Annotated in this window: 48 protein-coding genes, 5 tRNA genes, 1 other RNA gene and 1 CRISPR repeat array (1 of these 55 running past the window's edge); of the genes, 34 read left to right on the top strand and 20 right to left on the bottom strand. The window is 49.8% G+C overall.

The window, feature by feature from the left end; all coding sequences use genetic code 11:
• From JSQ97_RS06745 to JSQ97_RS06645, 21 genes are all read left to right on the top strand, one after another.
• Nucleotides 1–697, top strand: partial view of a phosphohexomutase domain-containing protein gene (locus JSQ97_RS06745; protein WP_205075354.1) — the end only. The gene continues 797 nt to the left of window position 1, outside the view; only the last 697 of its 1,494 coding nucleotides appear in the window; the start codon falls outside the window, past its left edge; it ends in the stop codon at nt 695–697.
• A complete protein-coding gene (gene phnC, locus JSQ97_RS06740; protein ID WP_205075353.1) occupies nt 694–1,518 on the top strand; it encodes a phosphonate ABC transporter ATP-binding protein in 825 nt (274 codons plus the stop codon). The genes JSQ97_RS06745 and phnC overlap by 4 nt, the downstream gene beginning before the upstream one ends.
• Nucleotides 1,515–2,318, top strand: coding sequence for a phosphonate ABC transporter, permease protein PhnE (gene phnE / locus JSQ97_RS06735; RefSeq protein WP_205075352.1), 804 nt, complete (start codon nt 1,515–1,517; stop codon nt 2,316–2,318). Before phnC ends, phnE (JSQ97_RS06735) begins: the two co-directional genes overlap by 4 nt.
• Nucleotides 2,318–3,133 (top strand): phosphonate ABC transporter, permease protein PhnE, encoded by an 816-nt coding sequence (gene phnE, locus JSQ97_RS06730; RefSeq protein WP_205075351.1) that lies wholly within the window; start codon nt 2,318–2,320, stop codon nt 3,131–3,133. Before phnE (JSQ97_RS06735) ends, phnE (JSQ97_RS06730) begins: the two co-directional genes overlap by 1 nt.
• A gap of 40 nt (nt 3,134–3,173) precedes the next feature.
• On the top strand, nt 3,174–4,157 hold the full coding sequence (phnD, locus tag JSQ97_RS06725; protein ID WP_205075350.1) for a phosphate/phosphite/phosphonate ABC transporter substrate-binding protein: 984 nt from the start codon (nt 3,174–3,176) through the stop codon (nt 4,155–4,157).
• A gap of 33 nt (nt 4,158–4,190) precedes the next feature.
• Entirely contained in the window at nt 4,191–4,808 is a 618-nt protein-coding gene (locus JSQ97_RS06720; protein WP_187384307.1) for an SGNH/GDSL hydrolase family protein, read from the top strand.
• Nucleotides 4,808–5,938 (top strand): elongation factor P maturation arginine rhamnosyltransferase EarP, encoded by a 1,131-nt coding sequence (earP, locus tag JSQ97_RS06715; protein WP_205075349.1) that lies wholly within the window; start codon nt 4,808–4,810, stop codon nt 5,936–5,938. Before JSQ97_RS06720 ends, earP begins: the two co-directional genes overlap by 1 nt.
• A gap of 54 nt (nt 5,939–5,992) precedes the next feature.
• Complete coding sequence (gene efp, locus JSQ97_RS06710) at nt 5,993–6,562, top strand: elongation factor P (protein ID WP_021330369.1); 570 nt, start codon at nt 5,993–5,995, stop codon at nt 6,560–6,562.
• Between the two features lie 589 nt (nt 6,563–7,151).
• A complete protein-coding gene (locus JSQ97_RS06705; RefSeq protein WP_205075348.1) occupies nt 7,152–7,778 on the top strand; it encodes a nucleotidyl transferase AbiEii/AbiGii toxin family protein in 627 nt (208 codons plus the stop codon).
• A 66-nt stretch (nt 7,779–7,844) separates the two neighbouring features.
• Nucleotides 7,845–9,458 (top strand): CTP synthase, encoded by a 1,614-nt coding sequence (pyrG, locus tag JSQ97_RS06700; RefSeq protein WP_205075347.1) that lies wholly within the window; start codon nt 7,845–7,847, stop codon nt 9,456–9,458.
• The gene (lptC, locus tag JSQ97_RS06695) at nt 9,455–10,039 is read left to right on the top strand and encodes an LPS export ABC transporter periplasmic protein LptC (RefSeq protein ID WP_205075346.1); all 585 of its coding nucleotides are present in this window, start codon (nt 9,455–9,457) and stop codon (nt 10,037–10,039) included. The genes pyrG and lptC overlap by 4 nt, the downstream gene beginning before the upstream one ends.
• Complete coding sequence (locus JSQ97_RS06690; RefSeq protein WP_239447010.1) at nt 10,020–10,961, top strand: LPS export ABC transporter periplasmic protein LptC; 942 nt, start codon at nt 10,020–10,022, stop codon at nt 10,959–10,961. Before lptC ends, JSQ97_RS06690 begins: the two co-directional genes overlap by 20 nt.
• Nucleotides 10,954–11,694, top strand: a complete 741-nt coding sequence (lptB, locus tag JSQ97_RS06685; protein WP_205075345.1) for an LPS export ABC transporter ATP-binding protein — start codon at nt 10,954–10,956, stop codon at nt 11,692–11,694. The genes JSQ97_RS06690 and lptB overlap by 8 nt, the downstream gene beginning before the upstream one ends.
• A 297-nt stretch (nt 11,695–11,991) precedes the next feature.
• On the top strand, nt 11,992–13,059 hold the full coding sequence (locus JSQ97_RS06680; protein WP_205075344.1) for a hypothetical protein: 1,068 nt from the start codon (nt 11,992–11,994) through the stop codon (nt 13,057–13,059).
• The gene (locus JSQ97_RS06675; RefSeq protein WP_205075343.1) at nt 13,059–16,241 is read left to right on the top strand and encodes a FlgD immunoglobulin-like domain containing protein; all 3,183 of its coding nucleotides are present in this window, start codon (nt 13,059–13,061) and stop codon (nt 16,239–16,241) included. Before JSQ97_RS06680 ends, JSQ97_RS06675 begins: the two co-directional genes overlap by 1 nt.
• Before the next feature lie 243 nt (nt 16,242–16,484).
• Nucleotides 16,485–17,834 carry an electron transport complex subunit RsxC gene (rsxC, locus tag JSQ97_RS06670; protein ID WP_239447009.1) on the top strand — a complete coding sequence of 450 codons (1,350 nt, stop codon included), beginning with the start codon at nt 16,485–16,487 and terminating at the stop codon, nt 17,832–17,834.
• Complete coding sequence (locus JSQ97_RS06665; RefSeq protein ID WP_205075341.1) at nt 17,834–18,796, top strand: RnfABCDGE type electron transport complex subunit D; 963 nt, start codon at nt 17,834–17,836, stop codon at nt 18,794–18,796. Before rsxC ends, JSQ97_RS06665 begins: the two co-directional genes overlap by 1 nt.
• Nucleotides 18,793–19,368, top strand: coding sequence for an RnfABCDGE type electron transport complex subunit G (locus JSQ97_RS06660; protein ID WP_187385160.1), 576 nt, complete (start codon nt 18,793–18,795; stop codon nt 19,366–19,368). The genes JSQ97_RS06665 and JSQ97_RS06660 overlap by 4 nt, the downstream gene beginning before the upstream one ends.
• A 13-nt stretch (nt 19,369–19,381) precedes the next feature.
• Nucleotides 19,382–20,023 carry an electron transport complex subunit RsxE gene (rsxE, locus tag JSQ97_RS06655; protein WP_205075340.1) on the top strand — a complete coding sequence of 214 codons (642 nt, stop codon included), beginning with the start codon at nt 19,382–19,384 and terminating at the stop codon, nt 20,021–20,023.
• Nucleotides 20,020–20,595, top strand: a complete 576-nt coding sequence (locus tag JSQ97_RS06650) for an electron transport complex protein RnfA (RefSeq protein WP_187385162.1) — start codon at nt 20,020–20,022, stop codon at nt 20,593–20,595. Before rsxE ends, JSQ97_RS06650 begins: the two co-directional genes overlap by 4 nt.
• Before the next feature lie 14 nt (nt 20,596–20,609).
• On the top strand, nt 20,610–20,891 hold the full coding sequence (locus JSQ97_RS06645; RefSeq protein ID WP_187385163.1) for a (Fe-S)-binding protein: 282 nt from the start codon (nt 20,610–20,612) through the stop codon (nt 20,889–20,891).
• Between the two features lie 367 nt (nt 20,892–21,258).
• Here JSQ97_RS06645 and aroA read toward each other — a convergent pair whose 3' ends face one another.
• Complete coding sequence (aroA, locus tag JSQ97_RS06640; RefSeq protein WP_205075339.1) at nt 21,259–22,650, bottom strand: 3-phosphoshikimate 1-carboxyvinyltransferase; 1,392 nt, start codon at nt 22,648–22,650, stop codon at nt 21,259–21,261.
• Nucleotides 22,651–22,730: 80 nt separating this feature from the next.
• Here aroA and JSQ97_RS06635 point away from each other — a divergent pair, with 80 nt between their 5' ends.
• Both JSQ97_RS06635 and JSQ97_RS06630 read left to right on the top strand, forming a co-directional pair.
• Nucleotides 22,731–24,329, top strand: coding sequence for a hypothetical protein (locus JSQ97_RS06635; RefSeq protein ID WP_205075338.1), 1,599 nt, complete (start codon nt 22,731–22,733; stop codon nt 24,327–24,329).
• 134 nt (nt 24,330–24,463) lie between these two features.
• Nucleotides 24,464–25,534, top strand: a complete 1,071-nt coding sequence (locus JSQ97_RS06630; protein WP_205075337.1) for an MraY family glycosyltransferase — start codon at nt 24,464–24,466, stop codon at nt 25,532–25,534.
• A 32-nt stretch (nt 25,535–25,566) separates the two neighbouring features.
• On the opposite strand, the gene JSQ97_RS06625 is transcribed toward JSQ97_RS06630, so the two are convergent.
• The 3 genes from JSQ97_RS06625 to JSQ97_RS06615 are packed head-to-tail and all read right to left on the bottom strand — an operon-like array spanning nt 25,567 to nt 31,217.
• Entirely contained in the window at nt 25,567–28,989 is a 3,423-nt protein-coding gene (locus JSQ97_RS06625; RefSeq protein ID WP_205075336.1) for a PG0541 family transporter-associated protein, read from the bottom strand.
• A complete protein-coding gene (locus JSQ97_RS06620) occupies nt 28,986–29,909 on the bottom strand; it encodes an efflux RND transporter periplasmic adaptor subunit (RefSeq protein WP_205075335.1) in 924 nt (307 codons plus the stop codon). Before JSQ97_RS06620 ends, JSQ97_RS06625 begins: the two co-directional genes overlap by 4 nt.
• Nucleotides 29,910–29,945: 36 nt before the next feature.
• Nucleotides 29,946–31,217 (bottom strand): TolC family protein, encoded by a 1,272-nt coding sequence (locus tag JSQ97_RS06615; protein WP_205075334.1) that lies wholly within the window; start codon nt 31,215–31,217, stop codon nt 29,946–29,948.
• Nucleotides 31,218–31,473: 256 nt separating this feature from the next.
• Here JSQ97_RS06615 and JSQ97_RS06610 point away from each other — a divergent pair, with 256 nt between their 5' ends.
• Entirely contained in the window at nt 31,474–31,803 is a 330-nt protein-coding gene (locus JSQ97_RS06610; protein ID WP_205075333.1) for a YhbY family RNA-binding protein, read from the top strand.
• 198 nt (nt 31,804–32,001) lie between these two features.
• Nucleotides 32,002–32,856, top strand: a complete 855-nt coding sequence (locus JSQ97_RS06605; protein ID WP_205075332.1) for an Rpn family recombination-promoting nuclease/putative transposase — start codon at nt 32,002–32,004, stop codon at nt 32,854–32,856.
• A 38-nt stretch (nt 32,857–32,894) separates the two neighbouring features.
• Here JSQ97_RS06605 and JSQ97_RS06600 read toward each other — a convergent pair whose 3' ends face one another.
• The 7 genes from JSQ97_RS06600 to JSQ97_RS06570 all read right to left on the bottom strand — a co-directional run bounded on the left by JSQ97_RS06600 (nt 32,895) and on the right by JSQ97_RS06570 (nt 37,915).
• Complete coding sequence (locus tag JSQ97_RS06600; RefSeq protein ID WP_205075331.1) at nt 32,895–33,731, bottom strand: NYN domain-containing protein; 837 nt, start codon at nt 33,729–33,731, stop codon at nt 32,895–32,897.
• Between the two features lie 111 nt (nt 33,732–33,842).
• Complete coding sequence (locus JSQ97_RS06595) at nt 33,843–34,352, bottom strand: hypothetical protein (RefSeq protein ID WP_205075330.1); 510 nt, start codon at nt 34,350–34,352, stop codon at nt 33,843–33,845.
• Nucleotides 34,352–35,203, bottom strand: coding sequence for a metal ABC transporter permease (locus JSQ97_RS06590; protein ID WP_205075329.1), 852 nt, complete (start codon nt 35,201–35,203; stop codon nt 34,352–34,354). Before JSQ97_RS06590 ends, JSQ97_RS06595 begins: the two co-directional genes overlap by 1 nt.
• Nucleotides 35,200–35,910, bottom strand: coding sequence for a metal ABC transporter ATP-binding protein (locus tag JSQ97_RS06585; RefSeq protein WP_205075328.1), 711 nt, complete (start codon nt 35,908–35,910; stop codon nt 35,200–35,202). The genes JSQ97_RS06590 and JSQ97_RS06585 overlap by 4 nt, the downstream gene beginning before the upstream one ends.
• 82 nt (nt 35,911–35,992) lie before the next feature.
• Nucleotides 35,993–37,048, bottom strand: a complete 1,056-nt coding sequence (locus JSQ97_RS06580) for a metal ABC transporter substrate-binding protein (protein ID WP_205075327.1) — start codon at nt 37,046–37,048, stop codon at nt 35,993–35,995.
• A 91-nt stretch (nt 37,049–37,139) separates the two neighbouring features.
• The gene (locus JSQ97_RS06575; protein ID WP_205075326.1) at nt 37,140–37,463 is read right to left on the bottom strand and encodes a hypothetical protein; all 324 of its coding nucleotides are present in this window, start codon (nt 37,461–37,463) and stop codon (nt 37,140–37,142) included.
• A 17-nt stretch (nt 37,464–37,480) separates the two neighbouring features.
• Complete coding sequence (locus tag JSQ97_RS06570) at nt 37,481–37,915, bottom strand: Fur family transcriptional regulator (protein ID WP_205075325.1); 435 nt, start codon at nt 37,913–37,915, stop codon at nt 37,481–37,483.
• Between the two features lie 375 nt (nt 37,916–38,290).
• Between JSQ97_RS06570 and cas9 the strand changes: the two genes are divergently transcribed.
• The 3 genes from cas9 to cas2 are packed head-to-tail and all read left to right on the top strand — an operon-like array spanning nt 38,291 to nt 42,943.
• Nucleotides 38,291–41,674 carry a type II CRISPR RNA-guided endonuclease Cas9 gene (cas9, locus tag JSQ97_RS06565; RefSeq protein WP_205075324.1) on the top strand — a complete coding sequence of 1,128 codons (3,384 nt, stop codon included), beginning with the start codon at nt 38,291–38,293 and terminating at the stop codon, nt 41,672–41,674.
• Between the two features lie 35 nt (nt 41,675–41,709).
• Nucleotides 41,710–42,630 carry a type II CRISPR-associated endonuclease Cas1 gene (cas1, locus tag JSQ97_RS06560; RefSeq protein ID WP_205075323.1) on the top strand — a complete coding sequence of 307 codons (921 nt, stop codon included), beginning with the start codon at nt 41,710–41,712 and terminating at the stop codon, nt 42,628–42,630.
• A complete protein-coding gene (gene cas2, locus JSQ97_RS06555; protein ID WP_205075322.1) occupies nt 42,608–42,943 on the top strand; it encodes a CRISPR-associated endonuclease Cas2 in 336 nt (111 codons plus the stop codon). The genes cas1 and cas2 overlap by 23 nt, the downstream gene beginning before the upstream one ends.
• A gap of 68 nt (nt 42,944–43,011) precedes the next feature.
• Nucleotides 43,012–45,230: a CRISPR direct-repeat array (repeat unit 36 nt; unit sequence ATTATAACTGATTAATTTTTCCGGTCAACCTGCAAC).
• 528 nt (nt 45,231–45,758) lie between these two features.
• On the opposite strand, the gene JSQ97_RS06550 is transcribed toward cas2, so the two are convergent.
• Entirely contained in the window at nt 45,759–46,523 is a 765-nt protein-coding gene (locus tag JSQ97_RS06550) for a Nif3-like dinuclear metal center hexameric protein (RefSeq protein WP_205075321.1), read from the bottom strand.
• A 36-nt stretch (nt 46,524–46,559) separates the two neighbouring features.
• A complete protein-coding gene (locus tag JSQ97_RS06545) occupies nt 46,560–47,585 on the bottom strand; it encodes a hypothetical protein (protein ID WP_205075320.1) in 1,026 nt (341 codons plus the stop codon).
• Between the two features lie 153 nt (nt 47,586–47,738).
• On the opposite strand from JSQ97_RS06545, the gene JSQ97_RS06540 reads away from it, so the two are divergent.
• The 5 genes from JSQ97_RS06540 (at nt 47,739) to JSQ97_RS06520 (ending at nt 54,397) form a co-directional block, all read left to right on the top strand.
• Nucleotides 47,739–48,809 carry a DUF2804 family protein gene (locus tag JSQ97_RS06540; RefSeq protein ID WP_205075319.1) on the top strand — a complete coding sequence of 357 codons (1,071 nt, stop codon included), beginning with the start codon at nt 47,739–47,741 and terminating at the stop codon, nt 48,807–48,809.
• A gap of 216 nt (nt 48,810–49,025) precedes the next feature.
• On the top strand, nt 49,026–50,984 hold the full coding sequence (locus JSQ97_RS06535) for a hypothetical protein (RefSeq protein WP_205075318.1): 1,959 nt from the start codon (nt 49,026–49,028) through the stop codon (nt 50,982–50,984).
• A gap of 132 nt (nt 50,985–51,116) precedes the next feature.
• Complete coding sequence (gene creD / locus JSQ97_RS06530) at nt 51,117–52,502, top strand: cell envelope integrity protein CreD (RefSeq protein ID WP_205075317.1); 1,386 nt, start codon at nt 51,117–51,119, stop codon at nt 52,500–52,502.
• Entirely contained in the window at nt 52,499–53,878 is a 1,380-nt protein-coding gene (locus JSQ97_RS06525) for an MATE family efflux transporter (RefSeq protein WP_205075316.1), read from the top strand. The genes creD and JSQ97_RS06525 overlap by 4 nt, the downstream gene beginning before the upstream one ends.
• Before the next feature lie 198 nt (nt 53,879–54,076).
• Complete coding sequence (locus tag JSQ97_RS06520) at nt 54,077–54,397, top strand: DUF2992 family protein (RefSeq protein ID WP_239447008.1); 321 nt, start codon at nt 54,077–54,079, stop codon at nt 54,395–54,397.
• Between the two features lie 93 nt (nt 54,398–54,490).
• On the opposite strand, the gene ffs is transcribed toward JSQ97_RS06520, so the two are convergent.
• The 6 genes from ffs to JSQ97_RS06490 all read right to left on the bottom strand — a co-directional run bounded on the left by ffs (nt 54,491) and on the right by JSQ97_RS06490 (nt 55,397).
• Nucleotides 54,491–54,589: signal recognition particle sRNA small type (gene ffs, locus JSQ97_RS06515), an RNA gene on the bottom strand.
• Between the two features lie 4 nt (nt 54,590–54,593).
• Nucleotides 54,594–54,679 (bottom strand) — tRNA-Ser (locus tag JSQ97_RS06510).
• A gap of 264 nt (nt 54,680–54,943) precedes the next feature.
• A tRNA-Ser gene (locus tag JSQ97_RS06505) sits at nt 54,944–55,030 on the bottom strand.
• A 20-nt stretch (nt 55,031–55,050) separates the two neighbouring features.
• Nucleotides 55,051–55,125 (bottom strand) — tRNA-Arg (locus JSQ97_RS06500).
• A 17-nt stretch (nt 55,126–55,142) separates the two neighbouring features.
• Nucleotides 55,143–55,227, bottom strand: a tRNA-Ser gene (locus tag JSQ97_RS06495).
• Between the two features lie 85 nt (nt 55,228–55,312).
• Nucleotides 55,313–55,397 (bottom strand) — tRNA-Ser (locus tag JSQ97_RS06490).
• A gap of 111 nt (nt 55,398–55,508) precedes the next feature.
• On the opposite strand from JSQ97_RS06490, the gene JSQ97_RS06485 reads away from it, so the two are divergent.
• The gene (locus JSQ97_RS06485) at nt 55,509–57,197 is read left to right on the top strand and encodes a hypothetical protein (protein ID WP_205075315.1); all 1,689 of its coding nucleotides are present in this window, start codon (nt 55,509–55,511) and stop codon (nt 57,195–57,197) included.
• On the opposite strand, the gene JSQ97_RS06480 is transcribed toward JSQ97_RS06485, so the two are convergent.
• Nucleotides 57,160–57,671: GGDEF domain-containing protein (locus JSQ97_RS06480; protein WP_205075314.1), on the bottom strand; the 512-nt coding region annotated here is incomplete at its 5' end. The two genes, JSQ97_RS06485 and JSQ97_RS06480, sit on opposite strands and share 38 nt — an antisense overlap.

The raw sequence follows: 57,671 nt of genomic DNA, 5'->3' as shown, positions 1-57,671 counted from the left end.
AAGCGGCGACGGTACGGAGATTTCGCCTTCCGTGATTATGACTTTTTTGTCTTCCGTGCTCACGTCGATCGTGCCGCATACGGGGGAAGCGCGTATCGGAATCGACTCGAAAGCGTCTCCCGTCGTTCACGCGGAACTGAAAAACGGCGGCAACAATCCGCTGCTCGTTCCGAACGGGCATTCGCAGATAAAGGATATTTTGCTGCAAAAAAAAGCGATCGCCGCCGTCGAAGAGACCGCGCATTATTATTTGAATTTTCCGAACGGCGAAAACACTGTTCCGATGGAAAGTACGCTGCTCTTCTGTCTTTTGTTTTTGAAACGCTGGAAAAATAATAAGGCGGAATTCGATGCGCTCGTCGCCCGTCAAAACAGCGTGCTTCGCGAACGCGAATGGGGCTATACCTATGCGGATGAAAAAGACCGGGACGATGCGCTTTGTGCGACCGAAAACTTTTTTACGGAAAGAGGATACGAGGCGCTTAAAACGCTTGAAGACGGCTCTCCGCTCGGCACGACATTGTTAAAACGCGATTGGGACGGAGATAAGTGGTGCTGGATCGCACAGCGCGCGAGCCAAAGCGAAAAAGGCGTTGCCCGCTGGATGGTGACATCTTCCGATGCCGATGAATTGCAGCTCGCCGTTGCGGCGATAAACGAAGCGGCGCAAAAAAAATTACACAGGAGCGATATATGATTGAAATTAAAAATTTGGTAAAACGATATCCGTCGGGGCAGGAAGCGCTTAAAGACGTTTCGCTTTCGGTGCGGGACAATGAAGTGCTTGCGCTTATCGGGCCGTCGGGCGCGGGAAAGAGTACGCTTATCCGCTGCATCAACAGACTGATCGAGCCGACATCCGGCGAGATTTTTGTTAACGGAAAAAATATCTGTTCGCTCAACGGACGCGACCTTCGTTTCGCGAGAAGAAAAATAGGCATGATATTTCAAGAATATGCTCTTGTCGACAGGCTGACCGTTATGGAAAACGTTTTGTCGGGACAACTCGGCTACACCGGTTTTTGGGCGAGCGCGTTTCGTCGTTTTCCTCCGGCTACCATACAGACGGCATTCGATCTGCTCGACCGCGTCGGTCTCGGCGAATATGTCGACAGCAGAGCCGATCAGCTTTCAGGCGGTCAGCGCCAGCGCGTCGGCATTGCGCGCGCGCTTATTCAAAAACCCGATCTGCTTTTGGTCGATGAACCGACGGCGAGTCTCGATCCGAAAACTTCGCGGCAGGTCATGCGCCTGATTCTCGGACTTGTAAAAGAGCAAAATATTTCCTGTATCATCAATATTCACGACGTCGTCCTCGCGCGTCAGTTTTGCGAACGCATCGTCGGCTTGCAGGCGGGAAAGATCGTGTTCGACGGTACGAGCAACAAAATCGATGTTTCCGTTTTGAATATGATTTACGGCGAAGAAGATTGGAATATCACGAAAAAAAATAAAGAAACGGAAGCTGCGGACGCCGGAGAAGACGCGGATATATTTTCACTCGGAGGAAACGAATGAGAGGCGCGGTTTCCAAAACGGTTTGGAGAAAAAAGCCGATGATTGCCAACGCCGTTCTTCGCTACGGTGTTTGGATTTTAGTGATCGCGTATTTGATCCTCGCAGGCAAAGAGATAAAAGTGGATCCGCGCCGCATCGCGATGGGTGCGGGCAGAATCGGCAAATTGTTTTCCGGTTTTTTTCATCCCGATTTCATATCGCGCGGAAAATACATCATCGAAGGGACGCTTGAAAGTCTCGCGATGACGGCGGCCGCATCGTTTTTCAGTATGTTTCTTGCCGTTCCGCTCGCGCTCGGTGCGTCGCGCAATCTCGTGCCGAAATGGGTGTATGTCATTTGCCGCGTTTTGCTGATGATAATCCGCGCACTCCATGTCGTCGTCCTGTCTATTTTGTTCGTCATCATGTACGGGTACGGACCTTTTGCCGGCGTGCTTACGCTGATGATAAACAGTATCGGCTTTATCGGAAAACTGCTTGCGGAAGATATCGAAAATATAAATATGGAACAGCTTGAAGCCGTTCGTGCGACGGGTGCCAACTGGCTGCAAACCGTTGTGTACGGAGTGTGGCCGCAAGTATCGACGCGTTTTATTGGTTTGTCGATCTATCGTGCGGACATCAGTTTCCGCCAGTCGACGGTTATCGGTATCGTCGGGGCGGGCGGCATCGGGGCGGTGCTCGACACCGCGATGGGGCGCTACGATTTTAATACTGCCGGTGCGATTTTACTCGTTATTATTATTTTGGTTTTGATTACCGAATATATTTCGAGCGCTATCCGAAGGAGGATTGTCTGATGCCGTTTTCCCGTGATATACAGAATAACAGAATCTGGAAACTCAAAACCGCTCGAGAACGGTTCACTGCTGCAGGTTATTGGATTTTGGCACTTGCGCTTTTGGCTGTCTCATGTACGTATGTCGGCAAACATACGACGTGGAGCTTCGTGTTCGACGCGCCGAAGCAAATCAAAGATTTCTTTTCACGTATGTTTCCGCCCGATGTTCGCTATTTCGGAAAAATTCTTCCGGCGCTGTGGGATACGATTACGATTTCGATATTCGGCACCGGCATCGCGGTCATCCTTTCGTTCTTTCTCGGTTTTCTTGCAGCGAAAAATACGTCACCGAACAAAGCGGTGCGTTTTGCCGTACTGTGCATTATCGTCGCCTCTCGTTCCGTCAACAGTATGATTTGGGCGCTCATCCTCGTGCAAGTGATAGGACCGGGACTTTTGGCGAGTATTCTCGCGATCGCAATCCGATCGCTCGGCATGGTTTCGAAATTGACATACGAAGCGATCGAGGAAATCGATCCGGAACCGATCGAAGCGGTTACCGCAACCGGAGCGTCAAAGATGCAGGTGTTTTTTTACGGTTACCTGCCGCAGATAATGCCGCCGTTTATCGGTACCTCAATTTATCGCTGGGAAAACAATATTCGCGAATCGACGATCATCGGTATCGTCGGCGGAGGCGGTATAGGACTTTTGATGAATTCCGCAATCAATAAATTGGCGTGGAATCGAGTGCTTTCAATTTTAATAATAATTTTTATCACCGTTATAGCGGCGGAATGGGTTTCCGTTAAAATACGAAAAGCCATTTCGTGATAGATCAATTTGTTTTTCATTACTATTAGGAGGTATAAAAATGAAAAAATTATTAACCGCTCTTATAGCCGCCGGTATTTGCGTTTCGTTCGCGTCAGCGGTCGGGTCGCAGGAAAAAGGTACGAATCGCTACGGAGAACTCGATTCGATGTATGTCGATAAAAACGGCGATATGATCGCCGACACTCCGGAAGATCCCGCACAGTGGGAAGATCCCGATACGCTGATTTTTGCCTATGCGCCCGTCGAAGATCCCGCCGTATACGAAGAAGTATTCGTCGATTTTCAAAGATATCTCGCACAGAAGACCGGCAAAAAAGTCAAATGGTTTGCGGTTACGAATTATGCGACGCAGATCGAAGCGATGCGTGCCGGCCGCCTTCACGTGTCCGGTTTCGCTGCGGGCACCGTGCAGGATGCGGTGAACACAGGCGGATTTGTTCCGCTCGCCGTAATGGGTACGGCAAACGGTTTTGTCGGATACCGTATGGCTATCATCACGTACAACGGTTCCGGTATCAATAAAATTGACGATCTGAAAGGTAAAAACGTCGCGTTCGTTTCGGAAAGTTCGAATTCCGGATACAGTGCGCCGCGCGCGATCCTGTATCAGAATTTTAAACTCCTGCCGAACAAAGATTACCTCGTCTCTTTTTCCGGCAAGCACGACAACTCGATTACCGGCGTATACAACCACGATTACGATGCGGGAGCGATTGCGGATACGGTCATGCAGCGCATGATCGCAGGCAACAGAGTACCCGATATTAAAACGTGGGGCAAAATCGTATATCAGTCCGAAATTTTCCCGCCGACCGCGTGGGGTGTTTCGTATCGGCTTAAACCTTCTCTCCGCGACGCTGTCCGCGACGCATTCCTTTCGTATAATTGGGAAGGTTCAAAGCTCAAAGAGACGTGGCCTGAAGACGACCGCTTTATCGCCGTCGATTATGTAAAAGATTTTAAGATTTTGCGCGATATCCGCGAAGGCAGCCAAAAAGTTGCCGAGTTGCTCGGCGAATAACCATACGGTGGTCGTATGTTTACCTTTTCCGTTATGGGAGATTCAATTTCTTCGTTTGAAGGAACGTCTCCCGAAAATTACGCGGTTGCGTATCCGAGACCCGATTCCGGCGTTTACCGCAGGGACGATATGTGGTGGGCGCATTTCGAACGGCTGACGGGAAACACGATGGTCTGCAACGATTCGTACAGCGGAAGCCGCATTTCGGAAACCGGCTCGCGCCCTCTTTGGTCCGCTTTCGTTTCCGATTCGCGTATTGCGCGTTTGAAAGGAGACGCGGTGATCGTGTTCGGCGGTACAAATGATTTCGGTCAGCGCTCGGACGGCGCTGCGCCGCTTGCGGTGTTCGAAGCTGCATATACGCTTCTTATTAAAAAAATACGAAAAGCGATGCCGCATGCCGCCGCATATTTTTGCGTGCCGCTCGTACGTTCGGATTGGGAGCTGACGGAAAAAAACGACTGCGGCTGGACGCAGCTCGATCTGCAGCACAGTGTTCGTTCCGTCGTCGCAGCCGCACATGCTGCCGATCCGAATATCCGCGCGATCGATTTATCCGAGATTGCAGTGGACGGTTTGCTCGCCGATCGGCTGCATCCGAATAAAAAAGGTATGGAAGCACTTGCATCGTACATCGCTGCGCATCTGTAATGGATAAAACGCGCTCGCTCGATATCACGATCCTCTGCAAAGTCGTCGACAACTACGGCGATGTCGGATTTGCGTACCGCTTGGCGCACGCACTTTCATCGCTCGACGGCAACGTGCGCATTCGATTCGTCATCGATGATCTCGCGTCTTTCGCTCTGCTTGCACCCGGCATCGACTCTCATGCGGCGGTACAGCAGTACGAAAATTGGACGGTTTTCGATTGGAACGCGGCGGATGTATGTACCGCTTCTTTTTCGAAAGCGATGCCGGAAATCGTTTTGCAGTGTTTTCAATGCCCCTATCCCGAATGGCTTGAAGCGCTTTTATTCGATAAAAAAAATACCGCCGTCGTTCACGTCGTCAATATCGACTACCTTACGGCGGAAAATTACGCCGAAGAATTTCACTGCCTCAAGTCGCTCACGCGCTCGTCGCGCGTACAAAAAGTCAATTTTATGCCGGGCTTTACTTCAAAGACGGGAGGACTCATCCTCGATCGGAGGCCCGCGCGCGTGCCGGCAAAAAAAAATCCCGATGAATTTTCGGTTTTGATTTTCGGTTACGTCCGCGATTACGCTCCCGTCGTCCGCGCCCTTTGTGCATTTGAAGCGGAAAAGCGAAAATCGGACGAGCGCTTTAAGCTTTGTGCCTGCGCTGCTGCGGGGCAGGGGCAGGATGCGTTTATAAAAGCGTACGCGGATTCGAATGCGCATTTTGCCGCGGAACGGCTTCCGTTTTTAGCGCAAAGCGAATGGGATGATCTGCTCTATGCTATGGACGCGCTTTTTATACGCGGCGAAGATTCGCTTTCGCGCGCGTGCCTTTCGGGTATTCCCTTTGTATGGCAGGCCTACCCGCAGGAAGACGATTATCAACTCGTAAAAGTCGAAGCGCTTTTGCATCGCATAAAAGATTTTTTCCCGCCTGACGATTTTGCCATCGTCGAAAATGCGTGGACGTTGTACAATGCTTCCGGCACGTCCCCTCGCGATACGGAAAAAGCGCTCCTTACTTTTTTGGAAGCTTCCGATCGGATAAAAAAATATTTTGCCGCGTTCGCATCCGCGCTTATTGCAAACGGCGACTTTGCCCGAAACCTGCTTGATTATTTGCGGCATTTTGCATTATAATTATACGCACTTTTCAATTTTGTCAAATCTTATTAATTTATAGAAGGTAGAAATATGGTTACAACATCGGAAATCAAAGTCGGTTCTGCGTTTATGTATGAAAACAATCCGCTTATGGTACAGCGTATGCTCGGTCAAAAATCGGGTCGCGGCGGTATGGTCACAAAGCTGCGCGTAAAAAATATCGTCACGGGACAGACGCAGGATCTCGGCCTCGACGCCGGAGAAAAATTCGATGAAGTCGATCTCGACGAAAAAACGATGAAGCTTTCCTATATCGAAGGCGACACGTACGTTTTTATGGATCAGGAAACCTACGAGCAGCTCGAAATGACAAAAGAAGATTTGGGCGACAATGCGGGCTATCTTTCCCCCGACGACGACATCGACATATCGATCACGTTTTATGAAGGAAAGCCGGTCGGCGTCAAACTTCCCGTCAACGTTACGCGCACGATCACATACTGCGAGCCGGGCGTAAAAGGCAACACGAGCGGCAAAACCTTTAAGCCCGCGACGCTCGATACGGGTATCGAAGTGAACGTTCCGCTTTTTTGCAACGAAGGAGAGCGCATCGTCATCGATACGCGCGACGGCTCTTTTGTCGAACGTGCAAAAGACTGATTTGTGCGGCACCTTTGCGGCAATTCTTCCGAATCTGATTGTTAATTATTAATTTTTATATTGCAAACGAAAAAAACTGCCGACATACGCCGACAGTTTTTTTATTACAGCGGCTGCAGGATCGCAGCCGAGTATCTGTAGCGGTTTTGTGCGCTCTTTGCTTTCCTATGTGTTCTGCAGTGGGCTCGATTGTGCCGCAGTATTTTCCGCGCTATTGACGAAGCGCAACGTAAATGGGAAAATCGCGCTGTGAAAAAATGTACGATAGATGAAAAGACGCGATATAAAATACTCGGCAATCTTATGTGGGATCACAATATATCGGTCGACGAACTGCATAAACTTGCCGCCGGACAAGCGGATGAAGCGGTCGGTATGACGCGAGAAATGCTTTTTTTACGGTCACTCGAACGGGTTCCATGGCATAACCTCGTTCCTCTGTGGTACGGGACGGAAAACTGTATACGGTTATATACGCCGAAAGTCAGAAGAGGGTTAAGAAATGACGAACTCAGAAAAAAATTCGACTTCATATTCGGACTATTACGAGGAGAATCTGTACGGCCTCCAAAATGGGGTTCTGAATATTGTGAAAAACTTAGACGTACCTTTTTATCTGACCGGCGGAACCGCGCTTAGCAGGGGCTACTATCATCACAGGTATTCCGACGATTTGGATTTTTTTGTAAATTGCGACGCTGCATTTGCTGCACATACCGAGTCAGTTCTTGCCGATTTGAAAAAAAACGGTTATACATGGGACAGCGAAATCGATTTTATTAAAACCGTCGATTTTTATTCCGTAACGGTTCATCACTCCGATTTTGACTGCAGGCTCAAGATCGATTTTGTAAATGACGTTCCGTCTCATTTCGGGGCGATTGCCGCGACTGATTTTTTTTATAGAACGGATTCGGTGCGGAATATACTTTCAAATAAAATTACCGCCGTTTTCCGTTTCGCGGGAAAGGATATTGCAGATATTTATGAAATTTGCAGACATGAGCATTTTAATTGGGGTGATGTTTTTAAAGAAGTGCGCGAAAAAGAAGTCGGTATCGAACCCGTAGAAGTATCGGAGATTATCAGCGGTTTTCCGAAAAAAGAATTTAATAATATAAAATGGATGAAACGATACGCTTTTTCTTCATTTAAAAACGGTATAGAGCGGATTGCAAAAGATATGCTTGCGCTGCGCGACAATACGCTCCCGTAATTTCGATTCTCCCTCCGGATTTTCCGCGCTATTGACGAAGCGCAACGTAAATGGGAAAATCGCGCTATGAGCAAATATATACTCGTGACGAGCGGCGTATGTTCCAGTCTCGGCAAAGGTGTGGCATCCGCATCTCTCGGAAGTCTTCTCGAATGCAGCGGGCTTTCGATTTCAATGATAAAATGCGATCCGTACATCAACCTCGACGCCGGAAACATCAGTCCGTTTCAGCACGGCGAAGTATATGTTACCGAAGACGGTGCGGAAACCGATTTGGATCTGGGCAATTTTGCGCGCTTTACCAGTGTCAATGTCGCCGAACACAATTGCATCACGATCGGAAAAATCTACAACCAAGTGATCCAAAACGAGCGCGCCGGCAGATACAACGGACGCACGGTACAGGTCATTCCGCACATCACCGACGAGATAAAGCGCAATATCCTCTCCGTCGGCGAGCGCTCGGGTGCGGACGTCGTCATCGTTGAAATCGGCGGTACCGTCGGAGATATCGAATCGATCCCGTATCTCGAAGCCGCTCGGCAACTTATTCACGAACTCGGAAAAAACGAAGTGTGTGCCATTCACATAACGCTCGTGCCTGCGATCATCGGCGGCGAATTGAAAACGAAGCCGACGCAGCATTCGGTGAAACAGCTGCAGGAAGCGGGTATCCAGCCGGATATCCTTTTGTGCCGCACTGCAAACGAACTCGATATGCCGCTCAGAAAAAAAATCGCGCTGTTCTGCAACGTTGCCCCCGATGCGGTTTTTTCTTCGGTCGACGTACAGAAATCGGTATACGAGCTTCCGGTCATTTTTCACAAAGAAGGCTTCGATGCGCGGGTGCTCAAAAAACTCGCGCTCACCGCCGAACGCTGCAATATCCGCCCGTGGACGGCATTCCTTGAAAAGCTCAATGCCTGCGGCCCCGCCGTGTGCATCGCCGTCGTCGGCAAAAAAGATTATCTTGACGATTGCTATAAATCGGTACGCGAATCGCTGTTTCACGCCGCGGTTACGCAATACGGCGCGGAGCTGAAACTCCGCAAAATCGACGCGGAAACGCTCGAAAGCTGCAAAAACGAAAAGGAGATAGCGGCGGCATTCAAAGATGTCGACGGTATCGTCGTGCCCGCGAATTACGGGCAGCGCGGATTTCTCGGTCTCCTCGTCGCGGTAAAATATGCGCGCGAAAACGATATACCCTATCTGGGTATCGATTTGGGTATGCAGCTCATGGCGATCGAAACGGGACGTTCGCTGTGCGGCTGGGCGGATGCGGACAGCACGGAGTTTATACAAAACAGCACTCACGCGATCATCAGTTTGCCGGAAGAGCAGACGGGGCTTTCGGCTGCCGGCACGATGAAGCTCGGCGCGGGAACCGTCCGTATTATTAAAGATACGAAGCTTGCGGGCATCTACAAAAAGCTCACAATCACCGAACGGCACCGCAACAAGTACACGTTCGATAAAAAATACACCGCCGATATGACGGAGCACGGTCTCATCACGTCCGCGATTTCCGAACCGGACAACAGTACCGAAGCGTTCGAATGGAAGGATCACAGGTGGGGCATCGGCGTGCAGTATCACCCCGAATTCGTTTCCCGTCCGATGAAACCGCATCCGCTTTTCGTTTCGTTTATCGGAGCGGCGCTCGGTAAAAAACAATGACGCCGAACCTTTTTACGGCCGGTGCCGTTTTGTGTTGTTGGCTGTTTTTTTCGGCCGGCTGTTCGCTGAAATATTCCGACGGAAAAAAAAACGTCGAATCGGAAGTACCCGAATTCGTTTTTGCAAATGCAGATTTTTCTCGCTGGGAAAAAAACAAGCGGACGCTTTCGATGCGCGCGCGGACGCTCGAACAGTATAAAAGCGGCGGCACCTATGCGGATTTGGTTTCGTTTACGGCCTATGCGGACGACGGAAGCGCCGAAACCGAGGGCTCGTGCGGACTTATCGCATTCGATTCGAAGCAAAAAATCTATTCGCTCTACGACGGGATCGAACTCACGAATGAACCGAGGGGCGTAACGATTTCGGCGGACGAACTGCGCTGGGACGGAAATACCGAACAGCTTACGAGCCGCCGCACCGATACGATCACGATGAAAAAAAACGGTACGGTCGTCCGCGGTTCGGGATTTTCCGCAAGCGGCGTAAGCAACCGTTTCGTATTTACCGGCGCCGTGTCGGGAACGGTCGAAACCGACGAAGATGCGGAGGAAGGCGGCGATGCGCAGAGCCGGCAGTAAAACACGTACGATCGCATTATTAATTTTATACGTTGTCGCTTCTATGCTCCCCGCGTGGTCGGAGCGCATCACGTTTTCCGCGAACAGCATGACGGGGACGGCCGGCAATTCATCCGATACGACAACTCTTTCGGGCAGCGCTTACGTGCTCACGTCGTCTATGGAAATTGCCGCCGATTCGATTACGATGAGCGGGAAAAATTTCCGCTACATTGAAGCCGACGGAAACATCACCGGAAAAAATATCGAAGCGAATATGGAATTCACGTGCGGGCGTCTTTCCTACGATCGCGAAACGAAGATCGCGACGCTGAAAGACAACGTACATCTTGCCGACACGGAAAACGGCGTATCGGTCGACGCGCAGCTTATCGAATACAATCAAAATACCGATATCGCGCGAATTCAAATCGGTATAACGATCAAACAAAAGGACAATGTCTGTTCGAGCGCGTATGCCGTATACCGCAAAAAAAATCAAATGCTCGAAATGAGCGGCAACTCGCAGATCACGCAGGGCGAAGACACGTTCCGCGCGCAGGAGATAACGCTGAATCTCGATACGCAGCAGATTACGCTCGATGGCCGCGTCAAAGGTTCCGTCGTCGACGATAAAAGCGCCGAGCCGGATAAAACCGAAAAAAAAGATTCGGTTGCGAGCGATGAAATCGATACGGCAGGAGACAACGCATCAGGCGAAGACGACGCACCGCCCGACGGAATGACGCCTCCCGGCAAAGTGCCCGGCGCAGTGCAGGACAAAGCTGCAAGCGGCGCGGAAAACGCAGCAAACGCTCCAATCGATGCACGCGAGCGCGGTCGCAAAAACGATACGGCATCCGATCTTTCAAAAGACGATGTTCCGCCCGATACGCTTTCACGTGCGAAGACGGGCGGCGGCAAACGGGGGATGGATGACTGACGAAATGCGGCACGTATTGCGGGTTTCAAGTTTATACAAATCGTTCGGTAAAAAACGCGTCGTGCAAGGCATCGATTTTTCGATGCGTACGGGCGAAGTGCTCGGGCTTCTCGGACCGAACGGTTCGGGCAAAACGACGACCTTTTATATGATTGTCGGATTTTATCGTCCGACTTCAGGCGACGTCTTTCTCGACGGAGAGCGGATCACCGTGCTCCCGATGTATAAGCGCGCGCGGCTCGGCATTTCGTATCTGCCGCAGGAACCGTCCGTGTTTAAAAAGCTGACGGCCGAAGAAAATATTTGGGCGATCCTTGAAACGCGGCGCGATCTTTCTGCCGGCGAAAAAAAATTGCGGCTCGAACAGCTCATAAGCGAATTCGATATCGGAAGGATTAGAGATCAGCAGGCGATCACGCTTTCGGGAGGAGAGCGTCGGCGTACCGAAATCGCCCGCTCGCTTGCAATAGAGCCGAAGTTTTTGCTGCTCGACGAACCCTTTGCGGGGATCGACCCGATCGCGGTTGCGGACATCAAAGGTATGATAAAGCTGCTTTCCGAGCGCGGTATCGGCATCCTCATCACCGATCACAACGTGCGCGACACGCTTGAGATCACGCACCGTGCAATCATCATCAATAACGGTCAAATCATGATGCAGGGCACGAAACAGGACATCCTCGATTCATCCGTTGCCCGCGAAATCTATCTCGGCAAAGATTTTTCGATGTAAGCGCTTGCGGATCTATTGTGAAAATAACTGTAAACTATCGCCGTTTCGTTTGTTTAATAGGTTGAATGTCGAATTTTGAAAGTATCAGTTGTTAAATTTATTCGTGCGGAGGGTTTAATACCCCGACGCTTGCGTCGTAACAAAGGGTATTAAAGCCGACTGCAACCACCTTATGAGAACATACAGTGCGAAACGTTGAGCACTGTACCCGACGCTTGCGTCGGGGGTGTTGATTAATAAAAGTGTCGGAATGATTTTACGGGAGTTTATGATAACAAAGAGGTATGGGAGTATACGATGAAAAGAATTATGATGACGGCAGCGGCACTGTGTTTTGCCTCTGTGATGTTTGCCTATAATCCGCCGATCGGCGGAGAAAGTCTCGACAGACTTGTAAGTCCGACGCAGCTCACCTATGCGTCGTCGAGCGCGGGCGGCGGAATCTTTACCGCGGGTCCCGATGCGATCGTCTTCAACCCTGCGCTTATCGCGTATGAGCAGCGCATCACGCTCGACGCTGCGTACACGGCGCTTTTTTCTTCGGACGGCGGATCGAAAACTTTCGGCAGCGCGTTACAGGGAGGACTCCTCGTTCCGTGGAAATACTTTGTTGCGAGCGGCGTCGTTAAAGGCGTATTTTTGCCGATCGATAAAATCGATATAGGTAATACGCTCGGCACGAATGTCGGTATCGCAAAAGAAGTGAGCGAGCGTCTGTCCGTCGGAGTCGGTATGTACGGCGGCGTGTATTGGGGACACGGCAGCGATTGGTCGTTCGGCGCAAATATCGGTGCGCTCTATCGCATTCCGCATCTCGGTTTTATGAAAGATTTCAGGCTCGGCGTATCGGTACTCAATCTCGGCAAAAATTATACGTCGACGGATCTCATCGGTATGGACGGCAAAAGCGCGGGTATGTTTCCGATGCTCGGAACCGTGCACGCAGGCGTTGCGGCTCTTTTGTTTGCAAACGATCATGTAAAAGGAGGCGCTTCGTTTGAATTGATAACGCCGGGATTTCAAAATCTCATCGTTGCCACGGGCTTTCAGTTTTCCGTAAACGATGCGCTGTTTTTGCGCATAGCGGAAGAGATCAATATCCGTGAAGCGATAAAGCTCCGCGATTACGATAAGTACGGCAATTTTATGCCGGCAGTCAGCATCGGCTATCGCTTTACGTTTAAGACAAAGCGTAACGAATATATGAAACGCAACGGCTGGGGCGAAAGCGATATGACGGTCAACGCCGGATGGCAGCAGCTTTACGAAACGGTGCACGCCGTTTCGGGCAATGTCAAATTCAATCTCGGCATGAAAGATACCGATCCGCCGGAAATCGAATTGTGGGCAGGGGAGGATAAATAATGAAACGGATATCTGTACTTATTGCGGCGGTACTTTTTTTGTTTTCCGCCGTTTCAGCGTTTGCGCAACGGCAGCCGAAATATATTTCACCGAACAACGACGGCGTTCAAGATTCGCTTGACGTTCCGCTGCGCATTTCCGACAGGCGTTATGTCGTTTCGTGGAGCTTTGTCGTCGAAAACGCAGGCGGCAGCGTCGTTCGAACGATCGGAAACAAACTCGCGTTTACCGAAAAGCTGACGTTCAAATCGTTTTGGAAACGGCTCTTTTCTCCGAAAAAGACGATAGACATTCCCTCCATCGTTTCGTGGAACGGTGTTATGGATAACGGCGAAACGGCTCCTGACGGAATTTATTATTATTATTTTACGGCGGCGGACGATAACGGTAACGTCGGCAAAACGGATAAGTATACGGTCGTCGTCGATACGACGCCTCCTTCCATCGCGCTTACTCAGCCGACCGACAAGATTTTCGGCGAAGGATCAAAGGCGTCTTTTACCGTGCGGCAGTCCGGCTCGAAAGAAGATGAGTGGAAAGGTATCTTTGCCGGTACGGACGGAACGGCGGTAAAAAATTATTCGTGGAAAGACATGGCGCCGCCGGAGTTCAACTGGAACGGAACGGATGATTCGGATAAACCCGTCGCGGACGGTGTCTATTCGTATACGGTTACGGCGACGGACAGAGCGGGAAATACTTCCCCTGCCGCTTCCATATCGAATATCATCTTTTCCGCGGAAAAGCCCGCGACGAATATTGCGATTTCGGGTTCCCGCTATTTTTCTCCGAACACTGCGAGCAAACAGAACGTACTTACATTCAACGTAACGATCCCCGTTCCCGAAGCGAGTACCGGCAACAAGCTTACCGAATGGGCGGTTACCGTCGTCGATGCGAACGGAAAAGTTTGCCGCACGTTCGATCAGTCGACGTCCGTTTTGCCGCCGGAGACGATCGTATTCGACGGCACGGGAGCCGACGGCAAAACGCTTCCCGACGGACGCTATCAAGCGCGCGTCACGGCAAAATATCTCAACGGCTATGAAACGACTCCGATAGTGTCGCCGGTGTGTATCATCGACACGAAGCAGCCCGAGGCACAGCTGCGCGTTTCCGATAAAGTATTCGGCGCGGGTTCTAAGAGTACTATCACGATCAACGAAACGATCGTGCCGAAAACGCTTGCGGCGGTTCCCGCATGGACGGGGCGCATCTACGCTTCGAGCGATATGACGAAGGCGGTACGCGAATACTCGCTCGGCGAATTCCCGCCCGAAACGATTTCGTGGGACGGCCTCGACGACGGCGGAAAATTTGTTCCCGACGGGTCATACGTGTACGAGCTTTCCGCAATCGATTTGGCGGGCAACGGCGTTGCCGTCCGTTCCGATGCGTTCAGTTTCGATACGACGAAAGCGACGCTGCTTCTCGCGATGCAGGGCACAGCATTTTCTCCGAACGGCGATAAAGTCAAAGATACGATTTCGTTTACACCCGTCACTCACGCGGGAAGCGGCGGCATCGTAAAGTATGTGTTTAAAATAACTGCGGCAGGTTCGAGCGTTGCACTGAAAACGGTGAGCGAAAATAAAAGCGTGCCCGCATCGTTTGTGTGGGACGGAAGGGACGATAAAGGCGCCCTTTGCTCCGACGGACAGTATATCGCCTCTCTTGAAATAACGTCCGCAAACGCTTCGACGGCATCGGCTTCGACGCAGGCTTTTGCCCTCGATACGAAATCTCCGTACCTCGCGGCGGAGATCCCGTGGACGTCCTTTTCACCGTCTGGCGATTCGATCCAGATCGAGCTGCCGGTCGGCGTTCGCGACTGCACGACGGAAAAACTGTGGACTGCCGAAGTGCGCAATGCGCGCGGTACCCTTGTTCGGAAATACACGTGGGCGGGTACCGTACAGACGGACGGCAAAGCGGGATTCTCATGGAACGGTGCCGACGAATCGGGCAATACGGTACCCGACGGTACATATTCGCTCGTCATCGCTTCGACGGATGAAGCCGGCAATGCATTCAGCACCGCATTGAACGGCATCGCAATCGATACGCGAGATGTAAAAGCATACGTGACGACAACGTACGACGGTATTTCTCCGAACGGCGACGGCGTGCTCGATTCGCAGCGTTTCGATATCCGCACGTCGGTCAGCGATACGATTTCGTCGTGGAACTTCGACGTGTGCAGAGAAGACGGAAAGGCGGTACGCAGCCGGTCGTCGAAAGACGGCGAAAGCCTTCCCGAATCGATTGCGTGGGACGGTTTCGACGACGCGGGAAAAGCGGGCGAGGGCACCTTTACCGGAAAGCTCCGCATCGCGTACCGGAACGGACGGAGCGTTTCCGTTTCGTCTTCTCCCTTCGTGTGCTCGGCTACTCCTCCCGAACTCAGCGTTCGTACGACGCCTGCCTACTTCAGCCCCGACAACGACGGCGTCGATGACGATTTGTTTATCAAGTTGAACGGTTCGACAAAGGGGAAAATCACCGAGTGGTCGTTTGCGATCGACGATCCGAACGGCCGCCGCTTTTGGCAGACTGGCGGAACAACGGCGATTACGGAACGCATCGTGTGGGACGGTTTAAGCAATACGCAAAAGACCGCGTCGGGTGCGGCCGAGCGCGTGCAGTCGGCCGTCGATTATCCGTGGACATTTACCGTCAAAGACAATCTCGGTATGACATCGACGGTCAAAGGTATCATCCCCGTGGACGTGCTCGTCATCCGCGACGGCAACGTGCTCAAAATGGCCGTTCCGTCGATCATCTTCCGCCCCGATAACGCCGACTTCAAAGTCGAAAGCGTTCCCGGAAAACGAGACGGCGTTACGGCAGAACAGGCTGCAAACAACGAGCGTATCCTCAAGCGCATCGCGGAGATACTCAATAAATTCAAGGAGTACAAAGTGACCGTCGTCGGGCATGCGAACCGTACGACTGAAAACGAAGCCGAAGAAACGCAGGACAATCCGCGCCTGTGGGGACCTGCGCTCATCCCGCTGTCCGAAAAACGTGCGGAATTTGTAAAATCCTATCTCGTCGATAAGGGCATAAGCGCGTCCCGCCTCGCAACCGAAGGAAAGGGCGGTACGGAACTCGTCGCCGATTGGCGCGATAAAGATCACAATTGGAAAAATAGGCGCGTCGAATTTATTTTGCAAAAATAAGCGATAAAACGCAGCACCGAAAGACGGGCCTGTCGGAAGACGAGTCCGTCTTTTTTTATGCCTTGCAGAGAATATTTTTTCAGAATGCAGCCGCATTTTGTAAAGGCGTAAAAATAATCGGCATAAACACCTCCGTATAAATGAAGTAAGGTATGTCTAACTTTTTTTGCAGTGCATAGTTTACAGTTGTTCGTTTACAGTTTGACCATTCTGAAAGAATATCATACAATACGGTTTATGCGTATGTTTACATTTAAAGGCGGAATCTATCCGCCGGAGCGGAAGACACACACTCGCGACGGAACCGTCGAGGATGCGTTCCCTTCCACTAAGCGAGTGACGATCCCCGTCACGATGGGCGGTTCTCCGAACGAATGTACCGTAAACGTCGGTGACCGCGTTGTCAAAGGTCAGCTTATCGCGGCCTCCGATAAATATATGTCCGTTCCCGTACATGCGTCGATCACGGGGACGGTAGCGCAAATCGCACCGCACACTGTGGCAGGCGGCGCGCAAGTTCCCTGCGTGACAATCGAAGCGGACGGAAGCGATGAGACGGCGTATATGAGCCCGCTCGATCCGTTTTCCTGCGAAGCGAAAGACGTTCTCGCGCGTATCAGAGATGCGGGTATCGTCGGCATGGGAGGCGCGTCGTTTCCGACCTATGTGAAACTCTCGCCCCCTGACGGCACGAAGATCGAATACGTCATCGTGAATGCGTCGGAGTGCGAACCCTATCTCACCGTGGATTATCATACCGTAAAAGAATCGTGCAAAAAAATGATCGACGGACTTGCGATCGAAATGCATATCTTCGGCTGTTGCGGTATCGTCGCGCTCGAAAACAATAAGCTCGATCTGATAAGCGTCATCAACGATGCGATCGCCGAAGCGGATCATACAAACGATATCGAAATCAAAATCGTTAAAACGAAGTATCCGCAGGGAGGCGAAAAAAATCTTATCAATGCGATTTTGAAGCGCGAAGTGCCTGCGGGAGGGCTTCCCGCGCACGTCGGCTGCGTCGTTTCGAACGTCTGTACCGTCTGCGCCGTTTCGGATGCGTTCCGGCTCGGTAAGCCGCTCATCGAACGTGCGTTTACCGTAAGCGGCGGGGCGTGCGAAAATCCCGCAAACATACGAGTCCCTGTCGGCACGCTTGTAGAAGATTTGATCGGTGATGTTATACGTGTAAAAGATGACGAACTCGTGCAGATCGTTTCAGGCGGCCCGATGATGGGTATCGCTTCTGCGGATGCATCGTTTCCCGTCGTAAAAGGTACGAGCGGCGTTTTGTTTTTAACAAAAAAAGAGATCCATATAGGCGAAGAAGAATCCTGTATCGGCTGCGGGAGATGTATCCCCTCCTGCCCGATGCGGTTGTCGCCGGTTATGATGGCCCGTTCGCTGAAAGCGAACGATTACGACGCTGCAGTAAAATTCGGACTCATGGACTGCATCGAATGCGGCAGCTGCGCATACGTTTGTCCCGCGCACGTCCGCTTGGTGCACCGATTTAAACTCGGTAAAGGCGTCGTGAAAACGCGCACTGCAAAGAAAAACGCTGCGGGTAAAGCAGCTGGAGGAAAATAATGAGCGAACCGGTAAAGAAACAACTGTACGTGTCTCCCGCCCCGCATTTTGTCGAAGGGGTGTCGACGCGCTTTCTTATGTGCATGCTGATCACGGCGCTGCTTCCCGAAACGATATACGGCGTTATGCTGTTCGGTTTCCGCGCACTGTTTGTCGTGCTCGTTTCCGTTGCGGGAAGCGTCGTCTTCGAAGCGGCGTTTCAAAAATTAACAAAACAGAATATCACCGTGAGCGATTGTTCGGCCGTCGTGACAGGACTCCTGCTTGCACTCGTACTGCCGCCGACGGTCCCGCTGTGGCAAGTGTTGCTCGGCGATCTCTTTGCCGTCGTTGTCGCCAAGGGATTTTTCGGCGGACTGGGGGCGAACGTGTGGAACCCGGCTCTTACGGGGCGGGCGTTTCTGTTCGTCAGCTTTTCCGCCGCGATCGGCGCATCGTGGCTCGCTCCGGGAACGGACGCCGTAAGCGCCGCAACGGTGCTGTCAAAGCTGAAAGAGGGTGCCGTCGCCGTAAACGCGGATACGTATCTCGAAAGCTTTTTGGGTAATACGGCCGGCTGTATCGGCGAAACGAATGAATTGCTCATTTTGATTTCATTCGCATTCCTTGCCCTCACTCAGGTGATCGACTGGCGTGCGCCGGTTACGATGGTCGCGACGGTTGCGCTTTTGACCTTCGTTTCAGGCGGAGATGTAGTCATGGCGCTGACGTCGGGCGGTCTCCTTTTCGGCGCAACCTTTATGGCGACCGATTATGCGACGACGCCGGTTTCGAAAGCCGGGCGCGCGGTATTCGGTGCGGGCTGCGGACTGCTTACATTCTTAATAAGAAGATTCGGCGGTTATCCCGAGGGCGTTATGTTTTCGATTTTGTTTATGAATTCGCTTTCGACATTCCTTAATAAATTGACGGGAAGAAAATACGGTTACGGCAAAGCGGCAAAGAAGGGGGCTGCAAAATGAAACATATTTTAAAACTCGGGATCACGCTTGCGCTCTTCGCATCCGTTTCGTGCTTTTGCCTTGCGCTCGTCAATCACATCACCGCTCCCGTCATCGAGCAGCGGCAGGCGGATAAAGCGAGTTCCGGTATGAAAACGGTATTCGCCGATGCGGATTCGTTTGAAGAGACAACGGATTTCAAAGCGAGCGCGGTTCAGGCGATAAGCATCGACAAAATGTATCTTGCTAAAAAAGGCGGCAGCGTTATAGGAGCCGTTGCACAGGTGACGGGTCCGACTTACGACCGCTCGACGATCATTTTCGGTATAAAAAAAGACGGCGTGCTCACGGGTATGCAGTTTCTTTCATCGAGCGATACGGCGGGATTCGGTTTAAAAGCGAGCGATCCGAACTATACGGTTTCGAGCGGCAAAACGTTTTACGGACAGTTCGAAGGCAAAAATGCCAATGACGGTTTCGTTTCCGGACAAACCTTTGAAGCCGTATCGGGAGCGACGATCACAAGCAAAGGCGTTGCCGAACTTTTGACGCAGGGAACGCAAAGCGCGCTCGCCTGCCTTGCTGCGAAATAGGAGTAAAAACGAAATGCAAAAAAAACAAAACAGATTATCGATTTTTACAAACGGGCTTTTGAAAGAAAATCCGCTGCTCGTCCTTTCGATCGGTTTGTGTTCTTCGCTTGCCGTTACGACAAACGTGTTCAACGGTATCGGTATGGGTTTTTCGATGATGTTCGTCCTCGTCATGAGCGAATTGATAATATCGATCTTCCGCAATATGATTCCCGAAGACATACGCCTGCCGATCTTCATCATCGTCATCGCGGCTTTTACGACGATCGTACAGCTTTTGCTTGAAGCGTATATTCCGTCGCTGTCCGCATCGCTTGGCGTATTTTTGCCGCTCATCGTCGTCAACTGCATCATCATGGGGCGCGTCGAATCGTTCGCGTCGAAAGAAAGCCCGCTTGATGCGGTGACCGATGCGTTCGGTATGGGTTTCGGATACACGTGGGTGCTCTGCGTCATTTCACTCGTGCGCGAACTTTTGGGAAGCGGTTCGCTCTTCGGCAAAGCCGTCATCCCCGAAGCGTATACCGTAAAATTTTTATCGGATGCGCCGGGAGGATTTTTCGTATTCGGATTGCTTTCCGCGATAACCCTTGCGGCGGAACGTGCGGCTAAGATCAGAAAAGCGAAAGCGAAGACAAAAGGAGGCGCGGCATGAACAATTTACTCAGCATTTTTATTAAATCGATGCTTATCGACAACGTCGTCTTTATTCAATATCTTGCGATCTGTCCGTTTATCGGCATGACTGCGGAGACGGATAAGGCGACCGGCATGGGGATCGCGACGACCTTCGTTATCGTACTCGCGACCGCCGTCACCTATCCGCTCTATTACGGGATCATGGTGCCGCTGAAACTGCAGTATCTGCAGACGCTCATGTTCATACTCGTCATCGCCGCTCTCGTACAGCTTGTCGAATTCTATCTCAAAAAATCGATTCCGGGATTGTACAGCGCGATGGGCGTGTATCTGGCGCTCATCACGACGAACTGCGCGGTGCTTGCCGTTACGATTACGTGCATTAACAAAAACTACAATTATATCGAATCGCTTGTGTATGCGCTCGGCGCGGCGATCGGGTTTTTAATCGCGCTTGTGATCATGTCCGGCGTGCGTGAACGAATCAAAAGCGCCCCTCTTCCGCTTTTTGTTAAAGGGAAGCCGATCCTGTTTATCACTGCGGGTTTGCTTTCGCTGTCGTTTTTAGGCTTTAAAGGCTTGATCTGAGCAGGGGGTACATTATGATTGCTATACTTACAGCCGTTATCGTTTCATTTGTGCTCGCGTTTATCATCGGCGTGCTGCTCGGAATTTTTAAAAAAATATTTTATATTCCGGTCGATGAAAAAGCGGCAGCGATCCGTGCCGTATTGCCCGGCATAAACTGCGGAGCCTGCGGATATCCCGGCTGCGACGGATTTGCAGCGGCGGTTTCAAAGGGTGAAGCGCCTTCCAACGGCTGCCGCGCCGGCGGTCCGAAAGTTACGGCTGCCGTTGTGCAGGTGCTTGGCGGCGCTCAGTAAAAAATACGCTGTGCGAGTGCGGCGCGGCCTTCGGCTGCCTGGTAAGGTAGCGAAGCGTTCGACTGCGTGAGCGCAGCGGGAATGTCATGATTTGAAAAAGACGGCGGGATATCCTGCCGCCTTTTTTAATAGAAAATAAATTTCCTGTTGCAGATTGAATAGCGCCTGCCCAAAAATTTTCGTTTTCGGACAGTTTTCTTGATTTACTATGCACATTCATTAAATCTCTAAAAAAATTTTACAAAGTACAAATTTCTTCCATACGGTTCAATACATTTTTTTCTGCAAATACCCTGCATCCGCAGAAAGTGCTCCTTACGCGACTTGGACATTAAAAAACGGACGCGGCGGAAAATCGCCTTGTCTATTACGAAGCTGCGCTTATACCGAAGCCCGCACCGATGCCGTTCATCGCATCGATAAAATCGGGGAACGAAACGGCCGAGCATTCGGCGTTTTTTACGGTAACCGCCTCGCCTTCGGGCAATCCGAAACCGAAACACGAAAGCGCCATCGCAGCGCGGTGATCGCCGTATGTTTCGACCATACCGCCGTGAATCGCAAACGCATCGTTTTTTTCGCCGGACGCGCTGAGCGGTGCGTGTCCGTGAATCACGAGGCAATCAGCTTCGGCTTCGATTTCGACGCCGAGTTTCGTCAATTCGCTTTTCATCACTTCGACGCGGTCGGTTTCTTTTTTACGGCACACGCCGACGTCTTCTATAATCGTCGTCCCTTCGATAAACGATGCGGCGACGGCGAGCGCACAGATCGCATCGGGAAAACCGGAAATAGGTACGCGCAATTCCCCGCGCGGCAATTTTTCCGTCGACAATCTGCCGGGCGCTTCTCCTTTTACGGAACGCGCGTACTTTCCGCCGCGCACGGTAAGCGTATGCCGTATGCGGTCGCGTTCGATATCCGCACCGACGGACTCGAGCACGTTCACGATCGCGTCGTCACCCTGACTGCCCGAATCGTCTATATTATTAATTATTATTTCGCTGTCGGATATGAGAGAAGCGACGAGAGGAAATGCGAGCGCTTCCCAATCCGACGGAATCGTTTTGTCGAAATGCGGAAGCGTGACGCATCCCTTTACGCAAATGCGTTTGAAGTCGTCCGATACGCTCACTTCCACACCGAGTTCTTCGAGCCACAAGCGCGTCATCGCAAGATAGGGCGTCTCTTTAGGATTTGTAAGCGTGATATCGAGCATACCGTCGAGGCGAGAAGCCGCCATCATCATGCCGCTCACATACTGCGAAAGGCTTCCGTCGGTGATGACCTTCCGCTTTGAAAGGGGGCCGCGGATAATGAGAGGAGGAGCATCGGTATCGGGACGCGAAACGTAGGCTTCGCAGCCGAGCTGCCGAAGCGCATCGATAACGTGGGAAACGGGGCGCTTCCGAATGGACTCGTCTCCGGTAAAAACGCTCCAGCCGGGAAAGGTCGCCGCGATCGGCGATAAAAAATACAAAAGCGATCCGGAGTTTCCGACATCGACGACATCGTCGGGAAGATGAGCGCGGCACCCCGCGCCGGAAACCGTCCATACCGAATCGGCAGAATGAAAACCCGCACCGATAAGAGGAATCGCACGGCTCGCCGACAGGCAGTCGGCGCTCGGAAGCGGATTGAAAATATGCGACGTACCGTCTGCAAGGGCTGCAAGCAAAAGCGCACGTATCGTGTGGCTTTTCGAACCGGGAACGGTGATCGATCCGCGCAGATTTCGTTTACTCGATACGATATCCATAGTTTATTATTTTAACACAAGTTCGGACGAATTGTATACCGTTGTTGTGCACCGGTACTTTTTATGTTATTATTTCGAATATGAAAAATCGGGCGCTTTTGTATACCGACGACACCGACAATCTCATGCCCCTTGCTCGATGCCTTGTAAAACGGGATTGGGAAATTCTGTCGGCAGGACAAACCGGAAAGCTGCTCACGGACGCCGGTATCGCGTACACGACGGTATCCGTTTTCGACGATTCGCCCCGCACTTTCGGCGACTATGGGGCGACGCTGCAATCGCTTGCCGCAAGCGGGCGGCAAAACGAATACGGCCATTCCGACGAAACGGACGCGATCCGCCTGGTCTGCATAAATTTGGAACCCGTATCCCATGCGCGTAAAAATTATAAAGCATCCGATTCGGTTGCGGACAAAATCGATATGCGCGCTTTGTCGTTCGTTCAGGCGGCGTGCAAAAATTATAAAAACATAATCGTGCTTACCGATCCCGTCGATTATGAAGAAGCGATCGTCAAAATAGAGACACAAAGTATTTCCGAAGCGTTCCGGCTCTACCTTGCGGCAAAAGCGTTCAATATGGTTTCGGCCTGCACCGCCGCGGCGGGAAACGCGATTTTACAACAGGCGGGAGATAAATCCTATCCGCGTTATTTTATGCTGCCGTATAAAAAATCCGAAGAGCTTATAAACAAAGAGCAGTCGCACCGTTCGGCATGTCTTTATACGCTTTTGCACGGCGGCGCACTCGACAGTTTGCGGAAAAATCAGGGCGGAGAACTTTTGTACAGCCTCTACGTCAACATCGATGCGGTGTGGGAAAGCCTCAGCAATTTTTCCGCGTTGTTAAAAAAGCCGCCGACGGTGACCGAACGCGGTGACAACGGAAACGAAACGGAAATGCGTTTTACGCCCGCCGCAGAATCGGTATTCACCTGTTCGTCAAAGCACGGCATTCCGATCAGCGCAGCCCTCGGCTCGAACTCGACCGAATCCTTTCAAAAGATGTCCGGCTGCAGAAAAGCGTTTTTCGACAACGCCGTCGCAGGATTCAGCGCGGTCGTCGACGAAAGCGCCGCAAACGAATTATTAAAATCGAATTTGGCGGCGGTCGTCGCACCGGACTTTACGGCGGGAGCAAAGGAGCTGCTGGCCGCACGGAAAGATATCCGCCTGATCACGATGTCGACTCCGGCGACGATATCGTACAATATCCGCTCGCTCAACGGCGGCCTCATCGTCGAAGAAGACAAGCTTACGCTCTTCGACTCGTGGAACGTCGTCACAAAGGCGCGTCCGCCACAGATCCAAGCCGACGAAGCGGCGTTCGGGCAGCTCGTCATGCTCGGTGCAAAACACGATGCGGCGGTCGTCATCGGAAACATGACAACGGTCGGCATGTGCTGCGCGGCGCTCGCACCGGCGGACGCGTGTTTTGCCGCAATCAATCGGGCGGCAAACAATATGCAAAGCGAGTCAACGAACGGCTCTCGGCGTGCCGAAATTTTGGTAAGCGGCAGCGCGCTGCCCTTTGACGGAGGTTTCGACCGTTTCGCAAAGAGCGGTATACGCCTCATCCTGCAGCCCGGAGGTACCGACACCGACGCCGAATCGATCGCCTTTTGCGACGAACACGGCATCGCGATGGTTTTTACGGGCGCTGAAATCGACAGTTGACGGTGAAGCGGTTTAATTTAATCAACAACCCCGACGCAGTCTCGCAGCGAAGTTTCAAGCGGTGTCGGGGTATTAAACCTTCCGTACCATAAAATTCGGGAGTAGATTTATTAATTAATAAAATCGAGGTTGAAATGATATATTATTTCGGTGCATACCTGCAGCAATTTTTCGGGCCGGCAAGGCTCCTCCAATCGTATACGGTACTCATAACGCTCGCGCTCTATACGGGCTTTATCGCTTCGATGCGCCTTTTGCCGCGTTTTTACGACCGTTTGCCGCACGACAGAGGCAGAGAGTTTACGCTCAGCGCGGAAGTTTCGAAAGGAAAGCCGACAGGTGCGGGTATCGTCTTTATTTCGGTATTCATCGTCATCGCGTTTTTGTGTACGCCGCTTACGATCCTGCAGGGCGGCACGCTTATGCTGACGTGGATCATGATGCTCACGGGATTTTTCGACGATAAAAGCACGGCGAGCTGGGGCGAATACCGAAAAGCGCTGCTCGACTTTATCGTAAGCCTTGCCGAAGCGCTCTTGCTTTTTTATTGTCTCAAAAGCGTATCGCCCGACGGACACGTCTATTTTTGGCTGCCCTTCGTCACGCATCCGGTTGCGGTAAACGTCGCCGTATATATCATCGTGTGTACGGTCATGCTGTGGGCATCGATCAATACGACGAACTGTACCGACGGCGTTGACGGGCTTTCGGGCACGCTCGTGCTCATCGCGCTCATCACGATGGGAACGATTTTTTACTTTGTGCTCGGACACGTCGATATAGCCGAATACCTGCTCGTGCCGCATTTGCCGACGGGTGCGAACTGGGCGGTCATAAGTTTTGCACTCGCCGGCTCTCTTATGGGTTACTTATGGCACAACGCGTATCCGAGCAAAGTGCTCATGGGAGACGCCGGCAGCCGCGCGCTCGGTTTTTTTATCGGTGTATGCGTTATGGTCGGAGGCAATCCGTTTTTGATTTTGGCGACATCGACGATCATGTCTATAAACGGCGGCATGGGATTATTGAAAGTAGCACTGCTGCGGTTTTTTCACATACGCATATTCAACGACATCCGCTTTCCGCTGCACGACGAAATGCGCAAAAAGCGCGGATGGTCGCCGACGCAAGTGCTTATCAAATTCGTCATCATGCAGCTGCTCATAACGGTAGCGCTGATCGGCATATTCTTTAAAGTGCGCTGACGCTTCGAATACATGCACATCCGCGCGGACGATCACATAAGAAAGAGCTTTATCCCCTCTTTCGGAAATTTTTTCTTCAGCATTCGAACAGCCGCCGAAATCGTCGCGACATCTTTTCGTTTCATATATGCGATCATCATAAAATTCTGTTCGGGCCACGTCGCAGTCCCGAGCTTATAGTTGTCACCGCCTCTACCGTTCACCGTCGGAATGATCGTATAGCGGATATCCGGTATAAGCTGTTCAAGCGTTTCGACGATATCGTCTTCGACGGATTGATTTGCGACGATGCCGGCCTGCACGTTATCGGTTTCGATATCGACAGCTTCTCCGCTTTGAACGAAGTCCGCGACAGCCTGTGCGGCACCGCCATCGATCGATTTTTTTTCTTTCATGACAAGCGAATAAAGTACCGGAATGATAAAGAGCGTGACGAAAGTGCTCGACGTCAAACCGCCGACGATCGAAAGGCCGATCGGCTGTACCATTTGAGCGGTCCCTTCGAATTGGAAACACATCGGAAGCGTACCGAGGATCGTCGTAAGCGTCGTCATGAGCACGGGACGAAGCCTGCTCGCACCCGCTTCCAGACACGCTTCTTTCATCTTCATGCCGCGGTCGATGAGAAGGTTCGTATAGTCGACGAGGATGATACCGTTGTTGACGACGATACCTACGAGCATGATGATGCCGACCATCGACGTCATCAACAGCGTCTGTCCGGTAAGCTTGTAGATAAAGACGACTCCGATTATTAAAAACGGGATCGTCATCATATTGATGAGCGGCGCTTTAAACGATTCGTAAGTCGCGGCCATAACGCCGAACACGAGGAGCAGCGCCATAAGAGCGATCAAACCGTAAACGCGTCCCTGTTTTTGTACGTCGCTCCACGAACCTTCGTAGCTCACGGTGACGTTTTCGGGAATGACAAAGGTATCGGCGATACGAGACCTGATTTCATCTTCGACGACGTTCGCATTTTCATCCGATATGATATCCGCCGACACTTCTATGACGCGGCTTTGATTTTCCCGATTGATGCTGACGGGACCGAGCCCTTTTTTAAGCGAAGCGAAATTCGCAACGCTCACCATGCCGTTCGTGCCTCTCACATAAATCGATTCAAGGTCGGACACTTTGTCGCGGTCTTCCGGCCGGTACATGACGACGACATCGTATTCTTTGCCGTTCGAACGGTATACCGTCGATGTAACGCCGTTCATCGCGTAATTGATTTCGCGCGCAACCGTCGTAACGTCCACGCCGAACGCGTATGCCCGCTGCCGATCGATGACGACTTCGACTTGCGGCAAACCTTTTTTCGTGTCGATCGTCACTTCCCCTATGGCATCGATTTTTTCCATCACGTCTTTTATTTTGTCGGAAACCGAAAGCGCCGTTTCAAGGTCGTCCGAACGAACCTTTATGACGATATCGCTTCCCGAAATCTGACCGCGCCAACCGGCACCGAACGAAAGCTGCGCGTCCGCAAATTCGTCGAAGTGCGCGCGAAGCTTTTTCTGAATCGTTTCGGATGTATCGACCTGTTTACTCGTTTCGGGAAGGCGGATCGAAAGCGAACCCGTATACGTCGACGCGCTCGACCGTCTGCCGCCCGTTCCGACACTCATGATCAGCGTCGTATAGCCCTGTATTTCATTTTTTGCGATCGTCTCAAAGGCTTGCACGACTTTCGTCGTTTCCGCAAGCGAGGTTCCTGTCGGCATCGTCACGTTGAGCGTCACGCTGTCGTCTCCGCCGCCGCGCCCCATAATATTGATTTTGAGCGTCGGAAAAAGGGCGAGCGCCATAAAGAGAACGCTCACGCTTACGACGATCGTCACCGCCCGGTGATCGAGGGCGCTCTTCAATCCCCTGCGGTACACTTTCGTAAGAGCATCTATGACATTTTGAAACGAAGCGTACATCGCTTTTAAAATGCGGTTTCGTACCGGTTTTTCCGCTCTGTTTGAAAGCGGTAAAAATTTGCCGGCCAGTACGGGCACGAGAAAGATCGCGACGAACAAGCTCGACACGAGCGCGATGACAACGGTAAATATTATCCCCTTGAACATCTGCCCCATCATTTCAAGGTCTTTGAGAAAAAACAAAAACGGAACGAATACGCAGATCGTCGTGAGATTTCCGGAAACGACGGACATGAGCATTTCCTGCGAACCGAGTGCGGCGGAGATTTTCGGCTTCGCACCGCGCGATCGGTACGCATAGATGTTTTCTATCATAACGATGGACGCATCGACGATCATACCGACGCCGAGGATGAGACCGGTCAACGTCATGATATTGATCGTGATCCCCGCAAAGGACATACACATGATCGTAATGACAAGGGAAAGCGGGATCGATATGGATATGATAAGCGTGCTTTTAAAATTCTGTAAAAAAAAGAACAGGATGATAACCGCAAGCAGCAAGCCTTGCCACGCGGAAGTCACGAGCGTACTGATCGTATCGCGGATCGCAGTCGTATCGTCCGAGATGATTTCAAGCGTAATATCGGACGGAAGAGTCGCCTGCACTTGCGCGATCTTTTTATATGTCGCGTTCGCAACGGTTACCGAATTCGTGCCCGACTGCTTTGTGATCGAAACGTAAACGCCCGGCTCCCCGTTTATGTAGACCGTCGAAGATGCGTCTTCATAGCCCATAAACGCGTTTCCGATATCGCTGAGCTTTACGTCGTATCCGTTCACCGTTGTGATAACGGTATCGTCTATTTCAGCAACGGACGAATATTCGCCTGTCGTGCGCACGACGTAGTTCATTTTTCCTTCGGTGATCTTTCCGCCGCCGAGTTCGAAGTTTTGCTTTGCGAGCGCGGACGATACGGCAGATATGTTGAGACCGTAAGCGGCAAGCCTGTTTTCCGAGATTTCGACACGGACGATTTTTGAGCGTCCGCCCGAAACGCTCGCTTCGGCGACGCCGTCCGTCTGTTCGAGGATATCGATAACGTCGTCCTCGGCTATCTGCCGAAGATCGTCCGTCGAACGGTTTCCCCGCATCGCGATGCGCATGATCGGCATGGCGGACGCATCCATTTTAAAAATACTCGGAGTCGATGCACCGTCGGGCAGCGAACGCTTGACACGGTCGAGTTTATCGCGCACGTCGTTGACAGCCGATTCCAAATCGGTTCCGTAATCGAATTCGAGAAACACCATACTCGAACCTTCCGATGACGATGACGTGAGCTCTTTGAGTCCGTTTACGCTGATGAGACTGCTTTCAAGCACTTTCGTCACCGATTTTTCCACCGACTCCGGGCCGGCGTTCGAATAAGTCGTCAACACCATGACATAGGGACTGTCGATATCGGGAAAGAGGCTGATTGCAATATTATTAAAACTCGATATACCGATGATGCCGAGCAGCACAAATACGATGAGTACGAGAACGGGATGTTCGAGCGTTTTCCGCGATAAACTCATTTTTCACCTCGATCCGTGCTCGATATGTCGCGCACTTTCGCACCGTTCGAAAGCACTTGCCCGCCTTCGACGACGACGCGTTCTCCTTCTTCTATGCCCGACAAAACCTGAACGATCCCGTCCACCGATTGTCCGAGCGTTATTTCCCGCTGTTCGACAGTATCGTCGTTTTTGACGACGTAGAGATACGGCTTGTCGCCCTTCGTAACGACCGCGTCCGACGGCAGGGCGACGGCTCCTTCGTAGTCAAGCGTATACAATTTCACTTTGCCGAACATGCCTGCGTTGATCCGCATATCGTTTTCGTCAAATGTCAAAACGATCTCTTTCGTGCGCGCGTTGACATCGAGTACCGGCGACACGTGCGTCACGGTTGCGGCGAACACGGCATCGGGATAAGCTTCAAGCGAGATCTCAGCTTTCAATCCCGTGCGCAGAGAAGCGACGTAGCGCTCCGGGATCTTCGCGGTGATCTGCAAACTCGCAATATCGCCGATCGTCGTAACTGCACTCGACGTCGTAACCTTCGTCCCGACTTTGAGCGGCGTTTTAATAATGCTGCCGTTGATCGGAGCGAGCACGGGACTCAGCGTATAACTGCTGCCCGGCTCGGACGGATCTACCCGGGCGATCACGTCTCCGCGACGGACGGGAGAGCCGAGCGTTACGTTCGTGCTCACGATCTTTCCGCCGATATCGGGATACACGGTAACCGAGTTTACCGCTTCTATGTCGCCGTTCGTATTGATATAGTCGTGCAGCGTTACGACTTCCGCAACCTGCGTACGCACCGTCAAAACCGTTTGAGACGGCGCCCTGCCGCGCATCGCCGCCGTATGCCGCATACTATAGAAAGCATAGCCGCCGACACCCAAAGCCGCAGCAAGCACAACGATTACGATCACCGTCGATTTTTTCATAGCATCATTTTCCTTTCGATAATTAATAATTATTAATCATTTGCCTAAAGAGCCGAACGGAACGCCGAGCGTGTATTCCAGATCAAGCATCTTCGTGATAAGCGTATACTCCTGCAGTGCAAGATCCGTACGCGCGTTCAAAAGCGAATCCGCCGCAGTCTGCAGCGTAAGCAAATCTCGAGAGCCGTGATTGTAGGCGTCTTTCGTTATATCGTACGACTTTTGCGCCAAATCGACGTTCGCTTCAAGCGATGCGATCTGCGACTGTATCTGCCGTATCTGTTTGACGCTGTTATCGATCTGCACCGCAAGCGTCGTGCGGCTGTTTTCGAGTGTAAGTTCCGCTGTCTTCAGACTGTCCGCTGCCGAAGCAACGGAATCGGCACCCTTCGACCACGGAAGGTATCCGTCGAGCGGGATCGAAACGCCGAGCGAAAACGCATTCGTTGTCGAAAATTTATCCGTCATATTCGTTTTCGATTTTCCGTACGTCCACCCCGCGCTCAGCGTCGGTCCCCACGCGGCAAATCTCCGCGCAAGCAGCGCCGCCTGAGCGATTTTTACGCTGTTTTTTCCGGCGCGGATCACGGGCGTATCTTCCGCATCGACTTCGACGCTTATATCGCCGAAAGAACAAGCGGCGGCGAGAGAACCGGAAAGTGCGAGTTCGACCGACTGATCGAGACCGAGCATCTGTTTGAATGATGCCGAATCGTTGGCAAAGGTTATCTCGGCGGATTCGAGCACCGGCTTCAACCGTTCGTATTTTACCCGGCTCGAAAGCATATCGAGTTCCGAAAGCTGACCGCTTTTATATTTTTTCGTATTTTGCTCGTACTGCCGGCCGGCGGTTTCGAGATTGCGCCTCTGCAGTTCGATATATTCAAGTTCGTACAGGAGATGATAAAACGCGCTTCGAACTTTGAGTTCGATCGAGCGCAGAGCTTCGTCGTAGGTAAGGAGTCCGTTTTCGTAATTGAGAGCGGCGGTTTTTACGGACGAATAAAGGGACGGGGAAAGCGCAAAGTTGAGAGAGCCTTGAATCGATAGGCTGTAATCGTATTGACGCGCATCACCCGCAGCGGGAAAAAGCATATTGGCGCTGACGGAGGCGCTCGGACTCACGCCGTTCCACGAATGATTTTTTGCGCGTTTGAGTGCGTCAAGCGTGATTTTATCTTTTTTCACGGAGATATTGTTTTCAATCGCGTATTGCACCGCGCTGTCCACCGTCAGCTCTTCGGCAGATACAGTACCGGCAAGAAGAGATGCACAGAAAATCACTGCTGCCGTTTTTTTCAAAGTCATACCGCCATCCTCTACAGCTTTATTATAAATTAAACTATAACAAGGTTACAAGCGGATTGCAAAAACAAATCGTTATTTCGAAATAAAAAATTGTTATTCGTGCGGAGGGTTTAATACCCCGACGCCGCTTGAAGCTTCGCTGCGAGGCTGCGTCGGGTTTGTTGATTTTCGTTGAAAATTAATAAGAGCCGCATCGCGCTTGTACATCGCATTTATACAGTTGCGCAATCGGGCGAATACCGTTAGTATTTCAAACATGATCGAACTTTCAAGCAAGCAGAGAAAAATCCTTGAAAAATATGCGCAGCCCCTGCAAAGCGTCGTCATCGTCGGACAAAACGGCGTTACCGAAGCGGTCGAAAAGATGACCGACTCCGCGCTCACCGCTCACGAACTTATTAAAATCAGCTTCAACGAATTCAAAGACGAAAAACGGGATCTCGCCGCTTCATTGTCGAAAGCGTGCTCCGCCGTTCTCGTGCGCGTCATCGGCAACAAAGCGATTTTGTACCGCCCTGCAGAAAAAGCGGACGAAAGAAAATACGAAAAAGCGCTCGAAAAAGCGAAAGCGAAGCAAAGTATCTGAAAACATCGTCAAGCGATACGGCGCTGCCATTTTCAAGGTTTATCATTCTGTTGATATACGAAACGACGGGAAAATTTCGAAAAAAACGAGCCTATTTCTTATACATTTCTTTAAAAACCGCGTAATTTGTTAATTTACGGGCGATATATAGGTCAGCGGCTTCCTTGCCGCGCAATCTCAATAACCGAAGGTGCAGCTATGGAATATCCCCATAAACCTGTCGACGAACTCACCTTTACCGACGACTTTATGTTCGGCACGGTCATGAAAAACAAAGCGATTTGTAAGGGCGTCATCGAACGGCTCCTGCATATCAAAGTCGGTAAAATCGAATATCCCTCCTTGCAAAAAACGATAGCACCGTTTTACGAAAGCAAGGGCATACGCCTTGACGTCTACGTTTCCGACTCGGAGCGTGTCTTCGATATCGAAATTCAAACGTCACTTCCGCCTTCTCTTCCCAAGCGTACGCGCTATTACCAAAGCCTCATGGATGTCGACAATCTCTTACGCGGACAAAGCTACGCCGACCTGAAAGAGAGCTACGTCATTTTTATCTGTACGCAGGATCCCTTCGGTAAAGGTTTACCCGTCTACGAGTTTCGTAATATCTGTACCGCCGACGGCACTCTTTTTCTTGATGACAAAAGCGTTAAGGTGTTTTATAATGTGGGTGCCTACGGTAAAGAAGACGAACCTGAATTGAGCGCTTTGTTGGAGTATCTTTGCAAGAGGCGGGCGACGAGCGGTTTTACACAGCGAATTGATGCGCTTGTCGAAAAAGCGAAACGGAACGAAAAGTTCAGGAGCGTATATATGTCGTTGAATATCAGAGAAGATGACTTACGCAGAGAGGGTTCACAGCTGGGTGAAAAGATCGGCTTTGAGCGGGGCGTTGCTGCGGGAATACGCAGAGGTCGACGCGACGGTATTGCCGCGGGATCGTATCAAAAAGCACGAGAAACGGCAAAGCTGATGGCTGAACGCAAGTACCCGCTCTCTGAGATTCTCCTTATGACCGGTCTCTCGGAAGCGGAAATCGAAAAACTGTAATGGTATTTATTTTCCAAGCTCACCGTTCGACTTATTAATTATTCTTTTTCGACGGGGCGATACACTTTATTGCCGCCGCGGCCGCCCATACCGGAACCTTTCATTTCAAAATCGTCGTCGAGGTAAGCGATCAGATCCGACAGCTTTTTAAATCCGAAATCGCGCGTGTCGAAACCGGGGTTTTGCCGCTTAAACAGCGAACCCGCCGCAGCGACGGGCGCCCAGCCGGTATCGTCGGCGTATTTTTCGTATGCGTTTGTAAGCAGCTTGTAAATCTGGCGGAACTGCTTGTCGGTCATCGTGTCGCCGTCCGCATTGACGCCGACCGTAGCGCCGGCGGCAGCCGTTCCCCCTGCGGGAGCCGCTCGCTTTACTTTTGCACGCCGCTTGTGTGCGGCATCGACTTTTTCCGGCAGCGACGAATCTTCGACGCCGTGCAAATTTTCTATATAGATAAATTCGTCGCACGCGTTTACGAACGACACCGGCGTTTTCTTTTCGCCGACGCCGAACACATACTCCTGCGATTCACGAAGGCGCGATGCGAGTTTCGTAAAATCGCTGTCGGAGGAAACGAGGACAAACGTATCGTATTTTTCGGTATAGAGCAAATCCATCGCATCGATGATCATCGCCGAATCGCTCGAGTTTTTTCCCTGCGTATAGCTGAACTGCTGTATCGGCAAAACGGCGTTTTCATTTAAAACGGTTTTCCACGCGCGCAGCTTGTCGCTCGAAAAGTCGCCGTACGCGCGCTTGGTGATGACATGCCCGTGAACCGCCATCTCTTCGAGGATAGCCGGCAATTTATTGTGCGGAATATTTTCCGCGTCTATGAGCACTGCGATTTTTTTTTGTTCGTCTATATCTACCATGACAACGAGTATAGCATATTTTCCGCCGATTGCAACTACGGCCGCGCTGACGGAAAATATGTGCGATAAAAATAGCTGTATTTTGCAGCGGCTTCGTTTGCGTCGCTCGATCTATTTCCGCACGGTCATATCGGCGTCGATCAAAAGCGTGTGCGTAAATCCGTCTTCTTCATAGGTGTAAAATGTCCCTTGCACGGTGATGTTCGTATTCGGTTCGGGATAATCGGCGGGATACGCATGTTCTCCGCGCAATCGAAATTCGATTCCCTGTGCGCAGCACGCGGTCGCATCCATAATGATACACGCAAAGGTATACGTACCTTTTTTTTCATCGGGATAGACGTAAAACATACCGTTCATTTTTACGGTTTTGCCGACGTAATTTTCCGGCTCGACCATCATATTGAACACTTCGGCATACACCATCGTCGCGCTCAAGCGCGTCAAATCGACGACTCCCGTGTTTCGTTTTTGAGAAAAGAGCGCATTTTTAATCTGAGCCGGCAAAGCTTTTGCACAGCCTGAGAGCATCCCGACGCCAAGCAAAACGCATAATTTTATTCGTATGGAGGGTTCAATATACCGGCGTACCGCAGCGAGTCTGTTTATTAATTTTTTCATTACGCACATCTCCGCTTCAAATTTTCGATACAGGAAAAAACAATGAATACTATAATGTGACCGGCGACGATTGTCGAGCCGACGGGTGTTCCGGCGATGATCGAAATCGCAAGCCCGAAAAATGCACAGCCGACCGACAGCAGCACCGAACAGATCGTAACGGCTTTAAAGCTTTTAAAAACCCGCATAGCCGACAGAGCGGGAAAGATGATGAGCGCGGAGATGAGCAAAGAACCGACGAGATTCATCGCGAGCACGATAACGATCGCGGTAACGACTGCGATGAGCAAATTGTATACGCCCGCCCGAGTGCCGACTGCGCGCGCAAAACTTTCGTCGAAGGTAACGGCGAAAATCTTTTGATAAAACAGCATAAACAGCGCAACGACAATGATCGACAACACGACGCATACGATCACTTCCGATTTTGTCAGCGTTAAAATCGATGTCGAACCGAAGAGCGTGCTGCATACGTCGCCGGTCAAATTTGCCGACGTCGAAAATATATTCATCAAGAGATAGCCGATCGCAAGCGCGCCGACGGAAATCATCGCGATCGCGGCATCTCCTTTGATTTTCGTGTTTTGTCCGGTGCGCAGCAAAAGGATCGCGCAGAGAACGGTTACCGGCAGCATAAGGAGCATATTATTTGAAAAGCGCAGAACCGTTGCAACGGCCATCGCGCCGAAGGCGACGTGGGAAAGCCCGTCGCCGATAAATGAAAATCGCTTGAGCACGAGGGTCACGCCGAGCAGCGACGAACACAGCGCGATCAAAATGCCGACGATAAACGCATAGCGTACAAAAGGATAGCCTACGTAAAATGAAATTTCTTCTATCATGCCGTTCATTGCGCTTTGCTCCTCGCTTCCGGCGACAAACCGCCCGCTCCGTTTTGCACGAACGCTTCCTTCGTTTGAAACGCTGCGCGCTCTCCTCCGATGTGCAGGATATGCGTCGCATAGCGCAGAGCCGAAGGGATATCGTGCGAAATCATAATGATCGTAACGCCGTCGTCGTGCAATTCTTGTATCAATCGATACATATCTTCCGTCGCATTCGGATCGAGTCCCGATACCGGTTCGTCCAAAAGCAAAAGTTTTTGCGTGGCACAAAATGCCCGCGCAAGCAACACGCGCTGCTGCTGCCCGCCGGAAAGATCGCGGTACGAGCGGCCTGCAAAACGTGCGATGCCCATCCGTTCCATACTTTCGGCGGCAAGACGCTTTTCCGCTTTGTTGTAAAACGGGCGCATACCGCACCTTCCCTGACAGCCGGAAAGAACGATCTCGTACACCGACGCGGGAAAGTCCCGCTGTACGAGCGTCTGCTGCGGCAGATAGCCTATTTCATTCCGCTTCAAACCGTCGCCTGTCACAATCGTACCGCTTGAAGGGGCGTGAAGTCCGAGCAGCGTTTTTATCAATGTCGTTTTGCCCGAACCGTTTTCCCCGACAACGCAGAGGTAATCGCCTGAGTTTACGGAAAAAGTGATATCGCGCACGATCACGTTTGCGTCGTATTTCAACGATACGTTTTGACAAGCGAGCAATGCCATACAGCCTCCAAAAATATGCGTCCGCAAATGCAAGATGCACCCAGGCGGAACGCACCCGCAGGGCATTCCGCCTGAAAGCGCTTTACTGCAGCGCCGATTTCAATACGTCGGCGTTTTTCGTCATAATCGACAAATAGGTGACGCCTTTTTTGACATCATTCGATGTCGTCGACTGCATCGAATCGAGCGTTAAAATCTTTTGATTTTTCGCTTTCGTATTTTTAATAATCGTCTTGGCAATTTTTCCGTCCGACTTTTCGATCGTCAGCACGGCGGGAATGCCCAGCTCATCGACTTTTTTTGCGAGAAATAAAATCGTTTTAAAACTCGCTTCCGTTTCCGCAGAGCAGCCGACAAAGGCCGCATAATACGAAAGACCGTAATCGTCTACGAGATAGCGGAACGGAAAGCGGTCACCGAAGAGAACCGTTTTTTTCGACGCCGCATCGACGATCTTTTGATATTGCGCATCGAGCGATGAAAGTTTTGCATTGTAAGCGGCGGCGTTTGCACGATAGGTTTGCGCATTTTTCGGATCGATTTCCGCAATTTTTTCGGCAATCGTATTGCACAAAATTTTTGCATTTTTCACGGACAGCCAAATGTGCTCGTCGTATTCCGGCCCCTCTTCATCTTCGTGTTCACCGTGTTCGTGATGGTGTTCGCCGGCACTTTCATGTTCGTGATGATGCTCGCCCGCGCTTTCATGTTCGTGATCGTGTTCGCCTTCCATGCCTTCGACCACTTCCTCTTCCTTCGCTGCATCTCCGAGCGAATCGAGGAGTTTCAGCACGACGCTGTTTTTATTTTTGATCTCTTTGCACGCATCATCCATCCACCCTTCGGATTCGCCGCCTACATAAACGAAGAGATCGCATTCGGCAATCTTCGCGACATCGGCAACCGCCGGCTGATAACTGTGCAGATCGACACCGTTATCGAGCAGCAGTGTGAGATCGATTTTCGCCGCGCTGTTTTTCGTTATTTCGCGGACCCAATCGTATACGGGGAAAATATCGGTAACGATTTTTACCGTACCGTCCGACGCATTTTTTTTAGCGGGCGCGGCAAAAGCGACACCTGCAATGAGCGCTGCAAAAATCAATGCAGACGCAATCTTAATAATATTTTTTTTCATAATAATTTTATAACCTCTTTCAATTTATTTTTATTTTTTATAAAACCGCACGATCGGCAAGCGATGCGGCAATCGATTCGGAAGACCTGCATCAATTATTTAATTTAATCTTTTGCGAGACGAGCGTCAAACAAAATGCCGAGACATAAAAATATATTACCGCTTCCACCCGCTCATACGAGGGAGCAGCGACATACGCAGTTTCGGCCAAATAGATTTTCAGCTGCAATAAATTGTTTTTTACCGAACGGATACACGCGCATACGGGGCAATCCTCTCCACTGCAAACGTGAACGCTTTCGTGAACGATGTACCCGACGGAAACGATCGTTATCAAAAATAATACGGCATAGGCGAATACCGCCCGAGTGTTTTGCGCCGCCCTTCGCGCATAAACGCAATTCAAATTCCGCATACTCTCCGCCTCTCCGTCTATCGCCGCACTCGCTTTCGCCCCGAACATTCGCCGCAGATTCCGTAGAGCACCGTCCGGTGCGAATCGATTTCAAATCCGTGAGAGGCCAGCAAGTGGCTTTGCATCGCCGACAATTTCGAACAGCGCACGTGGATGAGCTTGCCGCAGTCTTTGCATTTGCAGTGGAAATGCGGTTCCGCACCGCACTTCTTTTTTCCGCCGGTGTATTCGAAACAGGCGGGACTGTTGGCGTCGATGATGTACTTGTTGACGATGCCCTCTTCGACCATGTGTTCGAGTTGGCGGTATACCGTCGCCGTACCGATCGCTTTGCCGTGCGATTTAAAATACGAACAGACCGCATGCACCGTGATGTGCGTACCTTTCATCGATTCCAAAAATGCGAGCAGTTCTTCGTGCTGTTTTGTTTTGTATTGACTTTTCGTATTCATACGCGCAATCCAAAAATGAGAACGGTTCTCATTTTACCGAATTCCGCGAGATGCTGTCAAGGAGAGGGAGCGGAGGTTTTCGCACACACGCACGGCGGTATTGTATGCACGGCAATGTACGCATGGCGACGTGCATGTTTTTAAAAAACAAAAAGGAAGCCGAAGCTTCCTTTTTTCATGTGATGATTTTTACATTTTACTAAAATGTAAAAACATTTTGCAGAGTCAAAGACTCCTTGTTAGCAGGTTGATCAAAAAAATTAATCAGTGACCGTAGTGTATAACAAAATTATTTTATTGTCAAATATTTTTTTCGGACTCTCAAGGACATATTTTTTTTCATACAGTTTATACTTTCGTGTTATAATAGTTCTTATGAGCGATAAAAATCAAAAGTACCGCTTGGGACTCGATCTGGGTACCAATTCAATCGGCTGGTGTATATATTCATTGGATGGTAGCAATAAACCTGAAACGCTTATCGATATGGGCGTTCGCATATTTTCTGACGGGCGCGATCCGAAAACAAAGGAGCCGCTTGCCGTGGAACGCAGAACCGCGCGCGGATTGCGGCGGATTTTGCATCGAAGGAAACTGCGCAGAAAGCAGATGTTTCGCCTGCTGCAGGAGCAGGGTTTGATGCCGAATGATGTCTCTGAAGCGGTAGCGCTTAAATCGTTAAATCCGTATGAACTCCGCGTAAAAGCGCTGGATGCGAAACTCGAACCGTATGAACTCGGCCGCGTTTTATTTAATTTATCCGTCCGGCGCGGATTTAAAAGCAACAGAAAAGAAGCGGTACAGGAAAAAGAAAAAGACAGTCAAAACGACGCAAAATCACAAAATGAAAAATGCGAACGCCTTGCAAAAGCGATAAAAGATTCGGGTTTCAGAACGCTCGGTGAATTTTTGTGGAAACATAAAAATACGGAAACGCAGCAAACAGAAAACGATGCGTGCGATATCGGCATGCGCTTTGTGCCCGGCCGTTCAAACTATTATCCGACTCGTCAAATGTATGTCGAAGAATTCGACGCGATCCGCAAAGCGCAGGGACCCTATTACAGCGGCGTAAATTGGGATGCGCTCCATGAAAAATTGTTTTACCAGCGGCCGCTCCGTGTGCAGGAACGCGGTAAATGCCGGTACACGCCCGACAAAGAGCGTACCTTTAAAGCGATGCCCTGCTCGCAAAAGATCCGCATTTTGCAAGAAGTATACAATATGGATTATATCGACGAATACGGGAAAACGATTCCGCTCGAAGAAGCTCAAACGGACAGCTTGATTTCGCTGCTCGACAAAAGAGAAAAGCTTTCGTTTAAGGCAATGAAAAAAGAGCTGGGACTTGATGAATCCTGTACGTTTAATTTGGAAAGAGGCGGACGGGAATATTTACAAGGGAATGTGACCGCCGTTAAACTGCGCAACAAAAACAGATTCGGCGAATTGTGGGATTCTCTTTCTTTGGCAGAGCAAGACGCGATCGTTGAAAAACTGATTACTGCAGACGAAGATGCGGAAATCATCTCTATGCTTGCACAGTATAATTTAACGGACGAGCAGAAGAAAAATATCGTCGCAACCGTACTGCCGTCGGGAACGGCGATGCTGTGCAAAGAAGTGACGGAACAGCTTGTAGAAAAAATGGAACAAAACAAAATACCGTTGACCGTCGCCGTTCAGATGCTCGGTTATACATACGCCGATCAATCGGTTCACGAAGAAAGCGAACTTCCCTACTACGGCGCCGTTTTGACCGGTTCCACGATGGGAGCGCATCCGGAGGCGGATCAATCGGAACTTGAATTGAAATACGGGAAAATAAGCAATCCGACCGTACACGTAGCTCTGAATCAAACCCGTACCGTCGTAAATACGCTGATAAGAGCATACGGCAAACCGCAGCAAATCGTCGTAGAGCTTTCACGCGATTTGAAAGCGAGCAGAGAAGCAAAAGCGCGAATTCAAAAAACGATCACTGCAAATCAGAAGCGCAATGAACGGGACAATAAAAACATTACAGAGATCACAAAGATTCCATACCCTAACAGAGAAGACCGATTAAAATACCGTTTGTGGGAAGAATTGGGCAGCGATTCTCTCAGCAGAAAATGCCTGTATTGCGGGAAGACGATCAGCGGATCTGAAATTTTTACAAAGGATATTGAAATAGAACATATCCTTCCGTTCGGACGCACGCTCTTTGACGGCGAAACGAATAAAACGGTCGCGCATACGAACTGCAATAGGGATAAAGGAAACCTCTCGCCGTTCGAAGCTTTCGGTTCGAGCCCGAGCGGATATAACTGGCATGAGATTTGCGCAAGAGCAAATTCATTAAAAAATCCTGCAAAAAGAGCGCTGTTCGCAGAAAACGCGATGGAAAAATTTGAAAAAGACAGCTCTTTTATACAGCGCCAGCTCACCGACAATGCATATCTTTCGCGTTCCGCGTTGCGGTATCTGCGATGCATCTGCAAAGATGTGTGGTCGGTCAACGGAAGTATGACAAAACTGCTGCGCGACAAGTGGAATATAGATTCGATTTTAAAACGGAAAATCGATGATCCGGAAATAGCGCATTTCAAATTAAAAAACGATCAGATCGGACAATACAAAAAGAACCGCTACGACCACCGTCATCATGCCCTCGACGCTTCCGTTATCGCATTGATCGACCGCGCAATGGTGCAGGAGATTTCGCGGTTAAACAAAATTCGGCTAAAAAACAGAATCGAAGCGCCGCAAATGCCCGTACTCCGCAGCGAATTGATCGAAAAAGTAAAACATATCACGGTCAGTTTCAAACCCGATCACGGCCGGCAGGGAAAGCTTTCAAAAGAAACGCTCCTCGGCAAAATAAAAAGGATTGAAAAAGTCGATATCGCTTCCATACAAACGGACGACGATATCGCATCGATAACGGATGATGCAATCCGTAATCGATTTGAAACAAAACGCCGCGAACTCGGTAGTGTGGCAAAAGCAAGTGCCACATTAAAGACCGAGTTTCCGAAATTGGACGTCTTTAAAACATACTATGTTTCGCGTACGCCGATAGTATCGCTTACAGAGAAAAACATAGACAGTATCGTCGATGAAAAAATAAAAGAAAAACTGAAAACATTTATAAAAGAACACGCCGACTTGTCCTTTGCGGAACAGCTGCAAAAATTCAGCGAAACGGAATGGAGCGGAAAACCGAGCGCGGCAGGTAAACCCGGCAAAAAATATCGCATCGAAAAGGTACGGTGTATAAACTGGGGACAAACACCGATTAGGATTGCGAGTTCCGCCGTCCCCCGTTACCTGTGTCCGGAAGATTATTTAGCGGCCGTCGTTTGGCAGATGCCGGCTAAAAAGAAAGATGCCGAACCCGAATACAAAGCGACATTTCTCCGACGCGATGAATTCAATGATGATAACAAACCTAAAAAATTGGAAAAACCGCATGATGCGGCAAAGTATATCTGTATGCTCTATAAAGACGACTACCTCGAGTTCACCGAAAACGGCGCAACACATCTTTGCAGAATAGCAGGGCTTCCGGCATCGCAAGAGAATAAAATCGATATTCGTCCGATATATGCGGCTTCAAACTGCAAAGATTGGATTATTGCAACGAATGACAATATGCTTGAACCTTGTTGGAGAGCAAAAGAACAAGAAAAGCGTATTTCCGTAAATGTGCTGTTCGGAAAGCACAAAGCGCACAGCGTAACGGTTAATCCGATAGGACGAGTTTTCAGAAAATAATAATTTCTCGCGTATATGCCGATAATACATACGGCGTGATACACAGAGTTTTGGAAGTCTATGAAGAAAACCGTTATCTTGCTCTCAGCCGAGGTTTTATAGTCATCAAGCACGAAGATGAAACTCTCGGCGAAGTGCCGCTTGATGACATCGGCGTATTGCTGCTTTCGGCACAGAGCGTCGTTTTGTCAAAAAATATATTAAATGCGCTGACTGAGCGCGGCTGCATTACCATACTCTGCGGTAAAAACTATGCACCGCAAAGCATGGTTTTGCCCATCGCTTCGCATTATCTGTTTGCAAAAATTATTAAAAATCAAATAGAAGCTTCGGCTCCGCTCAAAAAACGAATCTGGCAGCAAATTGTTATACGAAAAATAAAAAATCAGGCACAAGTATTGCATATGGACGGAAAAGAAGAAAACGCAAAGCTTATCGATAAAATATCGTCGCTCGTAAAGTCCGGCGATCCTGACAACCGAGAAGCTTATGCCGCAAAAGTGTATTGGAAAGCTTTATTCGGCAAAGACTTTCTTCGTGATAAAAATGAGGAAGGCATCAATTCTTTGCTCAATTACGGATATGCCGTAATGCGCGCAGCCATGGCGCGTGCGGTATGTTCCGCAGGTCTTTTGCCCTCTCTCGGCATTCACCACGGTAATAATTTAAATCAATTTTGCCTCGTCGATGATCTCTTTGAAATATATCGCCCGCTCGTCGATTTTACCGCCGCCAAATTGCAAAAGGAAGGAAAAGAAATACTTACACCGGAAGTAAAAAAGCGGCTCGCCGACGTCCTTTGGATAAAACTCCATACAGCCGAAGGAAACTCACCGGCTTTTCAAAGTATGCAATATATGGCAAATGCCTATGCACGTGCGCTGGAAAATAAAAAACCGGATATCGAACTGCCCCTATGGGACGGAGATGAAAATGCGCGATTTGATTTTAAATAAGTATGAGCTTATGTGGATGATGGTGCTGTTCGACCTGCCGGTCATTGAAAAAAAAGAGCGAAAAGATGCTACGGAATTTCGAAAATTTTTATTGGATAACGGTTTTTCAATGGTTCAATATTCCATTTATACAAAATTATTTTCGGGAAAAGATGCTTGTGAAAAATATTACAGAATGATACACGATAACTTGCCGATGAAGGGAAAAGTTGATATTATCACGATAACGGACAGGCAATATGGCAACATCATCAGTTATAATGCGGGCGAAAAACGGCAAAAAAAGCAGCCGGAACAGTTTCTTTTATTCTGATTTTCGTTTAAAAATAACACGCCCGGTACAAACCATTTCTTTGTATAGCAACGATTTATACCGGACGTATTATAACTGATTAATTTTTCCGGTCAACCTGCAACCATTTAAAATACAACACAGCAAAAGCGATAATTATAACTGATTAATTTTTCCGGTCAACCTGCAACTAATAAGTCTCCCACCGGTAAACTTAAAAAATTATAACTGATTAATTTTTCCGGTCAACCTGCAACAGCGATATCTTTGAATTGACAGTCTGTTCAATTATAACTGATTAATTTTTCCGGTCAACCTGCAACGTCTTTTGCGTTCATCGCCGTGACGACGTGATTATAACTGATTAATTTTTCCGGTCAACCTGCAACGCAGTGCGTTTCCTATTCATCCTAGTAATCATTATAACTGATTAATTTTTCCGGTCAACCTGCAACTGGCACAAAAGATTATAATAAACAGCAACAATTATAACTGATTAATTTTTCCGGTCAACCTGCAACCGTGTTCACTTTTTAGGTTCGCTTCGTGCTATTATAACTGATTAATTTTTCCGGTCAACCTGCAACATCTCGGTCAGTACGCTGGTCATGGTTTTGATTATAACTGATTAATTTTTCCGGTCAACCTGCAACTGTGCTTGTTCAAGGTTGGAAGCCAAAAGGATTATAACTGATTAATTTTTCCGGTCAACCTGCAACCTATTTGATGTTGATTGCTTCTGTTGTGCCATTATAACTGATTAATTTTTCCGGTCAACCTGCAACCATTACCGCTCGCGTGACGTTTTTCCATTCATTATAACTGATTAATTTTTCCGGTCAACCTGCAACCAAAACTTGAAACGGTTGCCGCCGCAGAAAATTATAACTGATTAATTTTTCCGGTCAACCTGCAACAGGATGAACTTCACCCATATCACAAGAATAATTATAACTGATTAATTTTTCCGGTCAACCTGCAACTGCAGCGTCCTCATTTTATCGGTGGTACTAATTATAACTGATTAATTTTTCCGGTCAACCTGCAACTGTTGACGTTTCCGCACGCGCCTTTATAAAATTATAACTGATTAATTTTTCCGGTCAACCTGCAACATACGTCAGGACAGGAAGTTTCCGCGGACGATTATAACTGATTAATTTTTCCGGTCAACCTGCAACCGGTGGCAAGCATTTCGGCAAGTCCGCTTTATTATAACTGATTAATTTTTCCGGTCAACCTGCAACAACGCCGTGTGTGTAAACGGATGCGTCCAGATTATAACTGATTAATTTTTCCGGTCAACCTGCAACGAATTGCGTATACCGGTTTATCTATGTGTAATTATAACTGATTAATTTTTCCGGTCAACCTGCAACTGTAAACAGCGCCTGTTAATGCTTCAGTAAATTATAACTGATTAATTTTTCCGGTCAACCTGCAACAAATGCTTGTTAAGCGTTTGATTAAAATTAATTATAACTGATTAATTTTTCCGGTCAACCTGCAACCGCCGGATAAATACAGTACACGTGATTTCAATTATAACTGATTAATTTTTCCGGTCAACCTGCAACAAAACTTTGAGCATTGTCTTACAAACTCGATTATAACTGATTAATTTTTCCGGTCAACCTGCAACCATACGTTTAGTATACAGCGATTGCGCAAAATTATAACTGATTAATTTTTCCGGTCAACCTGCAACCGGCGCAGACAAGCTATCAAGCGCCGAAAAATTATAACTGATTAATTTTTCCGGTCAACCTGCAACAAGCTCTGAAAGTTCTGCTCGCTGCTGTGCATTATAACTGATTAATTTTTCCGGTCAACCTGCAACGGAAATCTGTATAATATGCAGATGGATAAGATTATAACTGATTAATTTTTCCGGTCAACCTGCAACCCGCCAAAATTCAAGGTTTTGACCGCCAAAATTATAACTGATTAATTTTTCCGGTCAACCTGCAACAAAAGCAGGTAGGGTTGGAAAACTGCAATAATTATAACTGATTAATTTTTCCGGTCAACCTGCAACAAAAGCAGGTAGGGTTGGAAAACTGCAATAATTATAACTGATTAATTTTTCCGGTCAACCTGCAACCCTATCAAGCGGCGGATTTAATTATATCTCATTATAACTGATTAATTTTTCCGGTCAACCTGCAACCCATAGTAGCAATAATCACCAGTAATCCGAATTATAACTGATTAATTTTTCCGGTCAACCTGCAACTGCAACTGCAACGCCGCTGAGTGTCTACCTTGCCAAATTATAGCTGATCAATTTTCACGGTCAATCTGTAACTGAGTGCAATAAGGACTTACCTTACCCCATCTCAAGGAACAGACCCATTTCACTTGTTTCTTTGAAACGATTGCTTCCTTTTAATTTAATGCTTATAAAGAACGTCCCCATTCCTCAAAGCTGTCTCTCGTTATCGAGCATCGCATGTCCCCGTCAATAAAATACACACGACCTAAAGCAAAATCTTCTGCGTTAAACGACTTGTACGCTATCCATTCGTCCGAGCGACAGCGAATCAGCATGGCCGCAACTTCACAGCAATTGTCCCCGGTAAGATGCCTGGACACATAGGCTTTGCAGCTTGTTATGTACTTGCGCGCAGCGCACCTTGTCGCCGTCGTATAAACATTGAAAATTATTTGTCATGATTTGATTATACCGCGGATTTTCCGTGACAGCTTTTCGTTTGGATTCTTACGTGAGTAAAGACGATGACAGCTTTCCGAAGTAGGGTAAACGCGCCGAAAACATATATAACGGAAAAAACGTACAGATAAAAAGTGGAATGTGAGACGGTAATTTTGCCGTTTACAATTCCGTCGGCATATCGATAAAGGCCGTCTCTATGTGCAGCTCTTTTTCAAGCTTTGCACGCACGAGGTTGACACCGACGGTTTCGGTTTCGTAATGCCCTCCGGCGATAACGTTGATCCCCGCTTCTTTTGCATAGTGATAATCTTCATGCTCGAAAGCTCCCGTAATATATGCGTCCAGCTTCGCGGCAGCTGCCTGTTGTACGTCTTCACCCGCTCCTCCCGAAATGATTCCGACCGTTCGTATGTCTCGCACACCGAAAGGAAAGACGGACACTTTTTTTTCGGGACGCATGACGAGAAAAGCGAGTTCGTCGACGGTAAGCGGTTTTCGAAGCACGCCCTTTACACCGATCGTCATATTCCGCCACTCGCCGAAGGGTTCCGTTTTTTTTAGGCCGATGCGTTCGGCGAGTCCCGCGTTGTTTCCGACCTTTTCGTGCGCGTCGAGCGGAATGTGATACGCACACAACGCGACATCGTTTTTAATAAAAGCGGCGACGCGTTTGTAGTGCACGCCGGTCAAAACCGTGCAGTCGCCCCAAAACAATCCGTGGTGCACGAAAAGCACCTGCGCGCCGAGAGAGGCCGCTTCGAGCGCGGTCGCTTCGCACGCATCGACGGCAAATGCGATTTTATCGATGGGTTTGTGCTCCGGATCGCTGTTTTGAATTTGGATGCCGTTGCGCGATACATCGTGCGGAAAATTTTCCGGGTGTAAAAACGAATTAAAATATTTGTCGAGTTCTGCGAGCGTCATAGTTTCGCCTCCCGATAAAATTATTCGTATAGTCTCTTATCGAATGCGCCGAACCGTCTCCGACACGAGAGAACGCGGAACGCGCAGATCCCTATCGCGTTCGACGCCGAAAAAAGAAGCGAGCAGGGGATCGGTCTGTTCGATACAGCCGAAACCGGGTGTACGATATTCGGAGATGCTGTCGAGCGCAAGCGCCCCCGTTACGTTTCCGTTCACCTGTCTGATAAAATCGACGGCTGCTCCGTCGGCCATACCGTCGCACGCGATAAACAATTCCAGGTCGCTTCCGAATTTTTGTGTCGCTATATCCCGCATCGCGCCGAATTCGCGGAGCATACCGAACGTGTAAAAATCCTTTTGCCGGGAAAACCGTTCCCTCTGCAGGAGATAGGATGCGATCATCGAATACTTACGGAAGATACGCAGATCGGCAAACGAATTGAACCAGCGTCCGTCGTCGGCATAAAAATCGCAGGCGAGTACCGTATAGCCCTGGGCGGCAAGCAGTATCATATACGGTCGGTATGAAGCGGCGTCTGCACGTTTATCGCTTCCGACGATGACGACGGGAGACGATTTTTTTTCACCTGCGGACTCGTATACGAAAAGCGTTGCGGAAGCCTTCTCAAAGTATTCCGCTTCGGTAAAGCCCGATGTAAAGGAACCTGCGAGCCGTGTTTTCGTTTCCGTGACGCCGAAGTCTGTGGGGTCGAGTGCGACGGGTATATACCGTACGATAACGCCTGCAAGCGCCAGAGAAGCGATGAAAATGCATACCGACAAAACGATAAAGACGAAAGAATAATGATCGACGTAGAGCTTCGATGCAAAGCGGAAAAGCGCGCGGGCATTGGTAAAAAGCGCGATCACGGCGAGGACGAAGAGAGCGGCCGAAATGCAATCGATATTCCATGAAAAAATCTGCAAAACGACGATCACAAGAGATAGCGGCACAAGGACGGCTGCGGTGTCGACGCGTTCGTATTTGAGAAAAAAAATCCGCGCGCTCGAGCCCGCAAGCAAAAGCGCCGCAAGCAGATCGCCGAAAACGGAATACGCCATAGGCGTATAATAACTGAAACAAATGAAATGCGCAATTGAATGGTAAACGCAAACGACGCGCGCGACAATATCCGCACCGGAACGCGGAATTGCAGGAGTAGTATTTTTGATGTATAATCGAGTATAAAAGTTTTACCGTTTCAGAGGTAGAGATTGTATTCCAGGACAGTAAGTGAATCGCCCGAATCGATTGTCGCCGACGGTACCGCGCAGTTCGGTACGTTTTCAAATCCGCCGCAAAAGCTCGACATCAAGGGGATTAAAGCTCCGTTCGGCGGTATTCCGATCCCTGCGTTTTTAACGAATTTCCGAATCAAAAGCCGGCTCGCTTATATGTTTTCGATCGGCGATTATATCGGCATGGTCGAATTTTTCGACGATAAGCTGTTCGGGCTCGCGGAAGTGATATTTTGGTACCGATCCGCCGGCAAAAAATTCGTCTATCATACGTTTATGCTCCCGCGCTTCCGTTTCGTTCCGATACGGCTCGATAAAGCCGCCTGCATCAATCACAAAAAATCGCGCTATATCCGCATTTCGTGGAACCGCAAGCGCGACCGCATATCGCTCGTGTTCAGTGTAAAGGGCGATGCATCTCGTCCTGCGGCAACGGGTATGTTCGTTTCGCATTTCAGTGATCCTCTGCATGCGGAACTTGTCGTCGTCGCTCCCGCTCCGACGACGAGGCGTTGTTCGGCTTCTTGGCTCACTGCGATGTGTATGGAAGGTTCGCTCAATGTCCTCGCGGGAAAAAAGACTCCCGCTGTGACGATGCAGGATACGTCGGGACTTGCCTTTATGGTCATGAACCGCACGTATTACCGCTATCATTCAAAAAGCAAAATGATGTGCGGTCTGGGTGACTATGAGGGACGGAAATTGCTGTTCCGCTTTGTGATGACGAATATGGATCCCGAAGAATCGGATGACTGCAACGAAAACGTCGTCGTATTCGACGGGAAGCCGACGCCGATGCCGGCCGTGACGATCACGCATCCCTTCGGCAGCGACAAAACGTGGATCGTGCAGGATACCGAATCCATGATCGATTTGACCTTTACGCCCGTGTCGATCAGCAAGCGCGTTTTGAGCATCCTCGTCATGCGTACCGATTACAGTACGATCTTCGGCACCTTCGACGGCGTGCTGTTCACCGGTACCGGAGAAAAACTGACGCTTAAAAATTTCCCCGGTATCGTAAAAAAAAGCAGACTGCGTATCTGAAAATTTTCAAAGCGGGCAGCGATCGATCTTCATTCGGGTAGGTCGCGATTTTTCCAAGGTTTACATTGAACGTCAGAAATGGCGCCGTTCAATGTAAATTCGAGTTTTCTTTTGAAAACTCGCGGATATACGTGTGCGCTTTCGCGCACTAATGCGGCATTTTCGGAAGTTGACACTTCCTGCAATGCCGCATTCTTAAGGAACGGAGGTGCGGGAATGGCCAACGAATCTTTCAATAAAACGGCGGACTGGGCACCCGGTACGCTCGACAAAACGAGAAAAGCGATCGGCGACATCGATCCTAAAGAAGCGGCAACGATGGCGAAAAAGCTCGGTGGCGAAGTTTTAAATGAACGATCTGTATCTCCGGACGGGATGACGCACGCTCGCCGTCCCGCGGCCGTTTCGTCCCGTAGAACTTCAAGCGTGTCTTCGGGAAACCGTCCGAAATCGTCGGATACGCGCGTTTCGCCTCATACGACGACCGTAAAGCACCGGCGAAAAAATGAACTGCAGACGCTTTCTCCGAAACTCTGTGCGCAGATCGATAAACTCATGATGTCCGACGAATATCGCATCAAAGCGAATTACGGCATCTTTAATTTTATCCGACGCTTTCAAAAAGACGGAACGGAAAAAATTCTGCCCACGTTTTACGACGTAACGCTGAAACTCTACATCGATCAGATGGAAGCTTTTATTACCGTCATTAAGATGCTCATACAGATGTCGCCGAATACGTACAAAGCGAAGATCGTAAACGGTACCGATGTTAAATTCAAATTCCTGAGGACGGTTGCCGGTTGGACGATGCAAAATATTAAAATGGCATACGGCGATCTGTCTGCGCTGCCGCCGCCGCTGCTCGTATGCGATTTCATACCCTTTATCCGCGCGATATATCATCCGTTGATGACGGTTTATTATTACGGCAGCTCGAAGATCCCGAAAATTATTAAGGAAATTTACGCCGACGAAATCGTCTATCCCGATGCCGATAAAGAAAAGCTCCAGTCGCTTGCAAAAGAAGCGATCACCAAGTGGCTTTATATCGATACGGAAATCATCAGAAAATTATATCCCCTGCTCATGCGTATGTGTTCCGACAGCTATGAAGTATACCCCGTGTTCTTTTCGGTAAAAGTTGCGGATATCCTGCAGTTTATCGGTCTTCATAAATTCGATCTGCTGCTCCCCGACAAGCCGAAAGAAGTCAAAGCGCCCGAACCGAAAGCGAGTCCCGTACGCGAAGTGCGCGGCAGGCGCGACGAAACCGTCAATACGGGATTGAATTTGCTCGATCGGCTGTTTCCCGCGGCGGGTTTTCAAAAGCTCGATATGCATCCCGACCTGTTTCCGTATTTTCAGCCGCTCTATAAATTCGACGACGGTTTTAATATTTTATCGCCGTCAAATCCGATGCAGACGACGGTCGTATTGCTTCGTATCCTCGAAGATTTTTTTCAGGGCTGCCGTAATGTCGCTTTCGTCAAAGAGGAAACGGGCGACAGCGGTTCCGATTCGATCGACGCCGTGCTCGATACGTGGTCGGCATACAGGGAAAACGTTTTTAATAAATTGTATGCGGAACCGCTCATATACTATACCAATCAAATATATTCTCAAAGCGATTTCGAATCTTCCCAGTTCGGGGAAAAATCGCTCACGGCGCTTTTATGGCAGACGCAATATCAGTTTTTGCCGGAGCTGAAATTCAAACCGCTCGTGCTGGAACGCCCCGTAAACGACAGCAAATACCCGCCGCTGTATAAGCGCATCGACTTTGTTCGCAAATACTTCACCGGCATTGCAAACGCGTGCGACGCGGTCGCGCAGGTGCGCGGTACTGTCGAGTCGGTGGGGAATCCGTGGGCACATTATCGCTTCGATATCCCGAACGAAATTTCAAAGCGGCTCGATGTTTTGCTCGGTGCGCAAAATACGACGGCGACGACGAATGCGACCAATGCGAATTTATTAAAATATACGCTGTGCATCGTTGCCGTGCTCGACTGGTGGATCAACAATCCGGACAGTCCCGCATACTCCGTACCTCCGACGCAGATATACCGTATCTCGGAAGAAGACGGCAAGCCGCTGTTTTCGGTACCTGAGCGTCACGATCAAAATAAATTGTTTGCCGAAGCGATACGTACGGCATATCAAAAAAAATAAATTCCGTGTTGAACGGTGAGTTTTATTCGTGCGGAAGGTTTAATACCCCGACGCCGCTTGAAGCTTCGCTGTGAGGCTGCGTCGAGGTTGTTGATTAAACTCGGAATTATAGCTTATTGCGGGAGTTTTTTTATGGACAAGAATAAATTATTAAATTCGGTCGGAAGGATCGGCTTCAAACCCTTTATCATTCTCGTGCTTGTGCTGCTGTTTTTAATTCCGCTGCACATGCTCGACTCTCTCGTCGACGACAGAAAATCGTATCAAAGGGAAGCCGTGCGTTCCATACTCGAACCGAAAGGCGGCGCTCCGGTCATCGAAGGTTTTGCGATCGCCGTACCGTTTAAGAAAACGGTCGACGTATGGGAAAACGGTACGAAGCGTTCGGAACGAAAGACGAATTATATCGTATGCGTACCGGAAACGTGGAATATGCAATTTTCCGCAAAACCGGAGTACCTGACACGCGGCATTTTTAAGGCGCCTGTGTTTTCGGGTACGGTGCATTCCGACGGTTCGTTTTCCGCAGTCGATTATTCGTACAACAAAATAGACGAGCGCGACATCGTGTGGAGCGAATGCGTTTTGATGCTCGGCATTTCGAATAAAAAAAATTTAACAAAACTGCCCGCCGTCACGGTCGACGGAAGACCGCTCGAAATGTCGCTCATGTCGCCCGAAAGCGCGAGTCCGTTTTCAAATACGGTGTTTTACAATGTGCCTGCCGAATACTGCAGAAAGGGCTTTGCGTTTACGGCGGAAACGGGTATTCAAGGAGGGCAGTATTTTGCCGCGATGCCGCTTGCCGCCGACAATACCTTTGCCGTCGAATCGACGTGGCCGACACCGGGCTTTACCGGCGGCTGGCTTCCGACCGAGCGCAGCATTTCCGACGCGGGCTTTTCCGCAGTATGGAATATCGCAGGCCTTTCGACCGCGTTTCCGAAAGAGTGGATCGCATCCGAAAAAGAAGACGCACCCGCATCGTCGCGCAAGTCCAATCAAAAATATGCATACGATTCATACGACAGCGACGACGCGGAAACCGTGCAGATCGATTTCGTAACGCCGGTCGACAATTATCAAAAAACCGAACGCAGCATAAAATATGCGCTTCTCTTTTTAATAATTCCGTTTATCACGATATTTATCTTTGAAATTTTCACGCATGTGAAAATCCATCCGGTACAGTACTGTTTGATAGGTCTTGCCGATGTGATCTTTTACCTGCTGCTCCTGTCGGTTTCCGAGCATATACCGTTCGGTACGACGTATTGGATCAGTTCGGCTGCAGTGAGTGCGTTGCTCCTGTTTTACGCGTCCGCGATTTTCAAAAAACCGAAATGGGGAGCCTGCTTTGCGCTCGTACAGATGACGTCGTATATATTTTTGTTCGGCACGCTGCAAGCCGAAGACTACGCGCTTTTGATCGGCAGTCTCGGTTTGTTCTTCGTCGTTACGCTGCTTATGGTGCTGACGCGCAAAATCGACTGGTACGCCGCACAGGAAGAAAATTGAAAGAGGCGCGGGGACAGCTCGCCCTTGCAAAATTATTAGAAGAACGGAACGCTGTTCCGAGCGCTCGGCTTTTGTCGTATGTGTGGCGCTTCAGCGTGCCCGGTATGCTCGCTCAAGTTTCTTCGATTTTGATGCAGTATATCGACGCGGCGATGGTCGGGCGATTGGGCGCACAAGCGGCGGCTTCGATAGGGCTCGTTTCGCCGGCACTGTGGATGTTCGGCGGATTGACGCATTCGATTGCGACCGGCTTTATCGTGCAGACCGCACAGGCGGTCGGTGCGGGTGACGGGCGGAGAACGAAGCGTCTGCTGCGCCAAGCGATCGTCGTGTGTACGATTTTTTCGAGCGTCGTCGCCTTTCTGAGCGTTTCGGTAAGCGGCATACTGCCCGCGTGGCTCGGAGCCGAAGATGCGATCAGGGGCGACGCTTCGTTTTATTTTTCGGTCTTCCAGCTCGCGCTTCCGGTTTTTCAAATTGTGTACTTGATGAGCGGTATGCTACAGGCATCCGGCGATATGAAAACTCCGGGCGTATTGAACGCGCTCATGTGCGCTCTCGATGTCGCATTCAATTATCTGTTTATCGTCATACTGCATTTCGGAGCGGCGGGTGCGGCGTACGGTTCCGTGTGCGCAGCCCTTGTGACCGCCGTTTTGATTTCGTATTACACGCTTCGAAAATCTTCCGAACTTGCACTTATCGAAAAAGATACGTGGAAAATCGATAAAGGCGATTTTAAGCGCGCTCTGAAAATCGGCGTTCCCGTCGGCGCCGAACAGACGGCGTGGAGCGGAGCCGTCGTCGCATCGATGCGTTTTATCGCCCCGCTCGGAGCCGTTTCTCTCGCGGCGAATTCCTTTGCCGTAACGGCCGAGTCGCTGTGTTATATGCCCGGCTTCGGCATAAAGGAAGCGGCCGTAACCCTCGTCGGACAGAGCGTCGGAGCTCGGCGGAGCGATTTGTCGAAACGTTTTGCTCTGCTCACGACGGCGTGCGGCATGATCGTGATGACGGTGACGGGCGCGCTCATGTATGCGATCTGTCCTGCCGTGTTTGCCTTTCTTACGATGGACGAAGCCGTGAGAGCGCTTGCAGTGCGCGTTTTGCGCATCGAGCTTTTTGCCGAGCCTCTTTTCGCCGCCTCCATCGTCGCCTCCGGCGCGCTCCGCGGAACGGGCGATACCCTCGTTCCCGGCATCATGAACCTCGTAAGCCTGTGGGGAGTGCGCATCGTACTGACGATCATCCTTGTGCCGAGATTCGGATTGTACGGCGCATGGATCGCGATGGGCATCGAACTCTGTTTTCGCGGTACGATTTTTTTGATGAGGCTTGCCTCAACGAAATGGGAAAAAGCCGCGTATGCGGGATAAGGGCGGGCGAATCGATGTCAGGGGAAAAAGATTTTTATATTCTTGACAATAGACGTAATAAGAGATATTTTTATAATCGTAAAACAAAAACACGAACCGGTGACGGTAGTCCGGTTGATATGAGCAATCATATTCAGTAACCTTCATTCTTTTTGATGTCCGGTTTTACCTTGGGATTCCTATGCCCGGAGGTAAAGGATGGACGACTTCACAATCACAACAATCTATTTCGACGGACAATTTTGGTGTGCATTCATTCAAAAAAAAATCGATGGAGAGTTTTACTCCGGTCGATATGTATTCGGGGCCGAACCGACAAATCCGCAGCTCATACAATGGATGCTGAATGATTTTTTGTATGTTCCGTTATATAAAACGGTCGCATATCAAAAAATCCGTATAAAAGATGCTGTGAAAAAAAACACTAAACCGAAATCGTTGGATCAATATAAGGCGGCGCAAAAAGAATATTTCACGAAGAAAAAAATGTGTAGCCGCAAAGAAAAAAAAACTACTTGAGCAAGATAAGTATCGAAATAAAAAACGGAAGAAAGTGAAACGGTAAATATGTAAATCAAGTCGTATTTCGAAAAATTAATAATTTTAATAAAAAAAGCCCAGGTAATCCACGGCACGCCGCACATCCGACTACCGCTGCTGCATTCCTGCTCTGACGGGGTTTGCCGGCGTTCGGCTGCATGGCACCTGGGCATAGCGGAAAGAGGGGGATTCGAACCCCCGGTGCCTTTTGGGCACGCACGCCTTCCAAGCGTGTACCTTAAACCACTCGGACATCTTTCCTAAAATATTTTCAGTATAAAATAATAAGATGAATAATAAAAACGATTTCTACGCGGCGCTCGTTCCGCTTCGAATCCCTCAACGGTATCTACGATGCACGCTGACCGGAAAGAGGGGGATTCGCCTTGCGCTCGCAAGCATCCCTGCCTGCTCGCTTCAGGCGCCTGCACTCGCTTCCGCCCGCATCCGGCGGGCTCATCCTCGCACCTGCTCGGCGCTCGCTCCGGTTCGAATCCCTTAACGATTTTTACAACGCTCGTTAAGCGGAAAGAGGGGGATTCGAACCCCCGGAACCCAAAAGGGTTCAACGGTTTTCGAGACCGTCCGGATCGACCACTCTCGCATCTTTCCTCAAGCGGCTATAAGCCGTACGAGACTAACACGATTCGAACGTGCGACCCCCACCTCCGCAGGGTGGTGCTCTAATCCAGCTGAGCTATAGTCTCAAAAAAAATTAACAATACGGAAGCGACAGGAGTCGAACCTGCCCAGCCCTTACGGAACTGACGGATTAGCAATCCGTTGTATTACCGCTCTACCACGCTTCCGATTCGTCCGACGGCGCCGTAAACGATGCACGAGCGATGCCGATTAAAAATCGATGCGATAAAAATCACAGGCGATTTTGCTGTCCGGAGCGAGAGGGATTCGAACCCCCGGAGGATTGCTCCTCAATAGTTTTCAAGACTACCTCCATCGACCGCTCGGACATCGCTCCAAAAGACGTAGTATCAGCATATCAAATTATCGCTTTTTGTGTCAAGTATAGCATTGCGATAATACGGTCTGCGTGATATACTGTAATGGACAACAAAAAACGGAGGGTGGTATGGACGAGCAGGAATTGGATCCGTCGATCGCGGCGTTGCTTGCGGAAGCGGAACGGTCGCACCGGATCGGTGAAACGAATATCGATACGGCAGAGGCTGATGTCTCGCCCGAAACGCAAACGGACAGCCCCGCCGAACGGAGAGCGCCGAAAGGAATTCACGATGTCGATTTGGGTGTCAAAGCTTTCGGGCCTCCGGGAAAATCGCTGAACGATGTTCCGTCCGATGTTTTCGACGATCCCGAATACTATAAAACGGCGCTTTCCGGCGAAAACGAATCCGCTCAGCGCGTGCACGTACAGCTTTCAAAATACCTTACGAGTCAGGATCCGAAAGACCGTTCGGTTTTCCGGCAAAATATTATTTCGGCGTATTGGGAACTGTTGCGCGGTATGTCGGAAAAATCGGGTAATATGCATTTGCCGATGCCCAAGCGTATGCTCATGCGTTTCGGCGTTTTGCTTCCGTCGCTTTTTAAACCCGAACAAAAAGATTTCTTTTCCCGCATCATATTCGAAAATCTTACGAACGAACCGATCCTCTACATGGACGAATGGTTTAAAGAAGTCCTTTCGGGACGCATGAATATTTCAATGACGGACGAACCGGCGTCTTCGCGCAAGATCAGCAAAAATCCCGACGAAGCGCAGATGCAGGAACAGACGAGGCTCATGCAGTTGCAGTCGAAAAATTCCGGAAAATTGCAGAGTGCGGAAAGTATGCTCACGATGAAAGAGCACGAACGTGAAATGCTCGAAATCGAATTGAAGCGCCTTGTCAACGATATATGTGAACATCAGCCCTGTTTCGGACTCGAACCTCATCTCGCGCCGTATACCGAATCGCAAAAACATGAGTTTTCCGAGATCAGCGACAAATTGCGAAACCTTTCGCGGAATGACAAAGAGCTTGCAAAAAATTTGCGGGAGTTCGAAGAAGCGAAGGGTATCTTTGACAGCGTACAGGAAAAGCTCGATGCGGGGCCGGAAATCGTCGAAATGAATACCGGCGATTTGAAAACCGAATTCGATACGGTGCGACAGATGGCGAAGATGACGGTCGGTCGGCAGGGAAATCAATTTCCCATTTTTACGCGCGAATTTTTTCACTGTACCGAACGGGGAACGGGTACTCGCGAAAACGTTCTCGAAGTTATGCGCTGGATCGAGTCGATCGACCCGGGCGCGTTTTGCCGCATTCACAAAAGCGTGCCGAACAGGATCATCCCGTATACGCTGCTTGTGCCGACTTACGGCGACCGCGGTTTTTGTTGGCAGCCCTTCGATCGCTACAATCTTGTGACGAGCCGCGGGCGTATCGTCATTCCGATGTATCCGCGCGATCTGCACATCGCCGTGCTGACCGCCGTCGCGGATCTCCGCTGGCAAGTCGCAAAAGAAAAAGCGTCGTACTATTGGATGGAAGAGGGGCTCACCGGTCAATATTATCAATACATCGACCGGCAAAAATTAAAAGGCGACCTCAAACAATTTTTTATCGAAGATTACATCTTGTGGATGACGAAAGAATCGACCGGCGTACAGCGGCTCGACAAAGAAGTGCGCGGCATTTTTTGGCGCAATATGCCGTTCCCTCAGGCGCTTAAAGAAGAGCTGCGTAAGCGCAGCCTCGTGTACGACGAATTGTGCATCAAAGACAATAACCGCGCGATGTCTGACGGATATTGATAGAAAAGGCGTAGGCGAAATGCCGCGTACGCGCTGTGTCGCAGTTTTGAAAAATCGCTGAAGGCAAGTTTTTCGAGGTGCCCTTATGCGTTTGGGCGGCGGCGGTTTTTCTTTTTTTCTCTTTATACATTTCGCTGTCCGCCTGCGTAAACCATTCTTCAAAATCGCGGTATTCCGTTTTATACGGCGCGGAACCGAGCGATACGCTCAGTTCCCACGGCTTTTGATGCGCCGCGTTGAAGCGTGTAAGCGCATTTTTAAATTCGGCGCAGATATCGTTTGTATACCGTTCCCCTTTCGACAAAATAATAAATTCGTCGCCGCCGAATCGCGCAATAAAAATATTGTCGTGCTTTGCGGCAATGTTGCGCAATATGTTCGCCGTATGTTTTAAAGCCGCATCGCCTTCAGCGTGGCCGTAGCGATCGTTTATCGCTTTGAATTTATTAATATCGATGACGGTGAGATAGGTAC

The sequence above is a fragment of the Treponema sp. Marseille-Q4523 genome, assembly GCF_016901105.1.
In the GTDB taxonomy this organism is placed as follows: domain Bacteria; phylum Spirochaetota; class Spirochaetia; order Treponematales; family Treponemataceae; genus Treponema_D.
Note: the sequence above shows the minus strand (reverse complement) of the source record. Positions and strands in the feature narration are given on the sequence as shown.

Excerpts from the sequence above, each read along its gene's own strand:
- phnC (WP_205075353.1), top strand. The coding sequence starts at position 694 with ATGATTGAAATTAAAAATTTGGTAAAACGATATCCGTCGGGGCAGGAA.
- phnE (WP_205075352.1), top strand. The coding sequence starts at position 1,515 with ATGAGAGGCGCGGTTTCCAAAACGGTTTGGAGAAAAAAGCCGATGATT.
- phnE (WP_205075351.1), top strand. The coding sequence starts at position 2,318 with ATGCCGTTTTCCCGTGATATACAGAATAACAGAATCTGGAAACTCAAA.
- phnD (WP_205075350.1), top strand. The coding sequence starts at position 3,174 with ATGAAAAAATTATTAACCGCTCTTATAGCCGCCGGTATTTGCGTTTCG.
- JSQ97_RS06720 (WP_187384307.1), top strand. The coding sequence starts at position 4,191 with ATGGGAGATTCAATTTCTTCGTTTGAAGGAACGTCTCCCGAAAATTAC.
- earP (WP_205075349.1), top strand. The coding sequence starts at position 4,808 with ATGGATAAAACGCGCTCGCTCGATATCACGATCCTCTGCAAAGTCGTC.
- efp (WP_021330369.1), top strand. The coding sequence starts at position 5,993 with ATGGTTACAACATCGGAAATCAAAGTCGGTTCTGCGTTTATGTATGAA.
- pyrG (WP_205075347.1), top strand. The coding sequence starts at position 7,845 with ATGAGCAAATATATACTCGTGACGAGCGGCGTATGTTCCAGTCTCGGC.
- lptC (WP_205075346.1), top strand. The coding sequence starts at position 9,455 with ATGACGCCGAACCTTTTTACGGCCGGTGCCGTTTTGTGTTGTTGGCTG.
- JSQ97_RS06690 (WP_239447010.1), top strand. The coding sequence starts at position 10,020 with ATGCGCAGAGCCGGCAGTAAAACACGTACGATCGCATTATTAATTTTA.
- lptB (WP_205075345.1), top strand. The coding sequence starts at position 10,954 with ATGACTGACGAAATGCGGCACGTATTGCGGGTTTCAAGTTTATACAAA.
- JSQ97_RS06680 (WP_205075344.1), top strand. The coding sequence starts at position 11,992 with ATGAAAAGAATTATGATGACGGCAGCGGCACTGTGTTTTGCCTCTGTG.
- JSQ97_RS06675 (WP_205075343.1), top strand. The coding sequence starts at position 13,059 with ATGAAACGGATATCTGTACTTATTGCGGCGGTACTTTTTTTGTTTTCC.
- rsxC (WP_239447009.1), top strand. The coding sequence starts at position 16,485 with ATGTTTACATTTAAAGGCGGAATCTATCCGCCGGAGCGGAAGACACAC.
- JSQ97_RS06665 (WP_205075341.1), top strand. The coding sequence starts at position 17,834 with ATGAGCGAACCGGTAAAGAAACAACTGTACGTGTCTCCCGCCCCGCAT.
- JSQ97_RS06660 (WP_187385160.1), top strand. The coding sequence starts at position 18,793 with ATGAAACATATTTTAAAACTCGGGATCACGCTTGCGCTCTTCGCATCC.
- rsxE (WP_205075340.1), top strand. The coding sequence starts at position 19,382 with ATGCAAAAAAAACAAAACAGATTATCGATTTTTACAAACGGGCTTTTG.
- JSQ97_RS06650 (WP_187385162.1), top strand. The coding sequence starts at position 20,020 with ATGAACAATTTACTCAGCATTTTTATTAAATCGATGCTTATCGACAAC.
- JSQ97_RS06645 (WP_187385163.1), top strand. The coding sequence starts at position 20,610 with ATGATTGCTATACTTACAGCCGTTATCGTTTCATTTGTGCTCGCGTTT.
- aroA (WP_205075339.1), bottom strand. The coding sequence starts at position 22,650 with ATGGATATCGTATCGAGTAAACGAAATCTGCGCGGATCGATCACCGTT.
- JSQ97_RS06635 (WP_205075338.1), top strand. The coding sequence starts at position 22,731 with ATGAAAAATCGGGCGCTTTTGTATACCGACGACACCGACAATCTCATG.
- JSQ97_RS06630 (WP_205075337.1), top strand. The coding sequence starts at position 24,464 with ATGATATATTATTTCGGTGCATACCTGCAGCAATTTTTCGGGCCGGCA.
- JSQ97_RS06625 (WP_205075336.1), bottom strand. The coding sequence starts at position 28,989 with ATGAGTTTATCGCGGAAAACGCTCGAACATCCCGTTCTCGTACTCATC.
- JSQ97_RS06620 (WP_205075335.1), bottom strand. The coding sequence starts at position 29,909 with ATGAAAAAATCGACGGTGATCGTAATCGTTGTGCTTGCTGCGGCTTTG.
- JSQ97_RS06615 (WP_205075334.1), bottom strand. The coding sequence starts at position 31,217 with ATGACTTTGAAAAAAACGGCAGCAGTGATTTTCTGTGCATCTCTTCTT.
- JSQ97_RS06610 (WP_205075333.1), top strand. The coding sequence starts at position 31,474 with ATGATCGAACTTTCAAGCAAGCAGAGAAAAATCCTTGAAAAATATGCG.
- JSQ97_RS06605 (WP_205075332.1), top strand. The coding sequence starts at position 32,002 with ATGGAATATCCCCATAAACCTGTCGACGAACTCACCTTTACCGACGAC.
- JSQ97_RS06600 (WP_205075331.1), bottom strand. The coding sequence starts at position 33,731 with ATGGTAGATATAGACGAACAAAAAAAAATCGCAGTGCTCATAGACGCG.
- JSQ97_RS06595 (WP_205075330.1), bottom strand. The coding sequence starts at position 34,352 with ATGAAAAAATTAATAAACAGACTCGCTGCGGTACGCCGGTATATTGAA.
- JSQ97_RS06590 (WP_205075329.1), bottom strand. The coding sequence starts at position 35,203 with ATGAACGGCATGATAGAAGAAATTTCATTTTACGTAGGCTATCCTTTT.
- JSQ97_RS06585 (WP_205075328.1), bottom strand. The coding sequence starts at position 35,910 with ATGGCATTGCTCGCTTGTCAAAACGTATCGTTGAAATACGACGCAAAC.
- JSQ97_RS06580 (WP_205075327.1), bottom strand. The coding sequence starts at position 37,048 with ATGAAAAAAAATATTATTAAGATTGCGTCTGCATTGATTTTTGCAGCG.
- JSQ97_RS06575 (WP_205075326.1), bottom strand. The coding sequence starts at position 37,463 with ATGCGGAATTTGAATTGCGTTTATGCGCGAAGGGCGGCGCAAAACACT.
- JSQ97_RS06570 (WP_205075325.1), bottom strand. The coding sequence starts at position 37,915 with ATGAATACGAAAAGTCAATACAAAACAAAACAGCACGAAGAACTGCTC.
- cas9 (WP_205075324.1), top strand. The coding sequence starts at position 38,291 with ATGAGCGATAAAAATCAAAAGTACCGCTTGGGACTCGATCTGGGTACC.
- cas2 (WP_205075322.1), top strand. The coding sequence starts at position 42,608 with ATGCGCGATTTGATTTTAAATAAGTATGAGCTTATGTGGATGATGGTG.
- JSQ97_RS06550 (WP_205075321.1), bottom strand. The coding sequence starts at position 46,523 with ATGACGCTCGCAGAACTCGACAAATATTTTAATTCGTTTTTACACCCG.
- JSQ97_RS06545 (WP_205075320.1), bottom strand. The coding sequence starts at position 47,585 with ATGGCGTATTCCGTTTTCGGCGATCTGCTTGCGGCGCTTTTGCTTGCG.
- JSQ97_RS06535 (WP_205075318.1), top strand. The coding sequence starts at position 49,026 with ATGGCCAACGAATCTTTCAATAAAACGGCGGACTGGGCACCCGGTACG.
- creD (WP_205075317.1), top strand. The coding sequence starts at position 51,117 with ATGGACAAGAATAAATTATTAAATTCGGTCGGAAGGATCGGCTTCAAA.
- JSQ97_RS06520 (WP_239447008.1), top strand. The coding sequence starts at position 54,077 with ATGGACGACTTCACAATCACAACAATCTATTTCGACGGACAATTTTGG.
- JSQ97_RS06485 (WP_205075315.1), top strand. The coding sequence starts at position 55,509 with ATGGACGAGCAGGAATTGGATCCGTCGATCGCGGCGTTGCTTGCGGAA.